This is a genomic window from Bradyrhizobium sp. 154, assembly GCF_023073875.1.
Lineage (GTDB): Bacteria > Pseudomonadota > Alphaproteobacteria > Rhizobiales > Xanthobacteraceae > Bradyrhizobium.
Genome location: NZ_JADPKG010000024.1, coordinates 55,743 through 113,413 on the forward strand (window position 1 = coordinate 55,743; position 57,671 = coordinate 113,413).

General features: G+C 63.9%; 50 protein-coding genes (2 of these 50 cut by a window edge). 26 read left to right on the forward strand and 24 right to left on the reverse strand.

Annotated features, from left to right (window positions below):
• The 3 genes from IVA92_RS03915 to IVA92_RS03925 form a co-directional block, all read right to left on the reverse strand.
• Nucleotides 1-211, reverse strand: the beginning of a protein-coding gene (locus tag IVA92_RS03915) for a TadE/TadG family type IV pilus assembly protein (RefSeq protein ID WP_247277832.1). The gene continues 368 nt to the left of window position 1, outside the view; 211 of the gene's 579 nt are visible here — the first part of the coding sequence; it begins with the start codon at nt 209-211; its stop codon lies beyond the left edge, outside the window.
• Nucleotides 212-464: 253 nt separating this feature from the next.
• The gene (locus tag IVA92_RS03920; RefSeq protein ID WP_247277833.1) at nt 465-962 is read right to left on the reverse strand and encodes a pilus assembly protein N-terminal domain-containing protein; all 498 of its coding nucleotides are present in this window, start codon (nt 960-962) and stop codon (nt 465-467) included.
• Nucleotides 963-1,110: 148 nt separating this feature from the next.
• Nucleotides 1,111-1,938, reverse strand: a complete 828-nt coding sequence (locus tag IVA92_RS03925; RefSeq protein ID WP_247277834.1) for a sterol desaturase family protein — start codon at nt 1,936-1,938, stop codon at nt 1,111-1,113.
• A 265-nt stretch (nt 1,939-2,203) separates the two neighbouring features.
• On the opposite strand from IVA92_RS03925, the gene IVA92_RS03930 reads away from it, so the two are divergent.
• The 10 genes from IVA92_RS03930 (at nt 2,204) to IVA92_RS03975 (ending at nt 11,125) form a co-directional block, all read left to right on the forward strand.
• Nucleotides 2,204-2,368 carry a Flp family type IVb pilin gene (locus tag IVA92_RS03930; protein ID WP_129274995.1) on the forward strand — a complete coding sequence of 55 codons (165 nt, stop codon included), beginning with the start codon at nt 2,204-2,206 and terminating at the stop codon, nt 2,366-2,368.
• Between the two features lie 77 nt (nt 2,369-2,445).
• Complete coding sequence (locus IVA92_RS03935; RefSeq protein WP_247277941.1) at nt 2,446-2,583, forward strand: hypothetical protein; 138 nt, start codon at nt 2,446-2,448, stop codon at nt 2,581-2,583.
• Between the two features lie 119 nt (nt 2,584-2,702).
• Nucleotides 2,703-3,227 (forward strand): prepilin peptidase, encoded by a 525-nt coding sequence (locus tag IVA92_RS03940; protein WP_247277835.1) that lies wholly within the window; start codon nt 2,703-2,705, stop codon nt 3,225-3,227.
• A gap of 128 nt (nt 3,228-3,355) precedes the next feature.
• Nucleotides 3,356-4,153 (forward strand): Flp pilus assembly protein CpaB, encoded by a 798-nt coding sequence (gene cpaB, locus IVA92_RS03945; protein ID WP_247277836.1) that lies wholly within the window; start codon nt 3,356-3,358, stop codon nt 4,151-4,153.
• Nucleotides 4,154-4,164: 11 nt separating this feature from the next.
• Nucleotides 4,165-5,640 (forward strand): type II and III secretion system protein family protein, encoded by a 1,476-nt coding sequence (locus IVA92_RS03950; RefSeq protein ID WP_247277937.1) that lies wholly within the window; start codon nt 4,165-4,167, stop codon nt 5,638-5,640.
• Between the two features lie 20 nt (nt 5,641-5,660).
• Nucleotides 5,661-6,395 carry a CpaD family pilus assembly protein gene (locus tag IVA92_RS03955; RefSeq protein ID WP_247277837.1) on the forward strand — a complete coding sequence of 245 codons (735 nt, stop codon included), beginning with the start codon at nt 5,661-5,663 and terminating at the stop codon, nt 6,393-6,395.
• Entirely contained in the window at nt 6,392-7,660 is a 1,269-nt protein-coding gene (locus tag IVA92_RS03960) for an AAA family ATPase (RefSeq protein ID WP_247277838.1), read from the forward strand. Before IVA92_RS03955 ends, IVA92_RS03960 begins: the two co-directional genes overlap by 4 nt.
• Nucleotides 7,661-7,680: 20 nt before the next feature.
• Complete coding sequence (locus tag IVA92_RS03965; RefSeq protein WP_247277839.1) at nt 7,681-9,150, forward strand: CpaF family protein; 1,470 nt, start codon at nt 7,681-7,683, stop codon at nt 9,148-9,150.
• Nucleotides 9,151-9,163: 13 nt separating this feature from the next.
• On the forward strand, nt 9,164-10,141 hold the full coding sequence (locus tag IVA92_RS03970; RefSeq protein WP_247277840.1) for a type II secretion system F family protein: 978 nt from the start codon (nt 9,164-9,166) through the stop codon (nt 10,139-10,141).
• A gap of 9 nt (nt 10,142-10,150) precedes the next feature.
• Nucleotides 10,151-11,125, forward strand: a complete 975-nt coding sequence (locus IVA92_RS03975; RefSeq protein ID WP_247277841.1) for a type II secretion system F family protein — start codon at nt 10,151-10,153, stop codon at nt 11,123-11,125.
• A 38-nt stretch (nt 11,126-11,163) separates the two neighbouring features.
• Here the strand turns inward: IVA92_RS03975 and IVA92_RS03980 are convergent, their stop codons facing one another.
• Nucleotides 11,164-11,976: a tetratricopeptide repeat protein gene (locus IVA92_RS03980; RefSeq protein WP_247277842.1), complete on the reverse strand. Its 813-nt coding sequence runs from the start codon at nt 11,974-11,976 to the stop codon at nt 11,164-11,166.
• A 128-nt stretch (nt 11,977-12,104) separates the two neighbouring features.
• On the reverse strand, nt 12,105-12,308 hold the full coding sequence (locus IVA92_RS35910; RefSeq protein ID WP_183247077.1) for a hypothetical protein: 204 nt from the start codon (nt 12,306-12,308) through the stop codon (nt 12,105-12,107).
• A 198-nt stretch (nt 12,309-12,506) separates the two neighbouring features.
• Between IVA92_RS35910 and IVA92_RS03990 the strand changes: the two genes are divergently transcribed.
• Together IVA92_RS03990 and IVA92_RS03995 are read left to right on the forward strand one after the other, a co-directional pair.
• A complete protein-coding gene (locus IVA92_RS03990) occupies nt 12,507-13,880 on the forward strand; it encodes a leucyl aminopeptidase family protein (protein ID WP_247277844.1) in 1,374 nt (457 codons plus the stop codon).
• Nucleotides 13,873-14,718 (forward strand): C40 family peptidase, encoded by an 846-nt coding sequence (locus IVA92_RS03995; RefSeq protein ID WP_247277845.1) that lies wholly within the window; start codon nt 13,873-13,875, stop codon nt 14,716-14,718. The genes IVA92_RS03990 and IVA92_RS03995 overlap by 8 nt, the downstream gene beginning before the upstream one ends.
• 45 nt (nt 14,719-14,763) lie before the next feature.
• On the opposite strand, the gene IVA92_RS04000 is transcribed toward IVA92_RS03995, so the two are convergent.
• The 6 genes from IVA92_RS04000 to IVA92_RS04025 all read right to left on the reverse strand — a co-directional run bounded on the left by IVA92_RS04000 (nt 14,764) and on the right by IVA92_RS04025 (nt 23,251).
• Nucleotides 14,764-16,401 (reverse strand): ABC transporter ATP-binding protein, encoded by a 1,638-nt coding sequence (locus IVA92_RS04000; RefSeq protein ID WP_247277846.1) that lies wholly within the window; start codon nt 16,399-16,401, stop codon nt 14,764-14,766.
• Nucleotides 16,402-16,405: 4 nt separating this feature from the next.
• A complete protein-coding gene (locus tag IVA92_RS04005; RefSeq protein ID WP_247277847.1) occupies nt 16,406-17,584 on the reverse strand; it encodes an ABC transporter permease in 1,179 nt (392 codons plus the stop codon).
• Nucleotides 17,584-18,693 carry a microcin C ABC transporter permease YejB gene (locus IVA92_RS04010; protein ID WP_247277848.1) on the reverse strand — a complete coding sequence of 370 codons (1,110 nt, stop codon included), beginning with the start codon at nt 18,691-18,693 and terminating at the stop codon, nt 17,584-17,586. Before IVA92_RS04010 ends, IVA92_RS04005 begins: the two co-directional genes overlap by 1 nt.
• Nucleotides 18,694-18,695: 2 nt before the next feature.
• Complete coding sequence (locus IVA92_RS04015) at nt 18,696-20,570, reverse strand: extracellular solute-binding protein (protein ID WP_247277849.1); 1,875 nt, start codon at nt 20,568-20,570, stop codon at nt 18,696-18,698.
• Nucleotides 20,571-20,584: 14 nt separating this feature from the next.
• The gene (locus IVA92_RS04020; protein WP_247277850.1) at nt 20,585-22,486 is read right to left on the reverse strand and encodes an extracellular solute-binding protein; all 1,902 of its coding nucleotides are present in this window, start codon (nt 22,484-22,486) and stop codon (nt 20,585-20,587) included.
• A 210-nt stretch (nt 22,487-22,696) separates the two neighbouring features.
• Entirely contained in the window at nt 22,697-23,251 is a 555-nt protein-coding gene (locus IVA92_RS04025) for a cytochrome c family protein (RefSeq protein ID WP_247277851.1), read from the reverse strand.
• Nucleotides 23,252-23,466: 215 nt separating this feature from the next.
• On the opposite strand from IVA92_RS04025, the gene IVA92_RS04030 reads away from it, so the two are divergent.
• Nucleotides 23,467-24,207, forward strand: a complete 741-nt coding sequence (locus tag IVA92_RS04030; RefSeq protein ID WP_247277852.1) for a 3-deoxy-manno-octulosonate cytidylyltransferase — start codon at nt 23,467-23,469, stop codon at nt 24,205-24,207.
• A gap of 21 nt (nt 24,208-24,228) precedes the next feature.
• Nucleotides 24,229-25,086 (forward strand): prephenate dehydratase, encoded by an 858-nt coding sequence (locus tag IVA92_RS04035; RefSeq protein WP_247277853.1) that lies wholly within the window; start codon nt 24,229-24,231, stop codon nt 25,084-25,086.
• Between the two features lie 92 nt (nt 25,087-25,178).
• Here IVA92_RS04035 and IVA92_RS04040 read toward each other — a convergent pair whose 3' ends face one another.
• Nucleotides 25,179-26,195 (reverse strand): LLM class flavin-dependent oxidoreductase, encoded by a 1,017-nt coding sequence (locus IVA92_RS04040; protein ID WP_247277854.1) that lies wholly within the window; start codon nt 26,193-26,195, stop codon nt 25,179-25,181.
• A gap of 375 nt (nt 26,196-26,570) precedes the next feature.
• Here IVA92_RS04040 and metF point away from each other — a divergent pair, with 375 nt between their 5' ends.
• Nucleotides 26,571-27,491, forward strand: a complete 921-nt coding sequence (gene metF / locus IVA92_RS04045; RefSeq protein WP_247277855.1) for a methylenetetrahydrofolate reductase [NAD(P)H] — start codon at nt 26,571-26,573, stop codon at nt 27,489-27,491.
• A 6-nt stretch (nt 27,492-27,497) separates the two neighbouring features.
• Nucleotides 27,498-31,355 carry a methionine synthase gene (gene metH, locus IVA92_RS04050; protein WP_247277856.1) on the forward strand — a complete coding sequence of 1,286 codons (3,858 nt, stop codon included), beginning with the start codon at nt 27,498-27,500 and terminating at the stop codon, nt 31,353-31,355.
• Between the two features lie 519 nt (nt 31,356-31,874).
• Here the strand turns inward: metH and IVA92_RS04055 are convergent.
• Together IVA92_RS04055 and IVA92_RS04060 are read right to left on the reverse strand one after the other, a co-directional pair.
• Nucleotides 31,875-32,504, reverse strand: a complete 630-nt coding sequence (locus IVA92_RS04055) for a glutathione S-transferase family protein (protein ID WP_247277857.1) — start codon at nt 32,502-32,504, stop codon at nt 31,875-31,877.
• 142 nt (nt 32,505-32,646) lie between these two features.
• Nucleotides 32,647-32,949, reverse strand: coding sequence for a winged helix-turn-helix domain-containing protein (locus IVA92_RS04060; protein ID WP_247277858.1), 303 nt, complete (start codon nt 32,947-32,949; stop codon nt 32,647-32,649).
• A 63-nt stretch (nt 32,950-33,012) separates the two neighbouring features.
• On the opposite strand from IVA92_RS04060, the gene IVA92_RS04065 reads away from it, so the two are divergent.
• Nucleotides 33,013-33,960, forward strand: coding sequence for a threonine/serine dehydratase (locus tag IVA92_RS04065; RefSeq protein ID WP_247277859.1), 948 nt, complete (start codon nt 33,013-33,015; stop codon nt 33,958-33,960).
• 183 nt (nt 33,961-34,143) lie between these two features.
• On the opposite strand, the gene IVA92_RS04070 is transcribed toward IVA92_RS04065, so the two are convergent.
• The 10 genes from IVA92_RS04070 to IVA92_RS04115 form a co-directional block, all read right to left on the reverse strand.
• Nucleotides 34,144-34,737, reverse strand: coding sequence for a GNAT family N-acetyltransferase (locus IVA92_RS04070; RefSeq protein WP_247277860.1), 594 nt, complete (start codon nt 34,735-34,737; stop codon nt 34,144-34,146).
• The gene (locus IVA92_RS04075; protein ID WP_247277861.1) at nt 34,734-37,181 is read right to left on the reverse strand and encodes a penicillin acylase family protein; all 2,448 of its coding nucleotides are present in this window, start codon (nt 37,179-37,181) and stop codon (nt 34,734-34,736) included. The genes IVA92_RS04070 and IVA92_RS04075 overlap by 4 nt, the downstream gene beginning before the upstream one ends.
• A 53-nt stretch (nt 37,182-37,234) precedes the next feature.
• On the reverse strand, nt 37,235-38,740 hold the full coding sequence (gene glpK / locus IVA92_RS04080; RefSeq protein ID WP_247277862.1) for a glycerol kinase GlpK: 1,506 nt from the start codon (nt 38,738-38,740) through the stop codon (nt 37,235-37,237).
• A gap of 313 nt (nt 38,741-39,053) precedes the next feature.
• Nucleotides 39,054-39,446 (reverse strand): endonuclease domain-containing protein, encoded by a 393-nt coding sequence (locus IVA92_RS04085; RefSeq protein WP_247277863.1) that lies wholly within the window; start codon nt 39,444-39,446, stop codon nt 39,054-39,056.
• A 110-nt stretch (nt 39,447-39,556) separates the two neighbouring features.
• Entirely contained in the window at nt 39,557-40,330 is a 774-nt protein-coding gene (locus IVA92_RS04090) for an SDR family oxidoreductase (protein WP_247277864.1), read from the reverse strand.
• A gap of 146 nt (nt 40,331-40,476) precedes the next feature.
• The gene (pimD, locus tag IVA92_RS04095; RefSeq protein WP_247277865.1) at nt 40,477-41,619 is read right to left on the reverse strand and encodes a pimeloyl-CoA dehydrogenase small subunit; all 1,143 of its coding nucleotides are present in this window, start codon (nt 41,617-41,619) and stop codon (nt 40,477-40,479) included.
• A 132-nt stretch (nt 41,620-41,751) separates the two neighbouring features.
• A complete protein-coding gene (pimC, locus tag IVA92_RS04100) occupies nt 41,752-42,942 on the reverse strand; it encodes a pimeloyl-CoA dehydrogenase large subunit (protein ID WP_247277866.1) in 1,191 nt (396 codons plus the stop codon).
• 52 nt (nt 42,943-42,994) lie between these two features.
• Nucleotides 42,995-44,182, reverse strand: a complete 1,188-nt coding sequence (locus IVA92_RS04105) for an acetyl-CoA C-acyltransferase (RefSeq protein WP_247277867.1) — start codon at nt 44,180-44,182, stop codon at nt 42,995-42,997.
• Nucleotides 44,179-45,861, reverse strand: a complete 1,683-nt coding sequence (gene pimA / locus IVA92_RS04110) for a dicarboxylate--CoA ligase PimA (protein WP_247277868.1) — start codon at nt 45,859-45,861, stop codon at nt 44,179-44,181. The genes IVA92_RS04105 and pimA overlap by 4 nt, the downstream gene beginning before the upstream one ends.
• 125 nt (nt 45,862-45,986) lie before the next feature.
• Nucleotides 45,987-48,083: a 3-hydroxyacyl-CoA dehydrogenase NAD-binding domain-containing protein gene (locus IVA92_RS04115; RefSeq protein ID WP_247277869.1), complete on the reverse strand. Its 2,097-nt coding sequence runs from the start codon at nt 48,081-48,083 to the stop codon at nt 45,987-45,989.
• Nucleotides 48,084-48,211: 128 nt separating this feature from the next.
• Between IVA92_RS04115 and IVA92_RS04120 the strand changes: the two genes are divergently transcribed.
• The 9 genes from IVA92_RS04120 to IVA92_RS04160 all read left to right on the forward strand — a co-directional run.
• Entirely contained in the window at nt 48,212-49,078 is an 867-nt protein-coding gene (locus IVA92_RS04120; protein ID WP_247277870.1) for an IclR family transcriptional regulator, read from the forward strand.
• Nucleotides 49,079-49,144: 66 nt separating this feature from the next.
• On the forward strand, nt 49,145-49,942 hold the full coding sequence (locus IVA92_RS04125; RefSeq protein ID WP_247277871.1) for an ABC transporter ATP-binding protein: 798 nt from the start codon (nt 49,145-49,147) through the stop codon (nt 49,940-49,942).
• Nucleotides 49,939-50,652, forward strand: a complete 714-nt coding sequence (locus IVA92_RS04130) for an ABC transporter ATP-binding protein (protein ID WP_247277872.1) — start codon at nt 49,939-49,941, stop codon at nt 50,650-50,652. The genes IVA92_RS04125 and IVA92_RS04130 overlap by 4 nt, the downstream gene beginning before the upstream one ends.
• A 218-nt stretch (nt 50,653-50,870) precedes the next feature.
• Nucleotides 50,871-51,749, forward strand: a complete 879-nt coding sequence (locus tag IVA92_RS04135) for a branched-chain amino acid ABC transporter permease (RefSeq protein ID WP_247277873.1) — start codon at nt 50,871-50,873, stop codon at nt 51,747-51,749.
• 2 nt (nt 51,750-51,751) lie between these two features.
• Nucleotides 51,752-52,768 carry a branched-chain amino acid ABC transporter permease gene (locus tag IVA92_RS04140; protein ID WP_247277874.1) on the forward strand — a complete coding sequence of 339 codons (1,017 nt, stop codon included), beginning with the start codon at nt 51,752-51,754 and terminating at the stop codon, nt 52,766-52,768.
• 42 nt (nt 52,769-52,810) lie between these two features.
• Nucleotides 52,811-54,046, forward strand: a complete 1,236-nt coding sequence (locus IVA92_RS04145; protein WP_247277875.1) for an ABC transporter substrate-binding protein — start codon at nt 52,811-52,813, stop codon at nt 54,044-54,046.
• Between the two features lie 122 nt (nt 54,047-54,168).
• A complete protein-coding gene (locus IVA92_RS04150) occupies nt 54,169-55,395 on the forward strand; it encodes an ABC transporter substrate-binding protein (protein ID WP_247277876.1) in 1,227 nt (408 codons plus the stop codon).
• Between the two features lie 256 nt (nt 55,396-55,651).
• Nucleotides 55,652-56,881 carry an ABC transporter substrate-binding protein gene (locus IVA92_RS04155; RefSeq protein ID WP_247277877.1) on the forward strand — a complete coding sequence of 410 codons (1,230 nt, stop codon included), beginning with the start codon at nt 55,652-55,654 and terminating at the stop codon, nt 56,879-56,881.
• Nucleotides 56,882-57,057: 176 nt separating this feature from the next.
• Nucleotides 57,058-57,671, forward strand: the start of a protein-coding gene (locus IVA92_RS04160; protein ID WP_247277878.1) for an ABC transporter substrate-binding protein. The gene runs 616 nt beyond the window's last position; 614 of the gene's 1,230 nt are visible here — the first part of the coding sequence; the start codon lies at nt 57,058-57,060; its stop codon lies off the right edge, out of view.

Below are 57,671 nucleotides of genomic sequence, written 5' to 3' on the forward strand. Positions count from 1 at the left end.
CGGTCAGAACCACGCGCGCGGAATTCTGCGTGATGGTCTCGAGCACCTGGCCCGCGAAGAACATCAGCGCCGTCTCGATGATGGCGAACAGCAACGCGAAAAACACCGGAGCGACCAGCGCAAACTCGACGACCGCGGAGCCGCGGCGGTTACCGCGAAACCGGCGCAGCGCGGCGAGCAGCGTGAACCTCGTTGGTGCAGGCGATGGCATCGCGTCAAATTCCCCGGCAACGGCAATCATCTGCCCGTTTCAATAGCGAAAACTGATTGTTTAAGTGTTTCAGGCGATCCGCTCCGGTCAGACCGCCTCATTAAGCATGCGTTAACCGCGAACGCCCAAGCACAGGCAGGCAGACAGGACGGCCACGCGGAAACAAGGGCGCGCGGAGAGAAGAACTCCTCGTGGGAGGCGCCAGCGTCCGGGCCGGTCAGGCGATCCTGCCCGAGCAACTTCGCCGGTTCTGCTAGTTGGTCTTGGCGCCGGCTCCGGCCGTGCCGCTGGCATTGCCGCTCAGTGTGCCCGCCTGGTTCATCGTGTTGTTGAAGTAGGCATCGCTGTCGCCGAGCGTGACGCGGCGCTGGCAAAGCGGCAGGCAGCTATAGGACTCGCGCTCGATCCCGCGATAGACGGTGACGAGCCGGTCGCTCGGACCTTCGACCTGGATCTGGCGGTCGACCAGGATCTCGCCGCCCCGGTCGAGCGCGATGAAATTGGTGGCACCATAGCCTTTCCCGGTCACGACGATCATGCCGCCAGGCTGGAGCGTGACGTCCGCGATCAGGGGATTGCCGACCACGATGGTCGCGACCTTGCCGGGGAGCCGTACCAGCTTGGCCTGGTCGACATTGACGGCGATGGTATCGGCGGTGGGCTCGGCAAGGCCGGCACCAGGCAACGCCAGCATCGCGGCCGCAACCAGAAGGCAGACGCGCGCCTGACGGCGCAGCAATTCTTTACGCATACTCTTACCCCCGGGACGTCACAAACCGGCAGAAACGATCAGACAGCGGAGCCGGTGCCCGACCCGACTAACCTGCCCTTAATTCGTGAACGTTCCGCAAACTCGCCGACTATTGTTTGAAGGGAGCTTCCGAATCGTCGGCGCCGCGCTAACGGCGGAACGGATAGGCGAGTTGCCCGCCGATTTCCTTCGGCATGGTCGCTTCGTCCTTGCCATAATCCTGCGGCAGCCTGCCCTCCGGCATCCGGAAGGTGCCGAACAGCACGTCCCAGATCGGGAACGTCCCGGCAAAGTTGGTGTCGCCGCCCTCTTCGAGCGAGGTGTGGTGCCAGCGGTGGAATACCGGCGTCGCCAGCACGTATCTGAACGGTCCGAAGGTCCAGTTCAAATTGGCGTGCACGAAGGCCGAATGAAAGGTGGTGAACGGACCGACCCAGATCATCACGTTGGGGGAGATACCGGCCATCAGCAGCACGACGTCGACGCTGATCGTCCCGAGCATGAGGTTGACGGGATGGAAGCGCGCCGCGGAAATCCAGCCGATCTCCTCCGACGAATGATGAATTGCGTGGTACTTCCAGAAGCCGCCGTCGTGGAAAAGCCGGTGCAGCCAGTACAGCATGAAATCGGACAGCACCAGGAACAGCACGGCCTGTAGCCATAGCGGCAGCTGTGACAGCGGGCCATGGCCGTTGTCGTAGAAAGCGATGAGGTCGTCGGCATCGCGGATGCTGAAGACGACGCCGGCGCCCACGATCAGCAGTCCGATCCGCATGGTGCGGGCGAACACCGGCACGAAGAACCAGTAGCAGATGTCGGTGAGGATCTCCCGCTTGCGCCACCACGGCGCGCCGGGATTGCAGGCCCAGAAATGCTCGAGCACGGTGAAGATTGCTGCGAGCACCAGGGTGACGGGGACCATCTTCTGGATCGTCTCGCCGAGCATCAGGGCGACTTGCATGGGCAGGCTCGACATCGTCGCCTCACTTCCGAATTGCTGGTCCCGCCTAGGCCTACTCCGCTAGATTTAAGGGAGGGTGAAGCCGGCGGTGCATGCGCTGCATTCGGAACAGACCGAATTCAACTGCCGCGTTAAGACGAAATTCACTCTGGCCAAAAGCACCGCGCCACAAGCGGGTTTGCTCGAATGAATTAACGCTACCGAAAGAGCTCGACTCTCATGTTCGTCGCGTCAAAGACAGCGCCGAACGAGGCGATCCCATCCAGACGGAGTTTTGTTCATGAAGAACCTGATTGCGCGTTTCGCGAAGGACGAATCCGGTGCCACCGCCATCGAATACGGTCTGATCGCCGCCGGCATCGCGCTGGCCATCATCACCGTCGTCAACAATCTCGGCAGCACGCTGAACACCAAGTTCGGCTCGATCAGCACGTCGCTGAAGTAAGCGGCTTGACGAGCGACCGCAAAAGCCCCGGACCTCCGGGGCCTTTGTTTTTCTGAAGACGGCGAGTTCCAGTGGCGTTGCGCGAGTACAGAACCGATGCCGCCGTCGCGGCGAACGAGGCGGTGTCGCAGACCAGCTCGCCGGCCTATTGGGTCTGCCTTGCGCTGCTGCTGGCGACGCTCGTCCTCGCCGTGCGCATTGCCAGCCTCTGGTGAGCACGCTTGCGGCGGTGCCACCCCCGCCGCCCGGCTGCCGTTGTCAGTTTGTTTAGCACTGCCGGCTAGCATCCGCGCCGCCAGCTTCCGCGACACAACCAGGCCTCAAGACGCAGCCCATGATCCTCGACCTTGCGCGCCTTCTGCTCTTCCCGGCCCTCATGGCGTTCGCCGCCGCGAGCGATCTCTTCACGATGACGATCTCGAACCGCGTTTCGCTGGCGTTGGTCGCAGGCTTCTTCGCCCTCGCCCTCGCCGGTGGCATGGCACCTTACGAGGTGCTGAGCCATGTCGGTGCCGGCGCACTTCTCCTGATCGTGGCCTTCTCCTGCTTTGCGATGGGCTGGGTCGGCGGCGGCGATGCCAAGGTCGCGGCCTCGGTCGCACTCTGGTTCGGCTTTGCACATCTGATGAACTTCCTGCTCTACGCGTCGCTGTTCGGCGGGGCGCTGACGCTGCTCCTGCTCCAATTCCGGCAATGGCCGCTGCCCTACGGACTGGCGGGCCAGGCCTGGCTCGCACGGCTGCACGCCAAGGAGAGCGGCATTCCCTATGGAATCGCGCTCGCACTGAGCGCGCTGATGGTCTACCCGGAGACCGAATGGGTGAAGGCGATCGACCTCGCTCACCTCGTACTGCGCTGAACGCACCGGGTAAACCAGGCGTTAAGGCGATTTAGATACGCCTCATTAACCATGCTTTGACGAATAGCTGGTCAACTGCCGATTACGGCGGCGGCAGCGTCGCGGCGTTTTGTTGGAAAGTGAAGCGTATGAATAGGGCACGCATTGTCGTCCTGACGGTCGCCATCGGCGCCGGCGGCGTCGCCGCGTACCTGGCGAGCGGCACGGACAATTCTGCGCCGCCTCCGGCTCCGGTCGCGCAGCTTCCGACCGTCGACGTTCTGGTCGCCAAGAACGATATCGGTCTCGGCCAGACAGTGAAGCCGGACGACGTGCAATGGCAGACTTGGCCGGCCGCGACCGCCAGCGCCACCTTCATCCGCCGCAACGAGCGTCCCGAGGGCGCGAGCCAGGTGACCGGCTCGATCGCGCGCGCTCCCTTCATCCAGGGTGAGCCGATCCGAGACCAGAAGCTGGTCAAGGCCGACGGCTCCGGCTTCATGGCGGCAATCCTGCCTTCCGGTATGCGGGCGATCTCGACCGAGATCTCGCCGGAGACCGGCGCAGGCGGCTTCATCCTGCCCAACGACCGCGTCGATGTGATCCTCACGCGCCGCCTCAAGAACCCGGACCAGAGCAGTGGCGCCCCGGACATTGTCACCTCCGAGATCATCCTCGCCAACATCCGCGTCCTGGCCATCGACCAAGCGCCGAAGGAGAAGGACGGCCAGAACACGGTGGTCGGCAAAACCGTGACCTTGGAGCTCAATGCGGCCCAGACCCAGGCGCTTTCGTCGGCCCGCCAGGCCGGAACGCTGTCGCTGGCATTGCGCAGCATATCCGACGTCAAGCTCAGCGAGATCACGCTCGACGAATCCGCGCAGAAGCGCGACGGCGTTTCGATCATTCGCTACGGCATTCCAAGTCAGACGGCAAAAGCACGATGAACACAGTCGATATGAAATGCAGGGCAAATCTGGCGACGATGCGAACCTCAGTGGTTCGCGCCCTGTCGTTTTCGGCCGTCCTCGCGCTGACGCTGAACCCGGCCCTCAGCCCGGTGGTCGCCGCCGACTACCGTCCCGTGGTGCCGGTCGCGGCCGACGGCCAGATGAACGCGCGTTTCCTCTCGCTCGGCATCGGCAAATCTGTCGTCATCGATCTGCCGCGGGACATCAAGGATGTGCTGGTCGCCGACCCCAAGATCGCCAATGCGGTGGTCCGCTCGGCGCAGCGCGCCTACATCATCGGCGCCTCGGTCGGCCAGACCAATATCGTGTTCTTTGATTCCGCCGGCCAGCAGATTGCGGCCTATGACATCGCGGTCAAGCGCGACCTCAACGGCGCGCGGGCCGCACTGAAGCAGATCCTGCCCAACTCCGACATCCAGATCGACGGCCTCGGCGACGGCATCGTCCTGACCGGCACGGCTGCGAACCCGCTCGAAGCGCAGCAGGCCAATGATCTCGCCGCGCGACTCGCCGGCGGCGCCGACAAGGTGGTGAACTCGATCGTGGTCCGCGGCCGCGATCAGGTCATGCTGAAGGTAACGGTGGCCGAAGTCCAGCGCAACATCGTCAAGCAGCTCGGCATCGACCTCTCCGCGAACCTGAACTACGGCACCTCCGTGGTGAGCTTCTCCAACTCCAACCCGTTCACGGCCCTTGGCCGCAATCTCGTGGACGGCAACAACCTGACCACGAAATTCGGCGCGACGCCGTCCGTGCAGGCCACCCTCCGCGCGATGGAGACCGCGGGCGTGATCCGTACGCTGGCCGAGCCGAATCTCACCGCGATCTCCGGCGAGTCGGCGACCTTCATTGCCGGCGGTGAATTCCCGGTGCCGGCAGGCTATGCGTGCGATCCGACCACGCATGTCTGTACCACCCAGATCAGCTTCAAGAAGTTCGGCATCTCGCTCAACTTCACTCCGGTGGTTCTGAGCGAGGGCAAGATCAGCCTGCGCGTGATGACCGAAGTCTCGGAACTGTCGAACGAGAATGCGATCACGCTCTCCCAGGCGGTGACCTCGACGTCGGTGAACTCGCTGACGGTGCCCTCGATCAGGACCCGTCGCGCCGAGACTTCGCTGGAAATTCCCTCGGGCGGCGCGATGGCGATGGCCGGCCTGATCCAGCAGCAGACCAAGCAGGCGGTCAGCGGACTGCCGGGGCTGATGCAGCTCCCGATCCTCGGCACGCTGTTCCGCAGCCGCGACTTCGTCAACAACGCGACCGAACTGGTCGTGATCGTGACGCCTTATGTCGTTCGCGCGGTTGCGCAAAAGGATCTTTCGCGGCCGGATGACGGCTTCGCCGCGCCTTCCGATCCGCAGGCCGAGCTGATCGGCAACATCAACCGCATCTACGGCGTGCCCGGTCGGACCGAACCGGCCAGAAATTACCGCGGCACCTACGGCTTCATCACCGACTGAAGCGGAACGGGGACTTCAAGATGATCACAAGACCACCCCAGCTTCGCAAACGCGCCATCCGCCTCGGTGGCGCGCTCGTCGGCATGGCGCTCGCCCTCGGCGGCTGCCAGCACGACGAAGCGGTCACCGCCTCCATTCCCGACGATTACAAGCAGCGCCATCCGATCGCGATCGAAGAGCAGAACCGCTCGATCGTCGTCTTCGTCGGCCACGCCCGCGGCGGCTTGACCGCCGCCCAGCGCGCCGACGTGATGGGCGTCGCCTCGGCCTGGCTGCACGAGGGCACCGGCGCGATCCGGATCGACGTGCCATCCGGCACGCCCAACGCACGTCCGGTCGCGGATACCATGCGTGAGATCCAGGCGATGCTGGCGGCGGCCGGCGTTCCGCCGCGCGGCGTCAACGTTCGCCCCTATCAGCCGGAAGACAAGCGCTTCCTGCCGCCGATCCGGCTCACTTACTCCAAGATCGCCGCGGTCGCGGGTCCCTGCGGCCTGTGGCCGGAGGACATCGGCCCCTCGATGAAGAACAAGAGCTGGTTCGAGAACAAGGACTATTACAATTACGGCTGCGCCTATCAGCGCAACCTCGCTGCGATGGTCAACAATCCGTCGGACCTCGAGCAGCCGAGGGCCGAAACGCCGTCCTACATGGCGCGTCGCACCACGCTCCTCGAGAAGTATCGCAAAGGAACGTCGACGGCGGTCTCCTATCCTGAAGCCGACAAGGCCAAACTCAGCGACACCGGCAAATGATCAGCTACGCTCGCCAGCCTCAAGAAGAGCAGCCGGAGGCCCCACCCCCGCCGGTCGATGAGCATATTGCGCCCTCGCCGCGTGTCTCGGTCCAGGCCTTCTGCGAGACCGTAGAGACCGCTGCCGCGGTGCAGTCGGCCGGCGAGGATCGCCGTCTCGGCAAAGCCCATCTGAAGATCCAGATGGGCGGCATGGCGGCGGCGATCGAAGCCTATCGCTCCGCCCCGACACCAAACGTGATCGTGCTCGAAAGCGACGGCCGCAACGATCTCCTGGGCGGGCTCGACCAGCTTGCCACCGTCTGCGACGCCGGCACCCGCGTGGTCGTGATCGGCCGCATCAACGACGTGATGCTCTACCGCGAGCTGGTGCGCCGCGGTGTCAGCGACTACGTGCTCGCGCCGGTCGGCGCGATCGACGTCGTGCGCTCGATCTGCAACCTGTTCTCGGCGCCCGAAGCCAAGGCAGTCGGCCGCATCATCGCCGTGGTCGGCGCCAAGGGCGGCGTCGGCGCTTCCACCATCTCCCACAACGTTGCCTGGGCGATCGCGCGCGATCTCGCGATGGATGCGGTCGTCGCCGATCTCGACCTCGCCTTCGGCACGGCCGGGCTGGACTACAACCAGGACCCGCCACAGGGCATCGCCGACGCCGTGTTCTCACCCGATCGCGTCGATACAGCCTTCATCGACCGTCTGCTGTCGAAATGCACCGACCATCTCAGCCTGCTGGCGGCGCCCGCGACGCTCGACCGCGTCTATGACTTCGGCTCCGACGCTTTCGATGCCGTATTCGACACGCTGCGCTCCACCATGCCCTGCATCGTGCTCGACGTGCCGCACCAATGGTCGGGCTGGACCAAGCGCGCCTTGATCGGAGCGGACGATATCCTGATCGTGGCCGCGCCAGATCTGGCGAATTTGCGCAACACGAAGAACCTGTTCGACCTTTTGAAGGCCTCGCGCCCCAACGACCGGCCGCCGCTCTACTGCCTGAACCAGGTCGGTGTTCCGAAACGTCCCGAAATCGCCGCCACGGAATTCGCCAAGGCGATCGAGAGCCAGCCGATCGCCTCGATTCCGTTCGAGCCGCAGATCTTCGGCTCGGCGGCCAATAACGGGCAGATGATTGCGGAGATCTCGGCCAATCACAAGTCGATCGAGATGTTCCTTCAGATCGCCCAGCGCCTGACCGGCCGGAGCGAGACCAAGAAACAAAAGTCGTCCTTGTTTTCACCCCTGATTGAGAAGTTGCGGGGAAAATAGCCGCCGCATGGAGTTGTTAAGTGTTCGGTAAGCGTAGCGGAACAGACACCGACCTTCGGGCTCCCAAGCCCGGCGCCGTGTTGCCCGAGCCTTCCCAGGCTCCGGCGGCAACGGTGTCGCGCGGCCCGCTCCCGCCGGCCGTCGCCTCGCCACCGCTTGCCCCTGCCAAGGCCCCGCCGCCTCCCGCCATGGAGAGCCGGCGCTCGGACAATTATTACGAGGTCAAGGCGACCATCTTCGGCGCGCTGATCGAGGCCATCGACCTCGCCCAGCTCGCCAAGCTCGATTCCGAGTCCGCCCGCGAGGAAATCCGCGACATCGTCAACGAGATCATCGCGATCAAGAACATCGTGATGTCGATCGCCGAGCAGGAGGAACTGCTCGACGATATCTGCAACGACGTGCTCGGCTATGGCCCCCTCGAGCCCCTGCTCGCGCGCGACGACATCGCCGATATCATGGTGAACGGCGCCGGCACCGTCTTCATCGAAGTCGGCGGCAAGATCCAGCGCACCGGAATCCGGTTTCGCGACAACCAGCAGCTCCTCAATATCTGTCAGCGCATCGTCAGCCAGGTCGGCCGGCGCGTCGACGAATCCTCACCGATCTGCGACGCGCGCCTCGCCGACGGCTCCCGCGTCAACGCTATCGTGCCGCCGCTCGCGATCGACGGCCCCGCCCTCACCATCCGCAAATTCAAGAAGGACAAGCTGACGCTCGATCAGCTCGTCAAGTTCGGCGCGATCTCGCCGGAAGGCGCAGAGATCCTCCAGATCATCGGACGGGTCCGCTGCAACGTGCTGATCTCCGGCGGTACCGGCTCGGGCAAGACGACGCTGCTCAATTGTCTGACCAACTACATCGAGCACGACGAGCGGGTCATCACCTGCGAGGACGCGGCCGAGCTCCAGCTCCAGCAACCTCACGTGGTCCGGCTCGAAACCCGCCCGCCCAACATCGAAGGCGAAGGCCAGGTCACCATGCGCGAGCTGGTGCGCAACTGCCTTCGTATGCGCCCCGAACGCATCATCGTCGGCGAAGTCCGCGGCCCCGAGGCGTTCGACCTGCTTCAGGCCATGAACACCGGCCATGACGGCTCGATGGGAACGCTGCACGCCAACAATCCGCGCGAGGCGCTGTCGCGCTGCGAATCCATGATCACTATGGGCGGCTTCTCTCTGCCCTCGCGCACCATTCGCGAGATGATCTGCGCATCCATCGATGTCATCATTCAGGCCGCACGCCTGCGTGACGGCTCGCGCCGGATCACCCACATCACCGAAGTGATGGGCATGGAAGGTGACACCATCATCACCCAAGATATCTTCCTCTACGACCTGATCGGCGAAGACGCCAACGGCAAGATCATCGGCCGGCACCGCTCGACCGGCATCGGCCGCCCGAAATTCTGGGAACGCGCCCGCTATTACGGCGAAGAGAAGCGCCTTGCCGCCGCGCTCGACGCCGCGGAAGTGGCGCCGACAACGTGAGGAGGTCAGCGTCGTGAACATGCAGGTCCTCGCGCTCGCGTTTCTCGCCACGGCCGCCGTCGGCGGCATCGCCTGGGTCTTCCTCTATCCACTCCTGTCAGGGGAGCGGAAAGCCGAAAACCGCCGCGCGGCGATCGCGCGTGCCGACGCGCCCGCGGCCAAGCAGACCGAGAAGAGCCAACGAACGCGCCGTGAGCAGGTCGAGACTTCGCTCAAGGATCTCGAGGCGCGGCGCCAGCAGGAGAAGCGGGTTCCGCTCAGTGTCCGCCTCTCGCAGGCAGGGCTCGACTGGACGGCGCAGAAATTCTGGGTGGTGTCCGCCGTCGTGGCGGGCGTGCTGTTCGCGGCCGCTCTGTTCGTCGGGGGCGGCCTGCTCGGTGCCGCCGGCCTGGCTTTTGCTGGCGGCTTCGGCCTGCCGCGCTGGGCACTGGGTTTCCTCAAGAAGCGCCGCGAGTCCAAGTTCCTGGCGGCGCTGCCTGATGCGGTCGACGTGATCGTGCGCGGCATCAAGGCGGGTCTGCCGCTGTTCGAATCGATCAAGGTCGTCGCTGCCGATTCACCGGAGCCGCTGCGCACCGAGTTCCTCCAGATCATCGAGACGCAGGCGATCGGCATGCCGCTCGGTGAGGCCTGCTTGCGTCTCTATGAGCGCATGCCGCTCCCAGAGGCGAACTTCTTCGGCATCGTTATCTCGATCCAGCAGAAATCGGGCGGCAACCTCTCCGAAGCGCTCGGCAACCTCTCCAAGGTGCTGCGCGACCGCAAGAAGATGAAGGAAAAGATTCAGGCGATGTCGATGGAGGCGAAGGCCTCGGCAGGCATCATCGGCTCGCTGCCGCCGATCGTGATGTTCCTCGTCTATCTCACGACGCCGCACTACATCTCGCTGCTTTGGACCCACCCGACCGGCCAGCTGATGCTGGTCGGCTGCGTCGTCTGGATGTCGATCGGCATCATGGTGATGAAGAAGATGATCAACTTCGATTTCTGACGGTGCCGTATGGTCGAGTTTCTCGTTTCGAAGCTACATGACGTCCGCTTCATGACCATGCTGCTGGCAGCCATTGCCGCCAGCGCCACCGTCTATACGCTGGTGATGCCGCTGTTTGCCGGCGAGGGACTCTCCAAGCGCATGAAGGCGGTGGCGAGCGAGCGTGAGCGCCTCCGGCAGCGCGAGCGCGAGCGCCTCAACAAGAACGAGAAGGTCTCGCTGCGCCAGTCGCCGAAGCAGCTCGTCTCCAAGGTGGTCGAGGACTTCAACCTCACCAAATGGCTGGCGCAGGAGGCCGCCCGCGACAAGCTCATCATGGCGGGCTACCGCGGCCAGGCGCCCTACATCACCTTCCTGTTTGCCCGCATGGTCGCTCCGATCGCGCTCTTCATCGGTACCGCCATCTACGTCTTCTTGATCGCGCACCTTGAGCAGGCGCTGCCGGTCAAGATCGGCATCTGCGTCGGCGCGGCCTATCTCGGCCTCCAGGCGCCGATGCTGTTCCTCAAGAACGCGATCTCCAAGCGCCAGCTCTCGATCAAGCGCGCCTTTCCCGACGCGCTCGACCTGCTGCTGATCTGCATCGAATCCGGCATGTCGGTCGAAATGGCGTTCCGCAAAGTCGCCACGGAGATCGTCGGCCAGTCGATCGCACTGTCGGAGGAGTTCGCACTGACCACGGCCGAGCTGTCCTACTTGCAGGACCGGAAGATGGCCTATGAGAACCTGGCGCGGCGCACCGGGCTCGAAGGCGTCAAGTCGGTCTGTCTGGCGCTTCAGCAGGCGGAGCGCTACGGTACGCCGCTCGGGCATTCCCTGCGTGTCATGGCGCAGGAAAACCGCGACATGCGCATGAATGAGGCCGAGAAGAAGGCCGCTGCGCTACCGCCGAAACTGACGGTGCCGATGATCCTGTTCTTCCTTCCGGTCCTGTTCGTCGTCATTCTCGGACCGACGGGCATCAAGATCACCGAGCTGCACTGACGCGAGAGACCCCCGCGCGCGGTCCAAGATCAGGCCGATTAATCGGGCTGGCCGAGCGAGGCGACCGGCGTCCGCTTCGGCGCCCCGCGCGGAGCGTCGTTGCGGTTCAGCATTTCCTTGAGATAGGCGACATTGGCCGCGGCCTGGTCCGGCGGCAGGTCCGCCTTCACGATGGTCTCGGCTTCGGCGAAGCGCCCTTGCAGGCCGACGACCAGACCGAGATTCTGCCGCACCCGGGCGCTCGCGCGCGGCGAAGCGTAAGCCTGTCGCAGCGCCTCTTCGGCCTTGGGCAGGTTCCTCGTCAACATGTAGGACAGGCCGAGATTGGAGAGGACGCCGGGATCACCTGGTGCGATCTTCAGGGCGCTCGCATAATAGGAGCGCGCCTCGTCGTGCCGGCCCATCTGGTCGAGCGCAGTACCTTGCACCGAGAGCAGGCGCCAGTCCGGATTGTCGGGCGAATGCGCCTTCGACAGCACGTCGAAGGCCTGCTGGAAATTGCCGTTGTCGGCGAGCGCGCGGCCGTACTGGGCGAGCAGCGCCTTGTTGCCGGGATTGGCGATGGTCGCCTGCTCGAGCACGGCGGCGGCCTGGGCACGCTGGCCATTGGCGCGCAAGGCCTGACCATAGGCGAGCGCGGCGTCAGCATCCTTGGGATTGGCGCGATAGCGCTCGCCATAGACTTCGGCAGCGCGCGCGGGATCGGCCGGAGCGGCTTCCGCCCGCGGCCCGACCGAGCCCGTGACCTCGGAGAGCTTCGACATGCCCGTGCAGCCGCCGAGGCCCATGGCCAACGCCGCGACCAGCGAGGTGGACGCAAGAAGCCGGGCAAGACTGAACCGTTGACGCATGACACTTTGACTCTCGAGCCGATTGATCGAGCCGAACGCGCCAGCAATAGACTGTTAACCCTAACGGCCAGTTAACACCGACGAGTGGGAGATACGAGAGCTTCCCGACGGCGGTTTCGTCCCGCCGGTCAATATTCGATGGCAAGTCGCTTGCGGATTTCATCGACGCGTTTGTCCAGCGCATCGAACCGCGCATGGACGGAGCGGTCGTGCAGATAGAAGACGTAGCCGCCGGCAAGGAACGCGAAGATCCAATGATGATGCTCGACATAGCCGAAAATCGCCTCAACGGCCTGGCCGATGAATGTGACTACGCTCCACACAAATTCCATTGCATCCTCCCGGCAGGCGTCCTCGGCCGCCGGCGATTTCCATATCTGGCGGCCGTGCTCGGAACCTAGCATGGCCCCCTCGCTGCGAGTAGCGGCTCGCTGAACGGTGACAGCAAAGCCGATTGCGGCGGCGCCGAAACTCTGCGAAGTCTCGTCCGTTCGTACGACCCGCTTGATCTGACGATCCGGACCCGCCAAATGCCTTCTGTCTTCGAGACGTCGCCCACTGCCATCCCGATCACCTTCGTCACCAAATCGAGCTGGGATCAGGTCGCCGAGGCGCTGCCGGCGGCGCAGCGCCAGTTCGCGGCCGCGAGTGCCTTTGCCGCCAAGCCTGGCGGCTATCTCGCGCTGCCCGCGCCGGACGGCGCAATTGCACAGGTGCTGTTCGGCCTCGAGGACGAAGGCGCCAGATCGCGCGACCTGTTCCGGCCGGGCGCCCTGCCTGGGCTGCTGCCGCCGGGCACCTACCGTTTTGCCAATTCACCGCACGATGCACGGCTGGCGGCGCTGGCCTTCGCGCTCGGCAGCTACCGCTACGCCCGCTACCGCAAGGCTGACAGGCCCGGCGTCCGGCTGGTGCCGCCTGATGGCGTCGACGCGACCGAGATCGATCGCGTCGCCGACGCGGCGATGCTGGCACGCGATCTCATCAACACGCCGGCCAACGACATGGGACCAGAGCAGCTCGCCGCCGCCGCGCAGGCGCTCGCCGCCGAATTCGGCGCAAGCTTCGCCTGCACCATCGGTGACGATCTGAAGACGAATTTTCCGCTGATCCATGCCGTCGGCATGGCCTCTAGCCGTGCGCCGCGACTGATCGACATCGGCTGGGGCGATCCGGCTCATCCCAAGGTGACGCTGGTCGGCAAGGGCGTCTGCTTCGACACCGGCGGACTCGACCTGAAGCCGTCGAGCGGCATGCTGATCATGAAGAAGGACATGGGTGGCGCCGCCAATGTGCTGGCGCTCGCAGGCATGGTGATGGATGCGAAGCTGAAGGTCCGATTGCGCGTGCTGATTCCGGCCGTGGAGAACGCGGTCGCCGGCAACGCCTTCCGCCCCCTCGACATCTTCACCTCGCGCAAGGGCATCACGGTCGAGATCGGCAATACCGACGCGGAAGGCCGCCTCGTCCTCGCCGACGCGCTGGCGCTGGCCGATGAGGAAAAGCCGGAGCTGCTAATCGATTTGGGCACGCTGACCGGCGCGGCACGCGTTGCGCTGGGGCCGGATCTACCGCCTTTTTACACCAATGATGAGACGCTGGCGGCCGATGTCGCGCGTTGCGCGGTAAGGGAGAACGATCCGTTGTGGCGCATGCCGCTGTGGCCGCCTTACGATGCCTGGCTGGACTCCAAGACGGCGACCATCACCAATGCCCCGTCGGGCGGCTTTGCCGGCTCGATCACCTGCGCGCTATTCCTGCAACGCTTCGTCGAGCATGCCAGGAGCTGGCTGCATGTCGACATCTACGGCTGGACGCCGTCGGCGAAGCCGGCGCGGCCGGAGGGCGGCGAGTGCCAGGCTGCGCGCGCTCTCTATTCATTGCTGAGTGAGCGCTATGCATGATCCACGGCTGACGCCGGTGCGGGGCGACATCGCCGCGAAATATCTCCAAGGCAAGGTGGAGGCGAAACGCTTCGTCACTGGCGAGGAATTCGAGGTGGTCGAGGCCATCGCGGCCGTGCGTGAGCAGCCATCCTCGAATGCGAAGTTGATGACCGAGGCGCTGCGCGGTGAGCGCGTCACCATTTACGACCGCAACGGCGAAGGCTGGGCCTGGGGCCAGCTCAATGCCGACGGCTATGTCGGCTGGCTGCCGGATGCGGGCCTGGCTCGCCCCGCGGCAACGCCGACCCACGTCGTCAGTGTACTCCGGACGTTTGCGTTTCCCGGCCCTTCAATCAAGCTGCCGCCGGCCGACACGCTGGTGCTTGGATCAAAGCTCACGATCGTGCGCGAGCATGGGGCCTTCGCGGTGACGGGCGACGGAACGTTCTTGCCGAAGATCCATCTCGTCCCGCTCGATCATCGCGAGCCGGACTTCGTCGCCGTCGCCGAGCGCTTCGTCGGCACGCCCTATCTCTGGGGCGGCAAAAGCAGCTTTGGCATCGATTGCTCGGGCCTGGTGCAAGTCTCGCTGACTGCTGCCGGCATCGGCTGCCCGCGCGACAGCGACATGCAGCAGGCAGGCCTCGGCCGCGCGCTCGAGGCGCATGAGTGGGACAAGCTGCAACGCGGAGATCTGATCTTCTGGAAGGGCCACGTTGCCATCGTGCGCGACGGGGCCACCATGGTTCACGCCAACGCCTATCACATGGCCACCGTGATCGAACCAACCGGGCCGGCGCTTGCGCGCATCAGGCAGGCCGGCAGCGAGGTCGTCGCGATCAATCGGCTCGCTTAATCTCGTGGCGGCGGGCGACAGCTCTCCGTACAGAGAGGTGAAGCACTACGTCGCCACCGAGCCGTTGCCCGCAGTCTCCAGCCGGAACGCGGCGGCGAACAGCGCTCGGGTGTAATCCGTCTTCGGGTTCTTGAACAGCTCGGCGGCCTGCCCCTCCTCAACCACTTTGCCGCCGCGCATCACGATGAGATGGCTGGCGAGCGAGGCGACGACGCGCAGATCGTGCGAGATGAACATGTAGGTGAGCTCGCGCTTGCGCTGGAGCTCCCGCAACAGATCGACCATCTGCGCCTGGAACAGCATGTCGAGCGCGCTGGTCGGCTCGTCTAACACGACGAAATCCGGCTCCAGCACCACCGCCCGGGCGATGCTGATACGTTGGCGCTGGCCGCCGGAGAATTCATGGGGATAGCGGAAGCGCGTCTCTGGATTGAGTCCGACATCCTCGAGCGCCTTGACGACGCGGCCCTCGCGCTCCTCACGCGAGAGATTCGGCTGGTGCACGGAGAGCCCTTCGGCGATGATGTCGGCGACCGACATGCGCGGGCTGAGCGAGCCGAACGGGTCCTGGAACACGATCTGCATGTCGCGCCGGAAGGGCCGCATTTCCTTGAAGCGCAAGCCCTGGATGTCCTTGCCCAGGAACACGATCCGGCCGTTCGACGAGATCAGCCTTAGCAATGCGAGCCCCAGCGTGGTCTTGCCCGAGCCGGATTCGCCGACGACGCCGAGCGTCTCGCCCTTGCGCACGGCGAGGCTGACGCCGTCGACCGCCTTGATGTGGCCGACCGTCTTGCGCATCAAGCCGCGCTTGATCGGGAACCAGACCCTCAGATCGTTGGCCGACATCACTAACGGCGCACCCGGCTGCGGCGGCGCCGGATCGGGCTTCGGCTCCGCCGCGAGCAGGTCGCGCGTATAGGGATGCTTCGGGCTCTTGAAGACCTGCTCGACCGGCCCGTGCTCGACGATCACGCCGCCCTTCATGACGCAGACCGTATCGGCGATGCGGCGGACGATACCGAGATCGTGGGTGATGAAGAGCAGGCTCATGCCGAGCCGCGCGCGAATCTCAGCGAGCAGCGCCAGGATCTGCGCCTGCACGGTGACGTCGAGCGCCGTGGTCGGCTCGTCCGCAATCAAGAGGTCCGGCTCATTGGCGAGCGCCATCGCGATCATCACGCGCTGGCGCTGGCCACCGGAGAGCTGGTGCGGATAGCTCTTCAGCCGCGTCTCCGGCTCGGGAATACCGACCTGGGTCAATAGCTCGAGCGTCCGCTTGCGCGCCTCGGCATTGCTGGTCGGATTATGCAGCTGGATCATCTCGCCGATCTGCGCCTCGATCGTGTGCAGCGGATTGAGCGAGGTCATCGGCTCCTGGAAGATGATGGAGATGTCGCTGCCGCGAATCCCCCGCATCTGCTGCTCGGACTGGTCGATCAGCTCCTGCCCTTTGAAGCGGATGCTGCCGGAGGGATGCGAGGCGTTCGGATAGGGCAGCAGCTTCAGGATCGAGAGCGCGCTGACCGATTTGCCGGAGCCGGATTCGCCCACCAGCGCCACGCATTCGCCGCGCTTGATCTGGAACGAGACCTTGTCGACCGCGAGCGTGGTAGCGCCGCCCTGGTGGAAGGCGACAGAGAGATCGCGCACGCTGAGCAGAGGCTGGTTGATCGCGTCCATTGGCTCACCTGAACGTCTTGCGCGGATCGAAGGCGTCGCGCACGGCTTCGCCGATGAAGATCAAGAGCGACAGCATGATCGCGACCGAGAAGAAGCCGGAGAAGCCGAGCCAAGGTGCTTGCACATTGGCTTTCGCCTGGGACAGCAATTCGCCCAGCGAAGGCGATCCCGGCGGCAGGCCGAAGCCCAGGAAATCGAGCGCCGTCAGCGTCATCACCGAGCTCGACACGATGAAGGGCAGGAACGTCATGGTCGCGACCATGGCGTTCGGCAGCAGGTGGCGGAACATGATGACCTGATTAGACACGCCAAGCGCCCGCGCCGCCTGAATGTATTCGAAGTTGCGCCCGCGCAGGAACTCGGCCCGCACGAGACCCACCAGTGAGACCCAGGAGAACAGCAACAGGATGCCGAGCAGCACGAAGAAGCCGGGCACGAGGACCGAGGACAGGATCAGGAGAAGGTAGAGCGAGGGAATCGCCGTCCAGATCTCGATGAAGCGCTGGAAGATGAGATCGACCCGACCGCCGAAATAGCCCTGCACCGCCCCCGCCGCGATGCCGATCACCGACGAGATGATGGTGAGACACAGGCCGAACAGCACCGAGATGCGGAAGCCGTAGATCAGTCGTGCGACCACGTCGCGTCCCTGATCGTCGGTGCCGAGCCAGTTGTATTCGAGGTCGCGGCAGCTCTTCAGCCCCTTCTTCTCCACCACCGGCTTGCATTGCTTCTCGGTCAGCATCCAGGTCGGCGGCGACGGCGCCGGCGTCGGCAGGTCAAGATTGTGGGTATCGTAAGAATAGCGGATCAGCGGCCAGACGATGCTGCCGCCCTTGTCCTTGATCAGCTTCTGCAAAAAGGGATCGCGGTAGTCGGCCGCAGTCTCGAAGTCGCCGCCGAAGGTGGTTTCCGAATAGGTCACGAAGGCCGGCCAATAGAGCCGGCCGTCGAACTTGATCAGGAAAGGCCGGTCGTTGGCGATCAACTCGGCGAACAGCGAGACCACGAACAGAATAATGAACATCCAGAACGACCAATAGCCGCGGCGGTTCGCCTTGAAGTTCTGCCATCGCCGCCGGTTGAGCGGCGAAGGCGCGAACGACTTGCGCGTGATTGGAACGACCTCACCCAGCGGAGACTGCGTCGTGGTCTCGATCGGCGTCGGCGCGATAATTGTCATCAGACCTCCCGCGCCTCGAAATCGATCCGGGGGTCGATCCACATATAGGTCAGGTCGGAGATCAGGTTGATCACGAGGCCGACCAACGAAAAGATGTAGAGCGTGCCGAACACCACGGGATAGTCACGGTTGAGCACGCTCTCGAAACTGAGCAGCCCGAGCCCGTCCAGCGAGAAGATGGTCTCGATCAGCAGCGAGCCCGAGAAGAAGGCGTGGATGAACGTCCCTGGAAAACCGGCGATCACGATCAGCATCGCATTGCGGAACACATGGCCGTAAAGCACCCGGCCCTCGCTGCACCCCTTGGCGCGCGCGGTCATGACATACTGCTTGCGAATCTCGTCCAGGAACGAATTCTTGGTCAGGAACGTCATGGTGGTGAACGCGCCGAGCCCCATGGCGATCAGCGGCAGCGTCAGATGCCAGAAATAATCGAGGATCTTCCAATACCAGGGAAACTGCGACCAGCCGTCCGAGGTCAGTCCACGCAGCGGGAACCAGTTGAAGAACGAGCCGCCGGCAAACAGGATGATGAGGAGGATGGCGAACAGAAATCCGGGAATGGCATAGCCGAGCACGAGCACGGTCGACGTCCAGGTGTCGAAGCGCGTGCCGTCCTTGACCGCCTTGCGGATGCCAAGTGGGATCGAGATCAGATAAGTAATCAGAGTCAGCCAGATCCCGAGCGAAATCGAGACCGGCAGCTTCTCCTTGATCAGCTGGATCACGCTGACATCGCGGAAATAGCTCTTGCCGAAATCGAAGCGCGCGAAATTCCAGACCATCAGGAGAAAGCGTTCCGGTGCCGGCTTGTCGAAACCGAACTGTACCTCGAGCTTCTTGATGAAGTCAGGATCAAGACCTTGCGCGCCGCGATATTTCGAGTTGATAGCGTCGCCACCGGCCCCGACTTGCCCCGGTGCACGCTGAGCGAAGTCGCCGCCGCCCGATATGCGCGAGCTGCCGCCGGTGTCGGCGCCGGAGAGCTGCGCGATCACGCGCTCGACCGGGCCACCCGGCGCGAACTGCACGACGATAAAGGACACGAAGAGAATCCCGAGCAGCGTCGGGATCATCAAGAGGATGCGGCGGGCGATATAGGCGCTCATGATTATTTCGCCTGCTCGAGCTTGGCGGCCTTGGCGGGTTCACGCCACCAGATGTCGGGTGCGCCGACGCCGTTGGCATAACGCGGCAGCTTCTGAGGGTGGCCGAACTGATCCCAATAAGCCAGCCGGTGCGTCTTGTTGTACCATTGCGGCACCCAATATCGGCCGGCGCGGAACAGACGGTCGAAGGCGCGGCACGCGATGGTCAAATCTTCTCGGCTGTCCGCCGCCATGATCTTTTCGATCATGGCGTCGATGGCCGGGCTGGCGACGCCTGCGAGATTGTATGAGCCTTTGGTCGCAGCGACCTGCGAAGAAAAGAATGCGCGCATGGCGTCGCCGGGCGTCGCCGACATGCTGAAGCGCTGGATCGTCATATCGAAGTCGAACTCTTCCTGGCGCGCCCTGTATTGCACGGCATCGACGAGGCGCACGCTCGCTTCGATGCCGAGCGTCCCCAGGTTCTTGATGTAGGGCGCGTGGTGCGGCTGGAAGGAGGGCTCGTCCAGCAGGAATTCGATCCTGAACACCTCTCCGTTCGGCAGCACCCGCTTGCCATCCTTGATCGGGACACCGGCTTCGTTTAGCAATTGCTGCGCCTTGCGCAGCAGGCTCCGGTCTTGCCCGGAGCCGTCCGAGACCGGCGGCGTGAATGGGGCCGCGAACACGTCGTCCGGCACATGGCCGCGAAACGGCTCCAGCAGTTTCAGCTCGTCCGGCGAAGGAGGCGCGTCGCCCGCCATGAGATCCGAGTTCTGGAACGGTGACACCGTACGGGCATAAGCGCCGTACATGATAGTCTTGTTGGTCCACTCGAAGTCAAAGGCATTGATGAGGGCTTCGCGCACGCGGGGGTCTTTGAACTTGTCACGCCGCGTGTTGATGAACCAGCCCTGCGCGCCTGACGGCGTTTCGTCGGGCACGACCTCGAGCTTGACGCGACCATCCTTGACGGCCGGGAAGTCATAGCGCGTCGCCCAGATGCGTGAGGTGAATTCCTCACGGTAGAGATAGTTCTTGCCGGTGAAGCCTTCGAAGGCGACATCACGGTCGCGATAGAATTCATAACGCACGACGTCGAAATTGTAGCTGCCGCGGCAAACCGGCAGATCGGCAGCCCACCAGTCCTTGACCCGCTCGAATTCGATGTAGCGATTGACCTCGAATCTCCCGACCCTGTACGGCCCCGAGCCGAGCGGAATATCCAGCGTCGATTCGTCGAACGGCCGGGACGCGTAATACGCTTTCGAAAAGATCGGCAGGCCCGCGGCATAGAGCGGCACGTCGCGCGCCCGCCCCTTGGCAAAGGTGACAACGAGCGTGGCATCGTCGATCGCTTCCGCGCTCACCATGTCGCGGAGCTGCACGATGAGCAGCGGATGCCCCTTGGTCTTCAGCGCGGTCAGTGAGAACGCGGCATCATGCGCGGTGAGCTTGGTGCCGTCGTGGAATTTCGCCTCCGGCCGCATCGTGAAGCGATAGACCAGCCGGTCCGGCGATATCTGCACGGATTTGGCGGCCAGCCCGTACATCGCGTCCGGCTCGTCACTCGCCCGCACCATCAGCGGCGAAAACGTCATGTCCATGCCTTGCGCGCCGTCGCCCTTGAGGATGAAGGCATTGAGCGAGTTGAAGGTCTGGTAGGACTGGTTATACGATTTCGCCGACGGGATGAGCGAGAACGTGCCGCCCTTCGGCGCGCCCGGATTGATATAATCGAAATGATGGAAATCGGCGGGATATTTGAGATCGCCGAACGCCGAGATGCCGTGGGCCTCGGGCGGCATTTCCGATGCCGTTGCGCCGCGCTGCCAGGCGGCGCCGAGCGCACCGGCGGCACCCAGGGCAAGCACATGCCGGCGTGAAAGCTGCGCCATGCGCAAAGGCTCCCTCAAGAGCGTTTTCCGATCCGCGCCGCTTTTTCGGCGTCATACCACCACAGCGTCGGCAGGCCGGACCGTCCATATTTCGGCATTGGCTCGGCGTGGCTGAAGCGATCCCAGCGGGCATAGCGCGCGAACGGATAGGTGAACTGCGGAACCACGTAGAAATTCCAGAGCAGCACGCGATCGAGCGCATGGGTGGCGGCGACGAGGCCAGCGCGATCCTTGGCGAAGATCACCTTCTCGATCAAGGCATCCACGGCAGGGTTCTTGATGCCGATGGTGTTGCGCGCACCAGGCACGTCGGCCGCCTGCGAGCCCCAGAACTCGCGTTGCTCGTTGCCCGGCGAGAGCGACTCGCCCCACTGATCGATGATCATGTCGAAGTCGAAGCTGCGCAGCCGGTTCTGGTACTGCGCATCGTCGACGGTACGAACCGACGCATTGACGCCGATTCGCTCCAGCGACGGCTTGTAGAACAGTGCGATTCGCTCTGATGAGGGATCCTGCACCAGGATTTCGATCGTCAGAACCTTGCCCGAGGCGTCTACCAGCTTGTGGTCGCGGACTTCGAAACCGGCCTCTTTCAGCAGCTTTGCCGCTTCGCGCAGATTGGCGCGCACGGCCTCTGGAGTGCCGCCGACCGGATTCTGGTAAGGCGTGGTGAAAACTTCCGGCGGCACCTTGTCCTTTACCGTTTCAAGGATCTGCAGCTCCTCCCCCTGGGGCAGCCCGGTCGCGGCGAGTTCCGTGCCTTCGAAATAGCTGTTGATGCGCTTGTACTGACCGAAGAAGAGCTGCTTGTTCATCTCCTCGAAATCGAAGGCATAGTTGAAGGCGCGCCGCACCCGCGCGTCCTTGAATTGGGGACGCCTGATGTTGACGACGAAGGCCTGCATGCGGCCGGAATCGTTGATCGGAAATTCTTCCTTGATGACCCGCTTCTCCGCGACCGCCGGGAAGTCGTAGGCCGTCGCCCATTGCTTGGCGGAGTTTTCCGCGATCCAGTCGGCCTGGTCGGCCTTAAAGGCTTCCAGCGCCACGAGGTTGTCACGGAAGAACTCGAAGCGCAGCTCGTCGAAATTGTTGGTGCCGATCTGGCTGGGGAGATTGGCACCCCAATGATCTTTCACCCGCTCCAGCTTGATCGAGCGTCCCGCCACGAATTCCTTGATCCGGTACGGCCCGGAGCCCAGCGGGATCTCCAGCGTGGTCGCGCTGACGTCGCGTTTGCGCCCCTGGGCGTCGGTGCCTTCCCACCAATGTTTCGGCAGCACGGTCAATTCGCCGACGATGGTCGGCAGTTCGCGGTTGCCCGGCCCGTCGAAGCTGAACTTGACGTCGCGCTCGCCAACTTTCTCCGCCTTGCTCACGTGGCGATAGTAGGACGCGTACATGGGGCTCTGCTGCTTGAACGTCTCCAGCGAGAAAATGACGTCCTCCGGCGTCACCGGCTTGCCGTCATGCCAGCGGGCTTCCTTGCGCAGGCGATAGATCACCCAGGAAAAATCGTCCGGATGTTGTGCCGCCTCGGCAAGCTCGCCGTACTCGGTCGCCACCTCGTCCTGCGCCCGGGTCATGAGCGTTTCGTAGATCATCGCCGCGGCTGGAGCGAGGGAGCCCTTGATGCCGGCGACCGCGAGGTTGAAATTGTCGAAGGTGCCGATCGAGATCAGGCGGGCAACGCCGCCTTTGGGCGCATCCGGATTGACGTAATCGAAGCGCTTGAAGTCGGCGGGGTACTTGATATCGCCGAACAGCGACAGAGCATGGCGCCAAGGAAGCCCGTTTTCATTGGCTGATTGCGCCGCTGCCGTGCCGATGACGGAAACGCGGCCCATGGAACCGAGGGCGGGGAGAGCTGCGGCCGCAGTGCCGGAGAGCAGGAGATCGCGTCGGGTAATGGCCAAATCAACATTCCCTGTCTTGAAGGAGGCTACTCCTTTAAGTTCCCAATATAGGCGAGGTTTCGACCGAGTAGGTTGCTTTTTGCTCATCTTGAAAGCCCAGCCGGCCTATCGGATGCGGCCAAACGCCCCGATGACGTCGCCGCGAGGCCGGATAAGCAAACGGCCAGGCTTTTCAGCCTGGCCGCAGATTCCAAGAGAGAATTTTGAGGCTTACTTAGACGCCGTCGGCAGCGGCTGCGGATGCTCCGACAACGAATTCAGATAGGCAATGACGTCGGCCCGCTCGGAATCCTTCGGGATACCAGCGAAGCCCATTGCAGTGCCCGGGATGAAGCCCTTCGGATTGGCGATGAACTTGTTGAGATCGTCGAACGTCCAGGTGCCGCCCTTGGCTTTCATGGCGGCCGAGAAGTTGAACCCGCGGCCTTCGCCCTTCGGCTCGCCGACAACGCCATAAAGGTTCGGACCGACGCGATTCGGGCCGCCCTTTTCGAAGGTATGACAGGCGCCACACTTCTTGGCCGCCGCCGCGCCCTTTTCGACGGAGGCGGTCTGGAGCAGCTTTTCGATCGGCTCCGAGGAGGCTGCAGCGGCGGCGCCGCCCTCCTTGCCGTGGCCAGCATCTTCCTTCACCGCGATCTCGAAGCCCGGCTTTTCCGGCATCTTCGGCGAGAAAAGCGCCTGGGCGGTGAAGCTCGTCACGAGCAGCACGAGACAGGTGCCAAGAACAGCACCGAGAATCTTGTTGAGTTCGAAAGAATCCATTTCCGGCCAGGCCCCACCGCAAGAAGGAAACGGCGGCCCAAGCGGCCGCCAGGACGAGCCTCGGGAGAAAACGTTCCTTATTGTTTCCCCGAGTTTTGTCATTGAGATATCGGTTTGCCCCGGGTCTGGCAACCCGTATAAGCGACCGGGCTTTCAGCCCGTCCCCATGCCATTTCTCGGCGCGGAAAGCGCTCCGTTTCCAGGCCCTTGACCCAATGATCGATCCCCGCATCCTGGTGCTGATCCCGGCCCGCATGGCCGCCACCCGCCTGCCCGGCAAGCCGCTCGCCGATATCGCGGGCCAGCCGATGATCGTGCACGTGCTGCGCCGCGCCGAGGCCGCTGCAATCGGCCGGGTCGCGGTCGCAACCGACACGGCGGAGATCGCCTCGGTCGTCACAGCCCATGGCGGTGAGGCGGTGATGACCCGCCCGGACCATCCCTCGGGCTCGGACCGCATCCACGAGGCCATGCAGAAGCTCGATCCGGACGGCAAGGCCGAGATCGTGATCAATCTCCAGGGCGATTTCCCGACCATCACGCCGCAGACCATCCGCGAGGTGCTGCCACCCTTTACCGAGCCTGCCGTCGATATCGTGACGCTGGCCTCGCAGATCCACACCGAGGAGGAGGATCTCGCCCCGAGCGTCGTGAAGGCGGTAGGCTCGCCGATCGGGCCGCGGCGGCTGCGGGCGCTCTATTTTACCCGTGCCACGGCTCCCTACGGCGACGGACCGCGTTACCACCATATCGGACTCTACGCGTACCGCCGCGCGGCGCTGGATCGATTCGTGTCGCTGCCACGGTCTCCCCTGGAAGTTCAGGAAAATCTTGAGCAACTCCGGGCGGTGGAAGCCGGCATGCGCATCGACATCATGGTCGTCGACAGCGTGCCCCGTGGCGTGGACACGCCGCCCGACCTCGAAACCGCGCGCAGCATCCTTTCCAAATCCTGAGCCGCTGTTACAAGACCGACCATGAGCAAGCTGAAAGTCGCATTCCAGGGCGAGCCTGGGGCCAATTCCCACATCGCCATCGTCGAGGCCTATCCTGAGGCAGAGCCGATGCCCTGCGCCACCTTCGAGGACGCGCTGTCAGCGATCTCGTCCGGCGAGGCCGATCTCGGCATGATCCCGATCGAGAATTCGGTCGCGGGCCGCGTCGCTGACATCCATCACCTGCTGCCGGCCTCCGGCCTCTTCATCATCGGCGAATGGTTTCTGCCCGTTCGACATCAGCTGATGGCGGTGAAGGGTACCAAGCTCGATGACGTCAAGAGCGTGGAGAGCCATGTCCACGCACTCGGCCAGTGCCGGCGCATCATCCGCAAGCTCGGCATCAAGCCAATCGTGCACGCGGACACTGCCGGCAGCGCCCGCGACATTTCCGAGCGCAAGGACAAGACCGTCGCCGCGATCGCCTCGCGCCTGGCCGCGAAAATTTACGGCCTCGACATCCTCGCCGAGGACATCGAGGACGAGGCCCACAACACCACGCGCTTCGTGGTGCTGGCGCGCGAGCCGAAATGGGCAGCCCAAGGCTCGGGCCCGCTGGTCACGACGTTCGTCTTCCGGGTGCGCAATTTGCCGGCCGCGCTCTACAAGGCGCTCGGCGGCTTTGCCACCAACGGCGTCAACATGACCAAGCTCGAAAGCTACATGGTCGACGGCAATTTCTTCGCCACGCAGTTCTATGCCGACGTCGACGGACATCCCGACGACAAGGGCCTCGCCTTTGCCATCGAGGAGCTGAAATTCTTCTCGCGCGAATTCCGCATTGTCGGCGTGTATCCGGGGCATCCGTTCCGCGCGACGTTCAACGAGGCGCAGGATTGATAACTGTCGTTCCGGGACACGCGAAGCGTGAACCCGGAACCTCGAGATTCCGGGTTCGATGCTTCGCATCGCCCCGGAATGACGGTGAGTGACTAGGACGCCTGCTTCGCCAGCCCGAACGCCTCCGCCAGCAGCGAATATGATTTCTTCCGCGCCTCGTGGTCATACACGGCGGTGATCACCATCAGCTCGTCCGGCTTGCTCGCATAGATCAGCGGCTGAAGCTTCTTCTGCACGGTTGCCGGGCTGCCGACGAACAGGCGCGAGCGGTTGCGGAGGATCGAGATGCGCTCGGCGTCCGTGTAGGGATAGGCCAGCGCCTCCTCGATACTCGGCAGCGGAAGATATTGACCGCGGTCGCGGCGAAGGCGGTTGAGGTCGAAGGAGCTGGCGAGCCTTTCGGCCTCCTCATCTGTGTCGGCCACGATGGCCGCGACCGCGAGGATCGCATGCGGGCTGGCGCGCCAGGCGGAGGGCTGGAAGCGGTTGCGGTAATGCACCATCGCATCGATCGCGTCGTGGGAAGCGAAATGATGGGCGAAGGCGAAGCCCATGCCGACCTGCGCGGCGAGCTCCGAGGAATAATCGCTCGAGCCGAGCAGCCAGATCGGCGGCAGGGCGGTGTCGTCAGGCATGGCGACGACGCTGTTGTAAGGGTGGCCCGAGGGGAATTCGCGGGTCTCCCACAAGATCAGTTCGTGCAGCCGCTCAAGAAAATCGTCGCCCTCGCGGCGGTCGAGCCGGCTGCGCAGCGCGTAGGCGGTAGCGCCGTCGGTGCCCGGGGCGCGGCCGAGACCGAGGTCGATACGTCCGGGAAACAGCGCCTCCAGCATCTTGAAGCGCTCGGCCACGACCAGCGGCGCGTGGTTGGGCAGCATCACACCGCCGGAGCCGACGCGCAGGTGCTTCGTCACCGCCGCGATCTGCCCGATCATCACGTCGGGCGCGGGGCTCGCGACGGAGGCGAGGTTGTGATGCTCGGCGAGCCAATAGCGGAGATAGCCGAGCCCGTCGACGTGGCGTGCCAGATCGATGCTGTTGCGCAGCGCCGCGGCGGGCTTGGTACCGGTGGTGACGACCGACAGGTCGAGGAGTGAGAGCGGGATCATGGCGCGTTAACGTAACGAAGGGCTGTGCGGCGGCAATGGCAGGCTGCGCAGGCCTGACGTGTAAGGGCTTCGCGGGTACGCTGAGACACCCGATTGGGACAATTGTTACCTCCATGTGCCAAAATTCGGTCTGCCCACCTGCCAAATCGGAACGAAGAAAAGGGCAATATCGACAATAGCACTTTTGTATCAATACATTACGTCTCTGGATGGTTTTTCCCAATGAGATCGCAAACTGCGCCAGAATTCCTTCTAGTCACATCCTTGGTGGGCAATTTCCCATCCCTGATGGGCTGTCGACTAGACCGCCTTTGCCCTATTTTAGGTCTCCGCGAGGTAGACGACCGCCGGCTGAAATTTGGAGTGAATGGTGCCATGACTGACGTGACGACGCCTGGCCAAGCCAACGGGCAAGACGGGCACCTGAAGCGGCCTGCGATCTCCTTCGAGTTTTTTCCGCCCAAGACCGAGGAGATGGAGCGGAATCTCTGGGACACCATCAACCGCCTCGCGCCGCTCGACCCGCAATTCGTCTCGGTGACCTACGGCGCCGGCGGCTCGACCCGCGAGCGCACCCACTCCACCATTTCCCGCATCCTGAAGGAAACCGCGCTGCTGCCGGCGGCGCATCTGACCTGCGTCGGCGCCTCGCGCGGCGAGATCGACGAGATCGTCGACCGCTATCACGAGGTCGGCGTCCGCCACATCGTGGCCTTGCGCGGTGATCCCGTTGGCGGCATCGGCACGCCCTACTTCAGCCATCCCGACGGCTACCAGACGTCCGCCGCACTCGTTGCCGCCATCAAGAAACGGCATTCCGACATCGAAGTGTCCGTATCCGCCTATCCCGAGAAGCACCCCGAGGCGCGCGACTTCGATGCCGACATCGACACGCTGAAGGCCAAGGTCGATGCGGGTGCGTCGCGCGCGATCACCCAGGTGTTCTTCGATAACGACCTCTACTTCCGCTATCTCGACCGCGTCCGCGGCCGCGGCATCAACATCCCGATCGTGCCGGGCATCATGCCCATGCACAATTTCAAGCAGGCTCGTAATTTCGTCACCCGCGCTGGCACCACCGTTCCGGACTGGTTCGCCGCGAAATTCGAGGGCCTCGATGACGACGCCGAGACCCGCAAGCTGGTGGCCGCAACCGTTGCGGCCGGCCAGGTGCAGAAGCTCGCCAAGCACGGCGTAGACACCTTCCATTTCTACACCATGAACCGCGCCGATCTCGTGTTCGCGATCAGCCATTTGCTCGGCATTCGCGCCAAGAGCGCGCAGAAGGCGGCGTAAGACAACATGACCGGAACCATCTCTCCCAAGCGAACTGCCCTGCTCAACGCCGCGCGCGAACGCATCCTCGTGCTCGACGGCGCCATGGGCACGATGATCCAGAACCTCCAGCTCGACGAGGCCGCCTTCCGCGGCGAGCGCTTCAAGAACTTTCACCGCGACCTGCGCGGTAACAACGATCTCTTGATCCTGACCCAGCCGCAGGCGATCGAGGACATCCACGCCGCGTACTTGCGCGCCGGTGCCGACATCGTCGCGACCAACACGTTCTCGACGACCTCGATCGCGCAGGCCGATTACGACCTCGCCGACATCGTCTACGAGATGGCGCGTGAAGGCGCCCGCCTCGCCGGCAATGCGGCAAGGCGCGTCGCGGCCGAGGACGGCAAGCCGCGCTTCGTCGCCGGCGCCATCGGGCCGACCAACCGCACCGCCTCGATTTCGCCCGACGTTTCCAATCCCGGTTACCGCGCCGTCACCTTCGACGATTTGCGAAAATCCTATGGCGAGCAGATCCGCGGCCTGATCGACGGCGGCGTCGATCTGCTGCTGGTCGAAACCATCTTCGATACGCTCAACGCGAAGGCGGCGCTCTACGCGATCGCCGAGATCACGGAAGAACTCGGAATCGACATGCCGGTGATGGTATCGGGCACCATTACCGACAAATCCGGCCGCCTGCTCTCCGGACAGATGCCGGAAGGGTTCTGGAATTCGGTGCGCCACGCGAGGCCGATCACCATCGGCTTCAATTGCGCGCTTGGCGCCGAGGACCTGCGCGCGCATATCGCCGATATCGGCCGCGTCGCCGATACGCTCGTGTGTGCCTATCCCAATGCCGGCCTGCCGAACGAGTTCGGCCAGTATGACGAGAGCCCGGAGTACATGGCGCGCCTGATCGGCGAATTTGCCCGTGACGGCCTCGTCAACATCGTCGGCGGCTGCTGCGGTACCACACCGGACCACATTGCAGCGATCGCCGCCGCCGTGGCCACGCACAAGCCGCGCATCGTGCCGGAGATCGCGCCGCGCTTGCGGCTCTCCGGCCTCGAGCCGTTCGTGCTGACGGATGCGATCCCCTTCGTCAATGTCGGTGAGCGCACCAACGTCACAGGATCGGCCCGCTTCCGCAAGCTGATCACCGCCGGCGACTACACTGCCGCGCTGCAGGTCGCGCGCGACCAAGTCGAGAACGGCGCGCAAATTATCGACGTCAACATGGACGAGGGCCTGCTCGATTCCGAGGCGGCGATGGTGACCTTCCTCAACCTCGTCGCCGCCGAGCCCGACATCGCCCGCGTCCCCGTGATGGTCGATTCCTCGAAATTCTCGGTGATCGAGGCCGGCCTGAAATGCGTGCAGGGCAAGCCGGTCGTCAACTCGATCTCGATGAAGGAAGGCGAGGACAAGTTCATTCACGAGGCCAAGATCGCCCGCCGCCACGGCGCGGCCGTGGTCGTCATGGCGTTCGACGAGGTCGGCCAGGCCGACACGTTCGCGCGCAAGACCGAGATCTGCAAGCGCGCCTACGACATCCTCGTCAACCGCGTCGGCTTCCCGCCCGAGGATATCATATTCGATCCCAACATTTTTGCGATCGCGACCGGCATCGAGGAGCACAACAATTACGGCGTCGACTTCATCGAGGCGACGCGCTGGATCCGCCGGAACCTGCCCGGCGCGCACATCTCCGGCGGCGTGTCCAATCTGTCGTTCTCGTTCCGCGGCAACGAGCCGGTGCGCGAAGCCATGCACTCGGTGTTCCTATATCACGCCATCAAGGCCGGCATGGACATGGGCATCGTCAATGCCGGGCAGATGATCGTCTATGACGACATCGATCCGGAGCTGCGCCAGACCTGCGAGGACGTCGTCCTCAATCGCGATCCGGGTGCGTCCGAACGTCTGCTGGCGCTCGCGGAAAAATTCCGCGGCAAGAAGACGGAAAGCAAGGAAGCCGATCTCGCCTGGCGCGAATGGCCGGTGGAGAAGCGGCTGAGCCACGCGCTGGTGCACGGCATCACCGAGTTCATCGAGCAGGATACGGAAGAGGCCCGCAAATTGTCCTCGCGCCCGCTCGACGTGATCGAAGGACCGCTGATGGCCGGCATGAACGTGGTCGGCGACCTCTTTGGCGACGGCAAGATGTTCTTGCCGCAGGTGGTGAAGTCTGCGCGTGTCATGAAACAGGCGGTTGCTTATCTCATGCCGTTCATGGAGGAGGAGAAGGCGCGCAATCTTGCGAACGGCATCGGCACGGAGGGCTCCTCGTCCGCCGGCAAGATCGTGCTCGCGACCGTGAAGGGCGACGTTCACGATATCGGCAAGAACATCGTGGGCATCGTGCTCCAGTGCAACAATTTCGAGGTCATCGATCTTGGCGTGATGGTGCCGGCGGCCAAGATCGTCGAGACCGTGAAGGCGGAGAAGGCGGACATCGTCGGTCTGTCCGGCCTGATCACGCCCTCGCTCGACGAGATGGCATTCTTCGCCGGCGAGTTGCAGCGCGAAGGCCTCAAGCTGCCGCTGCTGATCGGCGGCGCCACCACGAGCCGCGTGCATACCGCGGTGAAGATCGACCCGAGCTATCGCGCCGGCCCGGTCGTGCACGTCAACGACGCCAGCCGCGCCGTCGGCGTGGCCTCCGCGCTGCTCTCGCCGGAGAAGCGCGAGGCCTATGCCGCCGAGGTGCGCGCCGAATACGCCAAGATCTCGGAGGCGCATTTGCGTGCGCAGGCGGACAAGAAGCGGCTGAAGCTGGCGGCTGCCCGCGTCAACCGCGTGCCGGTGGACTTTGCAGCAAACAAGCCGGTGAAGCCGACCTTCCTCGGCATCAAGAGCTTCGACGACTATGACCTCGCCGAGCTCGTCGACTGCATCGACTGGACGCCGTTCTTCCAGACCTGGGAGCTCGCCGGGCGCTTCCCCGCCATTCTCCACGACCCCAAGGTCGGCGAGGTCGCGCGCTCGCTCTACGACGATGCGCGCAAGATGCTCGACACCATCGTGAAGGAGAAATGGTTCCGGGCACGCGCGACGATCGGCTTCTGGCCGGCGAATGCGCAAGGCGACGACATCGTGCTCTATGCCGATGAAAGCCGGACCAAGAGCATGGCGACGCTGCACACGCTGCGCCAGCAGCTCGAAAAGCGCGAGGGCCGCTTCAACGCGGCGCTCGCCGACTTTGTCGCGCCCGTCGGCACCGGCGTGCCCGACTATGTCGGCGGCTTCGTCGTCACCGCTGGCATCGGCGAGGACGCGGTCGCCGATCGTTTCAAGCTGGCGAACGACGACTATTCCTCGATCCTGTGCAAGGCGCTGGCCGACCGCCTGGCCGAAGCCTTCGCCGAGCGCATGCATGCCCGCGTCCGCCGCGAGTTCTGGGCCTATGCGCCGGACGAGGCGCTCTCCAGCGAGGATCTGATCCTCGAAAAATATCAGGGCATTCGCCCCGCGCCCGGCTATCCCGCGCAGCCCGATCACACAGAGAAGGCGACATTGTTCGAACTGCTCGATGCGGAAAACACGGCCGGCGTGAAGTTGACCGAGAGCTTTGCGATGTGGCCGGGCTCGTCCGTCTCAGGGCTCTATTTCGCAAACCCTGCGAGCTATTATTTCGGCGTCGGCAAGATCGAGCGCGACCAGGTTGAGGACTACGCCGCACGCAAGGGCATGAGCGTAGCGGAAGCCGAGCGCTGGCTCGCGCCGGTGCTGAACTACATCCCGTCCCAGCCGGAGGCGGAAAATGCGTTTGCCGCGACGCCCGCGAATGACGAGACGCCGAAGGACCTCGGCTCGCATCCGCCGGGCTGCACCTGCGCGGTGCACCTCGTCTGGCAGAAGAAGCGCGCGGGGGCGGGGTAGGCACCCCTCTAAAACAAAAATGAGAAAACAACCCCATGCACAGTAGCGATGGGGTTGAAAAGGCTGAGCAATTTCGGTGTAGCCGAAGCCGCGTTTGCGACGTCGGGCAAAACAGGCGTAGTATTGCATCATCGGCTGCTGCGGCCGGCTGACACTCACGCCGAGTCAACGCTGTGATTCCGGGGCGCACGCAGCGCGAGCCCGGAAATCCATCGTGCGGCATCTCATGTGGGCAAATGGATTCCGGGCTCGCGCTAAGAGGCGCGCCCCGGAATGACGGAGCTGGGCAGCCCAAACATATAGCCGCCGATCCTCCCCTGGAGGGGTCCGGGACGAGCGTAGCTCGCCCGTGGATCGGTTCGCATGCAGCGCAGCGGAATGCGGACCGAGGTGGGGTGACAGTCTATCCGCGCACGCACTGCCCGTGCGGAGAGATCACCCCACCCCGCTCGCGCTTCGCGCGATCGACCCACGAGCGAGCTTCGCTCGTCTCGGACCCTCCAGGGGAGGGTGACGGCCTCACCCCTTCGGCGGAGCCAAGGGCTGCACGATCTCCTGGAACGGGGAGAGTGCCTCGCAGCGCTCGGCATGCGCCGCGAGGGCCGGATAGCGCGAGGCGTCGAACAGCTGCGGATGCGCTTCGCGGGTGAAGCGGACGACGCAGGCCGCTGCAACATCGGCATGACCGATGCGGTCGCCCAGCCAGTACGGCGTCGTCACCTTGGCGCGCTCGGCCTCGAGCACCTTCAGCACGTCCGCGATTTGTGCTTGGCAGCGCTCGACCCATAGCGCAAGCTGCTCCTTCCGCAGCACGCGCTCGTAGAGCAGGCTCACCGCCTTGTCGCCGAGGCCGGAGGCGAGCGCGCAGATGCGCAAATGGCGCCGCCGCTCGGCGCCACTGCGCGGCAGCATCGCCTTCTCGGGACCAACGAGCTCGTCGAGATAATCCAGGATGATCGTGCTCTCGATCAGCGCCTCGCCGTCGTCGAGCACCAGGGTCGGCACGCGGCGCAGCGGATTGTACGGCGCGATTTTGTCGGCATCGCCGAAGGTCGACCACGGCTTGTGCTCGAAGGCGAGGCCATAAAGCTTCAGCGCCATGGCGACGCGGCGGACGAAGGGGGAATCGTATTGGCCGATCAGGAACATGGTTGTCGCTTTTCTCGATCATTGAACAAGGCAGGGCCGATCAGTCTCCACGACCAGTTCGGTGCGGCGCAACAAAAATCTCGGAAATGGAGCATTGCGCCGGCTGCAACGAAGCGTCAGTCGCACGGTACGGACCGCCCGCTCAAAGGCCGTCCTGAATCGAGCGCTTGATGGCGGCGATCGCCGTCTCGTTGCGCTTGTACATCGTCCACTGCTTGATTCGTTTGGCGCGCACCAGCTTCGCGGCAGTCAGCACCCGCATGTGCTCGCTCAATGTCGGTGCGCTGACGCCGAGCTTTTCGGCGATCAGCAATCCGCAGACGCCGTCCTCGACCAGGTCGCCGTCGGCCTGCTCGCGAAAATGCTTCCGCGGATCCCGCAGCCATTCCAGGATCTGCAGGCGGCGTTCGTTGGCGAGCGCGCGCAAGGCAACGGCAAACTTCATTTAGCCATTTTGCTAATTACCTAATGGATGTCAACGCTCCCTTGCGCTATTCTGGACGGTATCATGACAAAGACCATGGACATCACGCGGGAGCGGATTGCGGCGACCGAGGCGGTCATCCGCCCGCATATCAGGCGCACGCCGCTTCTAAAGGCCGATCTCGCCGATTTCGACCTGCCGGCCGCGCCCGTCACGTTCAAGCTCGAAATGCTGCAGCATTCCGGATCGTTCAAGGCGCGCGGCGCCTTCGCCAATCTGTTGCTGCGCCAGGTGCCGCAGGCGGGTGTCGTCGCCGCATCCGGCGGCAATCACGGCGCGGCGGTCGCCTATGCGGCGCAGCAGCTCGGCATTCCCGCCACGATCTTCGTGCCTGACATCACCTCGCCGGCCAAGGCCGAGCGGATCAGGGGGTACGGCGCCAAGCTGATGATCGCGGGCAGCCGCTACGCCGATGCGCTCGTCGCGAGCGAGGCGCATGTCGCGCAGACCGGCGCGCTGGCCGTCCACGCCTACGACCAGGCGGAAACCCTGCTCGGACAGGGCAGCGTCGGACTGGAGTTGGAGCAGGACGCACCCGACATCGACACGCTGCTGGTGGCGGTCGGCGGCGGCGGGCTGATCGGCGGCATTGCGGCCTGGTACGCCGACAGGACGCGCATCGTCGCGGTCGAACCGGAGCAATCGCCAACCCTGCACGCTGCGTTTGAAGCGGGCGCTCCGGTCGATGCGCCGGCCGGCGGCATCGCCGCCGACAGCCTTGCGCCGCGGCGCGTCGGCGAATTGATGTTTCCGGTGGCGCGGGCTCATGTGGAGCGCGTCATCCTCGTCAGCGACGATGCGATCCGCAAAGCCCAGGCCGCGCTGTGGTCGCACTTGCGCCTCGTGGCCGAGCCCGGCGGCGCGGCCGCCTTTGCCGCGTTGCTCTCCGGCCGCTACCGTCCCTCAGCAGGCGAGCGCATCGCGGTTCTGGTCTGCGGCGCCAACACCACGGCGGTAAAGTTCGACGGCTGAGTGGGAATGATGAGGGGACCACGTGGACTGCCGCGCGTTGCCCTGGGAATTGGAAGAGCGATGACGGCGGCCACACGCCGTCATTGCGAGCGCAGCGAAGCAATCCAGAATCTCTCTGCGGAGACAGTCTGGATTGCTTCGTCGCAAGAGCTCCTCGCAATGACGGCGGGGAGACAGCCGCGATTAATCAATGATCGGCACATGCCTCGCCGCCGTGCGCGACACCGTACCATCGAGACGCGGATCGTCCGCCACCTCGATCTGGCGGCGGAAGGCGCGAAAGCCGGACCGCTGGTAGAAGGCAACGGCCGATGGATGGTCGAACGTGCAGGTGTGCACCCAGACGCGGCGGACGTCGCGTGACCACGCAAGCTCCAGCGCGCGGTTCATCAGGAAGCGGGCGGCGCCGGTGCCGATTAGCCTAGCGGTGACGCCGAAATAGGTCAGCTCGCACTGGCCGGGCTCGCGGAAGCCGAGCTCGAGCAGGCCTTCGTCGCTTCCGTCCGCGACCAGGGCGTAGACCTCGATGCCAGGCGCGTGGATGATCGCAGCGAGCTCTGCATCGGTCATGCGGGCTCGTGAGAACCACAACCACTCCTCGCCGACACGGCGGAAGAGGTCGCGGTACCAGGCAAGCGCGGGGGTATCGACCTTGCGCAGGGTCCACGCGCCAGGGGGATCGTCGCGGCGCTCCGGAGGTGCGGTCATCTCCAAATGCGTGACAACCGCCGCGATCTTGCCGGCGGGCACGTCGGAATAGCCGTCCGATATCATCATCGCGGCGTCAGGGTGATGGCTTCTGCGGTAGCGGCTTCGACCGCGGGTTGGCTGTAGAGCAGCGGCACATATTGTCCGGTCGCCCAGAGCGGGGCGAGGTCGCGGTAGTGGCCGCTGAACGGATCGCCGGATTGCCCCGGCGTGTTGATGGTGCGGCTCGCGTCCCAATTGCCGACGTCGAGCACCATCCGAAACGAGGCGCCTGAGATGAGCTGGTAGTCCGAGCGGCGATAGGTGGCGGCGCGCGGAACGTTGGCTGCGCCGCCGAAGGCGAGCGGGCCCACCGACATTTGCGCTGCGGTCGCCTTGTCGGCAAGCGGGATCAGCGCGTGGTCGAACTTGGCAACATGCAGGCGGCCCCAGCGCCAGGTCGATGCATCGTCCCCGAGCTTGCCGGCGACGTCGGCAACCGCAGCGCCCAAGCTCTCGCGCAGGATCTGGTCGCGTGCGGCAGCGGGATCGGCGCCGAGCGCGGCATCAGGGGACTCGAGATAGGCGACGATCGCCGAAATGCTGGATGCCTCGGGCGCAATCAAGCCCACCGCCTTGGGCGCCGTGGTCTTCAGCAGCGTGGGGCCGAGATGATTGGCGATCCAGACCTCGAACAATGCGGCGGCGGCACTGTCGGCGGCATCGCGCGCGTCCCATGGCCTCAACAGCTCGAGACCCTTCTTCACATTGGCATCGTCCGAAGTCAGAGGCTGCAGCAGCTTGACGAGGCGCCGCCCCAGCATCGCGGTATCGTCGTTCTGCAAATCCATGGCGTCGGCGAGTGTCACTTTGCTGTTGGCCTGGAGCACCTCGACGATGCGCTGCCAGCGGGCGCTGTCGGCCCATTCGAAGCCGACCTTGCGTTCGCTGATGGGGTAATCAGGCGGAAGGTTCATCTGGTTGGCCGTGGCCAGAAAGCCCTGCTTGGGCTGATAGGCTTTTGGCAGATCGTCGAGCGACAGAAAGCCCTGCCAGTCATAGCGGCCATCGCCCGGCACCGGCATCAGACCGTCATAGTTGACGCGGCGCGGAGTCTTGCCTGCGGCAACCCAGCCGATATTGCCGCGCGTATCGGCATAGACCTGGTTCTCCGAGGGCGCGCCCCAGCGCCGCATCGCCGCGAGAAAGCCGTTCCAGTCCTTCGCGGTCATGTAGTCGGACGAGCCGAAATAGGCGGAAGTGCCGGGCTCGAACCAGATCGAGCGCACCGCGAAGGCGCGCTTGTTGCCCTCGTCGACATGAATCACCGGACCGTGCCGGGTGAACTTCAGCTCGATTTCGCGATCGCCCTCGCCTTTCACCTGCTCGGTCTCGTGGACGATGCGCATGTCCTCCCAACCATTGCCGTAACGGTACTGATTGGGATTTTGCGGATTGAGCTCATAGACGTAGAGGTCTTCCTGGTCGACATTGAAGATGGTGAGGCCAAAGGCGATGGTGCCGTTATGGCCGATCGAAATGCCGGGCAGCGCCGGCTCACCGGCGCCGATCACGGAAAGGCCGGGCGCGTTCAGCCCGACGATATAGCGCAGCGACGGCACGCTGTGCTCGCGATGCGGATCGTTGGCGAGAATCGGGCGTCCGGTCGCGGTGCGCGAAGGCGCGATCACCCAATTGTTAGAGCCGATGGTGTCGCGCTGTTGATCGGCCGCGTCCAGATAGGTGTCGGGATCATGCGCGAGCGCGGCCTGTCGCTCTTTCGGCTGCGGAAAGGCGACCGGGCGCGTCGCAAGGTCATAGGCCGCGAGCACCGCCTTCGGGACGCTACAGGGATCGAGGCCATCGGGGACTTTCGTCGTCCAGGCCGGCTCGAGCTTGACGCGAAACCGATCGGCCTCGAGGCCCGCCGCGCAGGCAACCAGGGAGCGCTTGACCTCCGAAGCGATATTGCGGGTGAGCCCATGGCTGCGAATACGGACGACGTCGTCCGCGGTCCAGGGATCCGGCCTGGTGCCGGCGATCCTGAACTCGATCGGCAGCGGCCGCTTGCCATCGCGAACATCCGCGACATAGGCATTGATGCCGGCAACGAACGCTTCCGCGTAGGTCTTCGCCTTGGGGCCATAGGACGCCCACTCCGCGTTCATGTCGCCGCGATAGAGGAACAGCCGCAGCGCCTTATCCTGCTCCGCATAGGCCGGGCCGAAATCCCTGGCGAGCAGCCCGAGCCCGCGCTTGCGCCAGAGATCGATCTGCCAGAGCCGGTCGCGCGCGGCGTTGAAACCCTGCAGAAAGAACAGGTCGTGCTCGTTACCGGCATAGATGTGCGGAATGCCCCAGACGTCGACCAGGATCCTGGCGGGCGCATTGAGGCCGGCGACATCGGTCTTGACTTGGCGCGCGTTCGAGAGCGGGTTCTCCTTTTCGCGTGCGGTTGCGCCGGAAGCGAGCAGCACGCTGCAGACCGCCGCGGTGCACAGCGCCCGCATGACCCGGTTGATATCCGTGTTCATTGTCGTTTCTCCCGTTGTTGTTATTTGAGCGAGCGACGTGAATCCGCTTACGCTTACCCCTCCCCCTCGTCGCTCGCCAGCACGCCCTTCACCGCTCTTGCCCATCCGGCCAGCTTTCGCTCGCGCGTCGTCTGGCTCATGTTCGGCTTGAAGCGGTGCTCGAGGCGCCAGTTGTCGGCGAATTTTGTCGGCTCGGGATAGACGCCCGCCTGGAGGCCGGCGAGGTAGGCAGCCCCGAGGGCCGTGGTCTCCTGGATCACGGGGCGGTCAACCGGGGCGTCGAGGAGATCGGCGAGGCGCTGCATGGTCCAGTCGGAGGCGGTCATGCCGCCATCGACGCGGAGCACGACGCTCGCCGTTTCCGAGCTCGGCCAGTCCGCGCGCATCGCGGCCCAGAGATCGAAGGTCTGATAGCAGACGCTTTCCAGCGCGGCGTGGGCGAGCTCGGCAGGGCCGGTGTTGCGGGTGAGGCCGAACAAGGCGCCACGGACGCGCGGATTCCAATAGGGGGCGCCCATGCCGACGAAGGCAGGGACGAGATAGACGCTCTGCATGGAATCCGACTGATCGGCGAGCGGGCCGGTTTCGGCGGCATGCTTGATGAGCCCTATACCATCGCGCAGCCATTGCACCGCCGAGCCTGCCACGAAGATCGAGCCTTCCAGCGCGTAGGTGCGCTTGCCGTCGAGCTGATAGGCGACGGTGGTGAGCAGCTTGTTCTTCGACACCACAGGCGTGGTGCCGGTGTTGAGCAGCGCAAAGCAGCCGGTGCCGTAGGTCGACTTCATCATGCCCGGGCGGAAGCAGGCCTGACCGATGGTCGCGGCCTGCTGGTCGCCGGCGATGCCTGATATCGCAATGGGCCCGCCGAACAGGTCGGGCGTGCTCTCGCCGAAGCGGGCGGAAGAGTCCTTGACCTCGGGCAGCATCGAGCGCGGCACGCCGATGATCTCCAAGAGCTCGTCGTCCCACTGGCCGGTGTGGATGTTGAACAGCAGCGTGCGCGAGGCATTGGTGGCGTCGGTGGCATGCACCTTGCCGCCGGTGAGGCGCCAGAGCAGATAGCAATCGATGGTGCCGAACATCAGCTCGCCGCGCGCGGCGCGCGCCCGCGCGCCGGGAACGTGGTCGAGGATCCAGGCCACCTTGGTGCCGGAGAAATAGGGATCGATGATCAGGCCGGTCTTCTGCGAGATCACGGGCTCGCGGCCGTCGGCTTTCAGCTTGGCGCAGATGTCTGCGGTGCGGCGGTCCTGCCAGACGATGGCGCGGTGCACGGCCTGCCCGGTGGCGCGGTCCCACACCACGGTGGTCTCGCGCTGGTTGGTGATGCCGATCGCGGCGATGTCCTTTGCATTGATGCCGGCCTGCGCGATCGCCTCGCGGCACACCATCACCGTCGAAGTCCAGATGTCCTCCGGCTCATGCTCGACCCATCCCGAGGCCGGGAAATGCTGCGGAAACTCGGCCTGCGCCTTCGCCGCGATCGAAATGTCGCTGCGAAACACGATGGCGCGCGAAGAGGTGGTGCCCTGGTCGATGGCGAGGACGAAAGACATGGCGGCTACCTCAGCGTTTTCTTGGCGTTTCCCTGGAAGGGATCATTGTGTCGCGGCAAGAAAACGGGATTGCCGGCAAGAGGTCAAGATTGGTCTCCGCTTACCCTCCCCTGGAGGGGCCCTGGAGGGGGAGGGTCGATCGCGCGAAGCGCGAGCGGGGTGGGGTGAAGCCGCAACGGCGGTCTCACATTCCTTTCAGAAAGGATCTTTTACACGCGTTCCGAAGCACCGCGTTCGCGGATGGTCTGCCACCCCACCCCGCCGCGCATTGCATGCGCAGCGACCCTCCAGGGGAGGGTCAGAGAAGGCGCGACTATGAGCGGCGATGTTTCAGTGGTTGTGTCTCCGTCTCGCGCGATCCGTACAGCTCGATGTAGATGCGTTCGCGCACGGCCATCAGATCGCTGGCGATCTCCGAATTCCAGAAGCGGACGACGCGGTAGCCCTCGCGCTCGAGCCAGCGTTGGCGATCGAGGTCGCATGCGGCCACCTCCTCTTGGCTATGGTGTCCGCCGTCCAGTTCGATGATGAGGCGCTTGGCTGGGCAGAAGAAATCGACGACGTAGGGGCCGATCGGCGCTTGGCGGCGGAAGTGCGAGCCGTGCATCGGGAGGTCTTTGAGGACGCGCCACAGCATCCGCTCGTGCAGCGTGGTGTTGGCTCTCAGTTTCTTCGCGGCGGCGCGTCGGATCGATGTTGAGACCATTTGTGTGGCTTCATCCCACCCCGCTGCGCATTGCATGCGCAGCGACCCTCCCCCTCCAGGGGAGGGTAAGAGAAGCCGCGCCTCGATGCAACTGAACGTAGTTTCGCCGGCTACACCGCTGCCGTGGTGACGCCGCCGTCGATGACGATGGTCTGGCCGGTCATGAAGCTCGATGCGTCGGAGGCGAGGTAGGCGACGGCACCGGCGATTTCGTCGGGTTCGCCGATGCGGCGGAGCGGCGTGGTGGCGGTGCGGCGCTTCAGATTGGCTTCGTCTTCCCAGAGCGCGCGGGCGAAATCGGTCTTGACGAGTCCGGGCGCGATGCAGTTGACGCGAACGCCTTTGGGGCCCCATTCGCCGGCGAGCGAGCGGCACAGCGCGAAGTCGGCGGCTTTCGAGATGCCGTAGGCGCCGATCACGGTGGAGCCGCGCAAGCCGCCGATCGAGGAGATGATGATGACGGAGCCATTGCCGCGCTCGGCCATCTCAGGGATCGCGAGCGCGGAGAGCCAGATGTTGCTCTTGACGTTCGAGCCCATGATCTTGTCGAAGGCTTCGTCGGTGATGTCGAGCAGCGGGCCGTAATAGGGGTTCACTGCGGCGTTGCAGACGAGGATGTCGACCTTGCCGTAGTGCTTCGTTGCGCCCGAGATCAGCGCCTCGACCTCGTTCTTGCGCGCGATGTTGCAGGGAATGACGATGGCATCGCCGCCGGCGGCAATGATGCCATCGGCGACCTCCTTGCAGGCATCCGCCTTGCGCGAGGAGACCACGACCTTGGCTCCTAATTTTGCCAGCAGCTCGGCGGAGGAGCGGCCGATGCCGCGGCTGGAGCCGGTGACGACGGCGACCTTGCCGGTGAGATCGAACGGGGTGTTTTTCATTTGTTGGGCTCCGCTATGGCCGCATACTCAGTGTCATCGCCCGCGAAGGCGGGCGATCCAGTATTCCAGAGACGGCGCGGCTGGAATCGAGAAGCCGCGGTGGACTGGGCCCCTCGCCTTCGCGGGGGACGACAGGCGTCGTATGACTAGATCAATCCGCCCGTCTCCGCGACACGGCGCTGGTGGTAGTCGGTGTCGCCAAAGGTATTCTCGATCATGGTGAGGCGCTTGAAATAGTGGCCGATCTTCGCCTCCATGGTCATGCCGATGCCGCCGTGGAGCTGGATCGACTGCTGGCCGACGAATTTGGCCGACTTGCCGATCTGCACCTTGGCCGCGGCGATCGCATTGCTGCGCTCCCTGGCGTCCTCGAAATCACCGGCCATGGTCGCGAACATCGACATCGAGCGCGCCTGCTCGGCCGCGACGAACATGTCGGAGGCGCGGTGCTGGAGCGACTGGAACGAGCCGATCGGAACGCCAAACTGCTTTCGCGTCTTGATGTACTCGACCGTGGTCTTGAGCGACTCGTCCATCAAGCCGACCGCCTCGGCGCAGAGTGCGATGCGCGCCTCGTCGACGACGCGCTCGATCAGCGCGAGCGAATCCTCGGGGTTGCCGAGCACGGCGTCCGCGCCGATTTCGACGCCGGTAAAGGTGACGTCGGCAGCATGCAGGCCGTCCTGGGTCGGATAGCCCTTCTTAGCTACGCCTTTTGCATTGGCGGGGACCAGGAACACGCCGATGCCCTTATGATCGCGGCGCTCGCCCTTGGTGCGCGCGGTGACGATCAGGGTATCGGCGTTCTCGCCGTTGAGCACGACGAACTTCTCGCCGTCGATCACCCAACCTTCGCTCTTCTTCTTCGCCGTCGTGGTGACGTCGAACAGATCGTAGCGCGAGTTCTTCTCGAGCTGGGCGAACGCCAGCGTCTTGCTGCCGTCGATGATCCCTGGCACGTGCGCGGCCTTCTGCGCGTCGCTGCCGGCATGGCGCAGGAAGCCGCCGCCGATCACCACCGTGGCGAGATAAGGCTCGAGCACCAGCGCCTTGCCGAGCGCTTCCATCACGATCATGGTCTCGACGCCGCCGCCACCGAAGCCGCCATCGGTCTCTGCGAAGGGCAGGCCGAGCAGGCCCTGCTCGGCGAGCTTGAGCCAGACGGTTTTGCTCCAGCCGCCCTTCTCCTTCATATACTTCTTGCGGCTCTCGAAATCGTAGGAATCGGTCAAGAGGCCGTCGATGCTTTCCTTGAGAAGCCGCTGCTCCTCGGACAGGTCAAAATCCATGTTGCTTGGTTCCTCGTACCCGGAATTAATGCTTCGTCATTCCGGGACACGCGCGGAAGCGCGTGGACCCGGAAATCCAGAGTTTGTGGCGCGAGATTCCGGGTTCGCGCTGACGCGCGCCCCGGAATGACGCTAAAGCCCCAGCACCGCCTTGGCGATGATGTTGCGCTGGATCTCGTTGGAGCCGCCGTAGATCGAGACCTTGCGGTTGTTGAAATAGCTCGGTGCGATCTGGGCGGTCCAGTCCATGGCTTCGTTGGAGCCGTCGTCGCCGTGCACGTCGTAAGGCGCGGCGAACGGACCGATCACTTCCATCAACAGCTCGGTGGTGGTCTGCTGGATCTCGGAGCCCTTGATCTTTAGCACGGACGAAGCCGGATTGGGCTTGCCCTTGCCGTGCTTGCCTTCGTCGGCGACGACGCGAAGCTGGGTCAGCTCCAGCGCCTTCAGCTCGATCTCGCAGGCCGCGAGCTTCTCGCGGAAGGCGGGATCCTGGATGATCGGCTTGCCGCCGGACTCGACCTTCGACGCCAGATCCTTGATGCGGCGGATGCGCTCCTTGGAGACGCCGACGCGGGCAATGCCGGTGCGCTCATTGCCGAGCAGGAATTTGGCGTAGTCCCAGCCCTTGTTCTCCTCGCCGATCAGGTTCTCGTAGGGAACCTCGACGTCGTCGAAGAAGACCTCGTTGACCTCGGCGCCGCCGTCGATGGTCTGGATCGGACGCACGGTGACGCCTTTCGACTTCATCGAGAACACGATGAAGGAGATGCCCATCTGCTTCTTGGCGGCGGGATCGGTGCGGCAGAGGCAGAAGATCATGTCGGCGTGCTGGGCCAGCGTGGTCCAGGTCTTCTGGCCGTTGATGATCCATTTGTCGCCCTTGCGCTCGGCTTTCGTCTTCAGCGAGGCGAGGTCGGAGCCGGAGCCGGGCTCCGAAAATCCCTGGCACCACCAATCGTCGACATTGGCGATGCGCGGCAGGTACTTCTTCTTCTGCTCCTCGTTGCCGAAGGTGTAGATGACCGGGCCGACCATGCTGACGCCGAAGGCGAGCGGCTGCGGCGCTGGATAGGACTGCAGCTCCTCGTTGAAGATGTAGTGCTGCACGCTTGTCCACCCCGTGCCGCCATATTCCTTCGGCCAGTGGCTGACGCCCCAGCCCTTCTTGTTGAGGATGCGCCACCATGTCACCATCTCGTCCTTCGAGAGGTGGCGGCCCTCGACCAGCTTGCGCCGCGTATCCGGCGGCACGTTGTCGCGCAAGAACTGCCGCACTTCCTCGCGAAACGCCTGCTCTTCTTTCGTGAATGCGAGATCCATCGGATCCTCCTGTGAGCTTCGTCATCCTGGCGAAAGCCAGGACGACGGTGAACTATTGCAACACCTCAAAAAGTCCCGCCGCGCCCATGCCGCCGCCGACGCACATGGTGACGACCGCGTACTTCGCCTTGCGGCGGCGGCCTTCGATCAGAGCGTGGCCGGTGAGGCGCGCGCCCGACATGCCGTAGGGATGGCCGACCGAGATCGCGCCGCCATTGACGTTGATCTTGTCGGGGTCGATGCCGAGCTTGTCGCGGCAATACAGCACCTGCACCGCGAAGGCCTCGTTGAGCTCCCACAGGCCGATGTCGTCAACCGTGAGATTGTGACGCTTGAGCAGGCGCGGCACGGCGAAAACCGGGCCGATACCCATCTCGTCCGGCTCGCAGCCGGCGGAGACGAAGCCGCGGAAGATGCCGAGCGGCTTGAGGCCGCGCTTGGCCGCTTCCTTGTCGCTCATGATGACGGAGGCGCTGGCGCCGTCGGAAAGCTGGCTGGCATTGCCGGCGGTGATGGTGAAACCGTCACCGCGCACCGGCTTGAGGCCGGCGAGGCCTTCAGCGGTGGTCTCCGGACGCGGACCTTCGTCCTGCGACAGCGTGACTTCTTTCATCGAGACCGTACCGGTCGCCTTGTCGGTAACCGCCATCTGCGTGGTGATCGGCGCGAGTTCGTCCTTGAACTTGCCGCCCTGCTGCGCGGCCGCGGTGCGGCGCTGGCTCTCCAGCGAATATTCGTCCTGGCGTTCGCGCGAGATGCCGTAGCGCGTGGCGACGACCTCGGCCGTGTCGATCATGGGCATGTAGACCTCGCCCTTGATCTTGAGCAGCGCCGGATCCTGGGCGTGGAAGCCGTTCATCTTGTCGTTCTGCACGAGGCTGATCGACTCGCCGCCGCCGCCGACCGCGATCTCGACGCCGTCGAAGATCACCGAGCGCGCGGCGAGCGCGATCGCCTGCAGGCCCGAAGCGCATTGCCGGTCGATGGTGGTGCCGGCGACGGTGACGGGAAGGCCGGCGCGCAGCAGCGCCTTGCGCGCGATGTTGCCGCCGGTCGCGCCCTGCTGGAGGGCTGCACCCATCACGACGTCCTCGACCTCCTTGGGATCGACCTTGGCGCGGGCGACGGCCTCGCCGATGGCGTGGCCGAGCAGGGTCGCGCCCTCGGTGGCGTTGAGCGCGCCGCGATAGGCCTTGCCGATCGGCGTGCGGGCGGTGGAAACGATAACGGCGTCGGTCAAGAACGACCTCCTGATGCGGTTTTGATGGATTGTGACGATTTCTGCTGCTGGCGCAATTCGTGGCGCGACAATTTTCCGACCGGCGTGCGCGGCAGATCGTCGACGAACTCGACTGCGGCCGGCAATTCATGCTTGCCGAGCTTGCCAGCGAGCTGGGTGCGCAGCTCGTCGAGCGAGAACGGTTTTGCCTCCGGCTTCAGCTTGATAAAGGCCTTGGCGGCCTCGCCACGATAGGGATCGGGAATGCCGAGCACGATCACCTCGTGCACACCGGGGACGGTGTAGATCGCCTGCTCGATCATCTGCGGATAGACGTTGAAGCCGCCGGAGATGATCATGTCCTTCTTGCGATCGACCAGGAAGAAATAGCCGTCCTGATCCATGTAGCCGATGTCGCCGGTGAGGAAACGGCCGTCGACGAAGGCCTCCGCGGACCCCTCCGGCTTGTTCCAATAACCCTTCGTGACGTTCGGGCCCTTGATGCGGATCTCGCCGACCTCGCCCGGCGGCAGCACGCGTCTCGGATCGTCCAGCGCGACCACGTCGAGCTCGATGCCGGGCAGCATCAGACCGATCGAACCGGGCTTGTCGGGGCCAACAGGCGGATGACCGGTGCCGGGCGAGCAGGTCTCGGTCATGCCCCAGCCGCTGCGCAGCTTCTTGCCGACCTTGCGCTCGAAGAAGCTCGCGATCTCCACCGGCAGCGGTGCACCGCCAGAGCCGATGGTGGCAAGCGAGGAGAAGTCGCGCTTGTCGAGGTCGGGCAGCGCCGCAATCGCGATCCACATCGTCGGCACGCCCGGAAAGTACGTCGCGCGCTTGATCTCAATGTCGCGCATCACCGCTTCGACATCGAAGCGCTGATGCAGCGAAATCAGATTGCCGCGGCGAAGCGAGGACAAGAGCACGACGGTGAGGGCATAGATGTGAAACAGCGGCAGCACGCAGATCACGCGCTCGACGACATCGCCGCGCGCGGCGCGCGCCGGCTTGCCCCAGACGTCGTAGATCGACACCGCCGCGGTGAGGTTGCCGTGCGTCAGCATCGCACCCTTGGGCAGGCCGGTCGTGCCGCCGGTATATTGCAGCAGCGCGACGTCATCGGCCGTCACGTTCGGCCACTCGGCCGGCGCGGCCGCGCCTTCGACGAAGGCTTCGAACGTGACGATACGGGGATCATCGGGGATCGCCGCCTGCGGCGTGCCGACCTTGCCCCAATCGTCGTCCTCGCAGACGACGAGGCGATCGATCAGCCCCTTCTCCAGAAATTTCAGCGCGGTCGGCAGCAGCGCGGCAAGGTTGGAGGTGACGAGCAGGCGCGAGCCGGAATCGGCGACCTTGTGGGTCAGCGCGATCTCGCCGTCGAGCGGCGACAGATGCGCGACGCGGGCGCCGGCCTTGAGCGCACCGAAGAAATTGACGGGATGATCGGGCGTGTTGCCGAGGAACAGTGCGACCGAGCTGTTCCTGCCACAGCCGGCGCGCAGGAAGGCCGCGGCGGCACGCTCGGCCATCGCGGCAAGCGCGCTATAAGTGATGGGTCGGTCGCGAAACTCGATCGCGGTGCGCGCGCCGTAATCGGCGGCGGCCTGCGACAGCAGGTCGGGCAGCGTACCCTGGACGATGGTGTCGTCCCAATGCACGCCCTCGGGATAAAACTGTTCGCCGGGATGGGTCATTAAGGTCTCAAGTCCAACAAAGCGTCATTCCGGGCCGATGCGAAGCATCGAACCCGGAATCTTGAGGTTCCGGGTTCGCCCTGCGGGCGCCCCGGAATGACTGAGAATTGGAGCGCGAAGCTCCATCAAGCCGCCTTCGACGCAGCCGCCAGCGACGCGAACGTCTTGCCCTCATCCGCGAGCTTCTTCAGGAGCGGCGCGGGCTCAAGGCTCGGGTCGTTGGTCTCTTTGGCGTAGAACGACAAGCGGTCGGCGATGTGCTTGAGGCCGACGCTGTCGGCCCAGAACATCGGGCCGCCGCGGTAGATCGGCCAGCCATAGCCGTAGAGCCAGACCACGTCGATGTCGGAGGGGCGTACCGCAATGCCCTCTTCGAGGATCTTCGCGCCCTCGTTGATCATCGGATACATCATGCGCTCGAGGATCTCCTCGTCGCTGACGACACGCTTCTTGCGGCCGAGACGGGCCAGTGTCTCGTCGATCAGCTTCTCGACCTCGGGATCGGGCAGCGGCGCGCGGCTGCCGCCTTCATACTTGTAGTAGCCCTTGCCGGTCTTCTGGCCGAAGCGGCCGGCTTCGCAGAGCGCATCCGCGATCTCCGACTTGATGCCGCGATCTTTCCGCGAGCGCCAGCCGATGTCGAGGCCGGCGAGATCGCCCATCGCGAACGGTCCCATCGGCATGCCGAACTTGGTCACGACGGCATCGACCTGCTGCGGCAAAGCGCCTTCGAACAGCAGCTTCTCGGACTGCTTGCCGCGCTGCGCCAGCATGCGGTTGCCGACGAAGCCGTCGCACACGCCGACCACGGCCGGCACCTTTGCGATCTTGCGTGCGATATTGACAGCGGTGACCAGCGCATCGGGCGCGGTCTTCTCGGCGCGCACGATCTCGCACAGCTTCATGACGTTGGCCGGCGAGAAGAAGTGCATCCCGAGAACGTCCTGCGGACGCTTGGTCGACTTCGCGATCTCGTCGATGTTGAGATACGAGGTGTTGGAGGCGAGCACCGCGCCGGGCTTGGCGAACTGGTCGAGCTTGCCGAACACTTCCTTCTTCACCGCCATGGTCTCGAACACGGCCTCGATGACGAGGTCGGCATCGCCGACGTTCTCGATCCCGACCTTGCCGTTGATCAGCGCCATGCGCTTGGCAGGCGCATCGGCCGGGATGCCGCCGCGTGCCGCGGTCGCTTCCCAGTTCTTTTGCATGACGCCCATGCCGCGCTTGAGCTGCTCTTCCCCGGTCTCAATCAGGGTGACGGGAATGCCCGCATTGGCAAACGACATCGCAATGCCGCCGCCCATGGTACCGGCGCCGAGGATGGCGACACGGTTGACCGGGCGCGGCTTGGTGCCTTCAGGGATCCCCGCGATCTTGGCGGCTTCGCGCTCGGCGAAAAAGGCATAGCGCTGCGCCTTGGACTGGTCGCTGGCGACGAGCTTGAGGAAGCCTTCGCGCTCCTTCTTTAGGCCCTCGTCGAACGGCAGGTCGATGGCGTAGCCGACGGCGTCGGCCGCTGCGAACGGCGCTTCCAGGCCGCGCGACTTCTTGGTCATGGCCGCGACCGCATTGGTGAAGATGGAACGATCGGCCTTGGCGGCCGCGAGCTTGGAATCGTCATCGCGCAGGCGCCGCAGCGGACGCTTCTCGGCCAGCAGCTTGCGGACGAAGGCTTCGCCGCCCGACGCCGGGCCCTCGATGATCTCCTCGATCAACCCGTTCTTCAGCGCCTCCGCTGCGCCAATGGGATCGCCGCCGACGATCATCTTGACCGCGAGCTCGGGACCGACCGCGCGCGGCAGGCGCTGGGTGCCGCCCGCGCCCGGCAACAGGCCGAGCTTCACCTCGGGCAGGCCGAGCTTGGCCTCTTTCACCGCGACGCGGTAATGACAGGCGAGCGCGACCTCGAGGCCACCGCCGAGCGCGGTGCCATGGATCGCGGCGACGATCGGCTTCGGCGAGTTCTCGATCTCGGACAGCACGTCGTTGAGGGCGGGCGGCTTCGGCGGCTTGCCGAATTCGGTGATGTCGGCACCCGCAATGAAGGTGCGGCCGGCACAGGTCAGCACGATGCCCTTGATGCCGGGATCGGCGATTGCAGCCTTGACGCACTCCAAAATGCCGCTGCGGACCGCGGCACTCAGCGCATTGACTGGAGGGCTGTCGACCGTGACGATGCCGACTTCGTCATGACGCTCAAGCTTGACCACTTCGCTCACGGTGTCCCTCCTTGGTGGGATTAACTTTGTTCGATTTCGCGCTGCGGAATTTAATTCCGCATCTTGACGGCAGGGTTATTTTGAAGCACGGACGTTGTCAACGACTCCGCGCAAGAAGCAGATCAGGGATGAAGCGTACAGGAAAGAAGACTGCGACCGACCGGAATTTCGTCGTCGCGCTTTCCCGCGGACTGGACGTATTGCGCGCATTCGAACCCAATGACGGCCTTCTCGGCAATCAGGAGATCGCGGCGCGGACAAATCTGCCGAAGCCGACCGTGTCACGCCTGACCTACACCTTGACGAAGCTCGGTTATCTTGCGCCGGTTCCCCGCTTCGAGAAGTACCAGCTCACACCGGCCGCGATGTCGCTTGGCTATGCGGCGCTCGCCAATCTCGGTGTTCGGCATTTGTCCGAACCGTTCCGCGAGGAAGTGATGCGCGCGACCGGCGGCGCGGTCGCCGTCGGCGGCCGCGACCGCCACAGCATGATCTATTTCGGGCAGAGCCGGGGCAGCGAGACCGTCGGCGTTCAACTTGACGTCGGCTCCCGCGTGCCGATTGCAACCAGCGCGATGGGTCGCGCCTATTTCTGGGCGCTCGATGCCGACGATCGCGCAGAACTGTCGCGTCTGCTGCGCGAGCATTACGGCAGCCGCTGGCCGAAGATGCGCGACGGGTTGGAACGCTCCGGCGAGACCGTGGCGAAATATGGCTTTGCGATTTCCGTCGGCGACTGGCACGACGACATCGGTGCCGCCGGCGTCGCGCTCAAGCTCAACGACGGAACCGGACCCTACGCATTCAATTGCGGCGCGCCCGCATTCCGTTTCACGGAAGAGCGTTTGATCAACGACATTGGACCGCGTCTGCTTGCGATGGTAAGGAACATCGAAGCGGCACTCGGGGGTCTGATGCCGCATTCAAAAAAAGACGTCAGCAAAAAGCTGAAATCAGGAGGAAAAGTTGCGCGTGTGGCCGAGGGATTCAGATAGCCTTTGTCATCACCGGGAGCGGTTCGCATCGCCCCTTCGCCCACTGATCGGTGTGGGCGAGACGAGATGACGCAGGCACAGCTCGCGCAGGGGACATCGCCCCTGCTCGCGGTTCGCGACGTCAGCGTCGTGTTCGGCGGCATCATCGCGCTCAACGGCGTGTCCTTCGACATGCACAAGGGGCAGATCCTGGGATTGATCGGCCCGAACGGCGCCGGCAAGACCACGCTCTTCAACTGCCTGTCGCGGCTCTACCAGCCGTCGTCCGGCGACATCCTGATGGAGGGCGTCAGCATCCTGTCGCGGCCGCCGCACCGGATCGCCGAGATCGGCATTGGCCGCACCTTCCAGAACGTGGCGCTGTTTCCGAACCTTTCGGTGATGGACAATGTCCGTGTCGGCGCCCATTCAAAGACCTCCAGCGACATCATCAGCGACTCCCTGAGATTGGCCTGGGTCCGGCGCAGCGAGACCAGCGTCAACAACAAGGTGCACGAAATCCTCGCTTATCTCGATCTTGAGGACGTTGCCCACACCGTGGTTTCCGGCCTGCCCTTCGGCACGCAGAAGCGCGTCGAGCTGGCGCGCGCGCTGGCGGCGGACCCGAAGATCCTGCTGCTCGACGAGCCCGCCGGCGGCCTCAATCACGAGGAAGTCCATGTGCTCGGCGACCTCATCCGTCGCATCCGCGACGATCGCCACATGACCGTGCTCCTGGTCGAGCACCACATGGGTCTCGTGATGTCGATCGCCGACCACGTCGTCGCGCTCAATTTCGGCAAGAAGCTCGCGGAAGGCACGCCCGCCCAGGTGCAGGCGGACCCCGACGTCATCAAGGCCTATCTCGGGAGCAAGGACCAATGACGACGCTGCTCAACGTCAAGGACCTGCGTGCCTATTACGGCCAGGTCCAGGCGCTCCATGGCCTGTCCTTCTCGCTGAACGAAGGCTCGCTCGTGACGCTGTTAGGGGCCAACGGCGCCGGCAAGACCACGACGCTGCGCGCGATCTGCAACATGGTGCGCTCGACCGGCGGCATCGAGTTCGACGGCAAGCCGCTGAACAACCGCTCCACCGAGAGCATCGTGCGGTTCGGCATTGCCCATGTGCCGCAGGGCCGCGGCACCTTCACCAACATGACGGTGGAGGAGAACCTCCAGCTCGGCGCCATCACCCGCAAGGACAGCGCCGGCATCGTCTCCGACATCGAGCGCATGTACGCGCATTTCCCGGTGCTGAAGCAGCGGCACACCCAGCAGGCCGGCACGCTCTCCGGCGGCGAACAGCAGATGCTCGCGGTCGCCCGCGCGCTGATGCTGCGGCCGCGGCTGATGCTGCTGGACGAGCCCTCCTTCGGTCTCGCGCCGCTCGTGGTGCGCGATTTGTTCGGCATCCTCGGCAAGATCAACCGCGAGGACAAAGTGTCGATCCTGGTGGTCGAGCAGAACGCCCAGCTCGCGCTCGAACTCGCCGACCAGGCCTATGTGATCGAGACCGGCCGCATCGTGATGTCGGGCAAAGCGAAAGACATCGCGAACAACGAAGAAATCCGCAAATCCTATCTGGGTTACTGAGGGAGCGGATGATGGCAACAATGTATCGCTCTGGGTACACCTCTCCCCAACGGAGAGAGGTCGGATTGCGAAGCAATCCGGATGAGGGGGCGCAGCTTCCCCGAAAGACCTTAACCCTTCACCCGCGCCAACCGCGCGACCTCTCCCAACGGGAGAGGTGGAGCTTTGATGCCGCAGCATCTCAATCCAAATTGAGCAAGCTTTAAGGAGCCGGGACGATGGAGCTTTTTACCAACCAGGTCCTGGCCGGCATCGCCACCGGTGCCATCTATGCCTGCATGGCGCTGGCCGTTGTCATGATCTACCAGGCCATCGACCATCTCAACTTCGCGCAAGGCGAGATGGCGATGTTCTCGACGTTCATCTCCTGGCAACTGATGCAATGGGGCGTGCCCTATTGGGGTGCCTTTCTGATCACGCTGATCTTCTCGTTCATCGGCGGCATCGCGATCGAACGCATCCTGTTCAAGCCTCTGGCGAAGGCGCCGGTGCTGACCAACGTCGCCGGCTTCATCGCGCTGTTCGCGATCATCAACTCCTCGGCCGGCCTGATTTGGGACTTCACGATCAAGCAGTACCCGACCCCGTTCGGCTCCGCCCCGTTCCTCGGCAGCCAGCTGATCTCGACCCACCAGGCCGGCATGATCGGCGTCACCGTGCTGCTGCTGCTGGGGCTCTATTTCTTCTTCCAGTACACGCGGATCGGCCTTGCCATGCGCGCTGCCGCCTCGGTGCCTGAATCGGCGCGCCTCGTCGGCATCAACACCTCCTGGATGATCGCACTGGGCTGGGGCATGGCCTCGGCGATCGGCTCGATCGCCGGCATGCTGATCGCCCCGGTCGTGTTCCTGGAGCCCAACATGATGGGCGGCGTGCTGATCTACGGCTTCGCCGCGGCGGTGCTCGGCGGGCTGACCAGCCCGTTCGGCGCCGTGGTCGGCGGCTTCCTGGTCGGTGTCTTCGAGAATCTCGCCGGCACCTACATTCCCGGCGTCGGCAACGAGCTAAAGCTTCCGATCGCGCTCGCGCTGATCATCTCCGTCCTGGTCGTCAAACCCGCTGGCCTGTTCGGCCGGCACATCGTCAAGCGAGTTTGATCATGAGCGCAGTTGAAGATGTCGTAACGGAAGCCCCTGCCGTCGAGGCCGTTCCGAAACGGGCCATGACGCTGGGCACCGGCACCTCGCTGGTGGTGCTCGCGGCGTTGCTCATCGCGCCCGTCTTCGTCAAGAACTTCATCATCTTCCAGATGACGATGCTCCTGATCTACGGACTTGCGGTGCTGGCACTGAACATCCTGACCGGCGGCTCGGGCCAGTTCTCGCTCGGCCAGAGCGCGTTCTACGCCGTCGGCGCCTACACGACCGCAGTGCTGATGGAGCACTTCAACGTCAATTATGCGCAGACCTTGCCGATTGCCGGCGTGGTCTGCTTCGCCTTCGGCTTCCTGTTCGGGCAGCCGGCGCTGCGGCTTTCCGGGGTCTATCTCGCGCTCGCAACCTTCGCGCTCGCGACCGCGATGCCGCAGCTTCTGAAGCTGAACTTCCTCGAGCACTGGACCGGCGGCGTGCAGGGCCTCGTCGTCACCAAGCCGGACGCGCCGTTCGGCCTGCCGATGTCGCAGGACATGTGGCTGTACTACTTCACGCTCGTGGTCACGATCGCGATCTACATCTTCGCGGTGAACCTGTTGCGCTCCCGCTCGGGCCGCGCCTTCATGGCGATCCGCGACAACGAGATCGCGGCCTCCGCCATGGGCGTGGACGTCGCGCTCTACAAAACGCTGGCCTTCGGCGTCTCCGCGGCCATCACCGGTATCGCCGGCTCACTCGGCGCCATCGCCGTGCAGTTCGTGGCGCCCGACAGCTACACCATCACGCTCGCGATCTCGCTGTTCCTCGGCATGGTCGTCGGCGGCGTCGGCTGGCTGCCCGGCTCGATCGTCGGCGCGGCCTTCATCATCTTCGTGCCGAACATCGCGGAGGGCATCTCCAAGGGCCTCTCAGGCGCGGTATTCGGCGTGCTCCTGTTCCTCGTCATCTACCTCGTGCCGCATGGCGCAAGGCAGGTCGCGATTCTGGGCCAGCAACTCGCCGGCAAGCTCAGAAAGAACTGAATCCCTCTCGTCAAGCCTGTCGTTTTAACCAAGGAGAACGAATTGCATTTTGGAAGAACACTGCGAGCCGCCGCGCTGGTCACGGCAACGGCGGCCATTGCCCTCACCTCCGGCGCTGCACTCGCCCAAAAGAAATACGACACCGGCGCGTCCGATACCGAGATCAAGATCGGCAATATTATGCCGTACAGCGGTCCGGCGTCGGCCTATGGCATCATCGGCAAGACCGAAGAAGCCTATTTCAGGATGATCAACGACAAGGGCGGCATCAACGGCCGCAAGATCAACTTCGTCACCTATGACGACGGCTATTCGCCGCCGAAGGCTGTCGAGCAGGTGCGCAAGCTGGTCGAGAGCGACGAGGTGCTGGTGGTTTTCAATCCGCTCGGCACGCCCTCGAACACGGCGATCCAGAAATATCTCAACGCCAAGAAGATCCCGCAACTGTTCGTCGCAACCGGCGCCACCAAGTGGAACGATCCGAAGAACTTCCCCTGGACCATGGGCTGGCAGCCCTCCTACCAGAGCGAAGCGCAGATCTACGCGAAATGGCTGATGAAGGAGAAGCCGGACGCCAAGGTCGCGATCCTGTACCAGAACGACGATTTCGGCAAAGACTACCTCAAGGGCACCAAGGACGGACTCGGCGCCAAGGCCTCGTCCATGATCATCATGGAAGAGAGCTACGAGGTCTCCGAGCCGTCGATCGACGGCCATATCGTCAAGATCAAGGCCGCCAATCCCGACGTGCTGCTGATCTACACCACGCCGAAGTTCGCAGCCCAGACCATCAAGAAGACCGCCGAGCTCAGCTGGAAGCCGCTCCAGATCCTCACCAACGTGTCGATCTCGGTCGGCAGCGTGATGAAGCCGGCCGGCTTCGAGAATGCCCAGGGCGTGCTGTCTGCCGCCTATGCCAAGGATTCGACCGATCCGCAGTGGGCCAACGATCCCGGCATGAAGAAGTGGAACGAGTTCGTCGACAAGTACATGCCGGGCGCCGACAAGTCGGACACCAGCATGGTCTATGGCTATGGCGCAGCGTCGACACTGGCCAAGGTGCTGGAAATGTGCGGCGACGATCTGACCCGCGCCAACATCATGAAGCAGGCGGCATCGTTGAAGGACTTTGCTCCGGACACGCTGCTGCCCGGTGTCAAGATCAATACCAGCGCTACCGACTTCGCCCCGATTTCGCAGCTTCAGATGCAGCGGTTCAAGGGTGAGAAGTGGGAACTGTTCGGCGAGATCATCAGCGGCGACGTCGCCTCCGAGTGACACGCTGACGCGATAGCCGAGCCCTAAAGAGAGCCCCCGCGAACGATCGCGGGGGCTTTTTGTTGACGGAAGACGCCAATCTTGTTCAATGCGGCGCCGATCCAGCTCGGGGTGGGAGAACCATGACCGCCGTTCGTTTTCAGGTTGCGGCCCTGTCGGCCGCGCTCGCATTGTGCACTGCAATGAGCAGCGAGGCGCTGGCGCAAAAGAAATACGACACGGGCGCGTCCGACACCGAGATCAAGATCGGCAACATCATGCCCTATGGCGGCCCCGCCTCCGCCTATGCCGCAATCGGCAAGACCGAGGAGGCCTATTTCAACAAGATCAATGCGGAGGGTGGCATCAACGGCCGCAAGATCAAGTTCATCTCCTATGACGACGCCTATTCGCCGCCGAAGACGGTGGAGCAGGCGCGCAAGCTGGTCGAGAACGACGGCGTGCTGCTGATCTTCGGCTCGCTCGGTACCTCCACCAACAGTGCAATCCGCAAATACATGAACGAGAAAAAGGTGCCGCAATTGTTCGTGGCGAGCGGCGCCTCGAAGTGGAACGATCCCAAGCAATATCCATGGACCATGGGCTGGCAGCCGAGCTACACGAGCGAAGCGCGGATCTACGCCAAGTACATCATGAAAGAGAAGCCGGACGGAAAGATAGGCGTGCTCTATCAGAACGACGATTTCGGCAAGGACTATCTGAAGGGCCTGAAGGAAGGGCTCGGCAGCAAGGCCTCGATGATCGTGCTGGAAGAGGCCTATGACACGTCGGACCCGACGGTCGACGAGCACGTCGTGAAACTGAAGGCTGCCGGCGCCGACATCTTCATCAGCATCACCAGCCCGAAATTCGCCGCGCAGGGGATCAAGAAGGCGGCGGAGATCAATTGGCATCCAATGCAGATCATCTCCAACGTTTCGGCCTCGGTCGGCGGCGTGCTGGAGCCGGCAGGCCTCGAGATCTCGCAAGGCGTCCTGTCGGCGAGCTACACCAAGGACGGCTCCGACCCGCAATGGAACGCCGATGACGGCATGAAGAAGTTCTACAACTTCCTCGCCCAGTACAACCCGAAGGCCAACAAGCTGGATGCCGGCGTGGTGTTCGGCTATGCCGCCGCGCAGACCATGGTGAAGGTGCTGCAAATGTGCGGCGACGATCTCACCCGCGAGAACGTCATGAAGCAGGCCGCAAGCCTGAAGGATTTCGAACCCGATACGCTGCTGCCCGGCATCAAGATCAACACCGCGCCGGACGATTTCGCCCCGATCGAGCAGCTCCAGATGATGCGCTTCAAGGGCAAGAAGTGGGAGCTGTTCGGCGATATCCTCTCCAGCGAGATCGGACACTGAGCGCTGTAGCGCGGCAATTCAAAATAGCCTGTGCTTTCCAAAACAACCTGTGCGCAGCTGATTGACGGCGCATCCCATCTCGCGCGCCGGAATATTTCGCATCCCCTCAAAAAAAGAGCGCCCCGCTGCGACAGCTCCGGCGGGGCGTTCTCTTGCTGGCCGCCCGGGAAGGGTATTCAATGTGTGCCGAAGCGACGCGCAACGATCGCTTCCAATCAAGAACACGGCACATTCAAACCTACCTAGGGAGATCAAGATGCCTGCAATGCATGTGCGATTGGGGGCCTTCTCGGCTGCCCTCGTGCTGGCTGCAACCCTGTCCACGACAGCGTCCGCGCAGAAGAAATACGACACCGGTGCATCCGACACCGAAATCAAGATCGGCAACATTATGCCCTACAGCGGACCAGCCTCCGCCTACGGTGTGATTGGCAAGACCGAGGAAGCTTTTTTTCGCAAGATCAACGCCGAAGGCGGCATCAACGGCCGCAAGATCAACTTCATCACCTATGACGACGGCTACTCGCCGCCGAAGACGGTGGAGCAGGCGCGCAAGCTGGTCGAGAGCGACGAGGTGCTGCTCATCTTCAACTCGCTCGGCACGCCGCCGAACTCGGCGATCCAGAAATACATGAACCAGAAGAAGGTGCCTCAACTCTTCGTCGCTACCGGCGCCACCAAGTGGAACGATCCGCAGAACTTTCCCTGGACGATGGGCTGGCAGCCGAACTACCAGAGCGAGACCATCATCTACGCCAAATACATCCTGAAGAACAAACCGGACGCCAAGATCGCGGTGCTCTATCAGAACGACGATTACGGCAAGGACTATCTGAAGGGCTTCAAGGACGGGCTGGGCGCCAAGGCGGCTTCGATGATCGTCATCGAGGACAGCTATGAGGTTTCCGAGCCGACCATCGACTCGCACATCGTGAGACTGAAAGCCTCGGGCGCCGACGTCTTCATGAACATCACCACGCCGAAATTCGCGGCGCAGGCGATCAAGAAGAACGCCGAGCTCGGCTGGAAGCCGCTGCATTTCCTCAACAACGTCTCGGGCTCGATCGGCAGCGTGATCAAGCCGGCCGGCTTCGAGAACGCGCAGGACATCATCTCGTCGCAATATTTCAAGGACCCGACCGACGCGCAATGGAAGAGCGACCCGGCGATGATCGCCTGGAACGAGTTCCTGGACAAGTACTATCCGGAAGCGAACCGCGCCGACGCCTCAGTCATGTATGCCTACATCGTGAGCCAGGGCCTCGTTCACGTGCTCAAGGCCTGCGGTGACAATCTGACCCGCGAAAACGTCATGAAGCAGGCCGCCAGCATCAAGGACTATGAGCCGGGTGGCCTGTTGCCGGGCATCAAGGTTAACACCTCGCCCACCGATTTCGCACCCCTCTCGCAGCTGCAACTGATCCGCTTCAAGGGCGAGCATTGGGAGCGATTTGGCGAGATCCTGAGCGGCGACGTCGGCGGCTAACCTTAACCAGTCGCCAAAGATGTAACTCCAATCGACTAAAGACGAAGCCTCTGCGGCCTTGCCGCAGGGGCTTTTCCTTGAAGCTCTCGGACAAATCGTATTGAATTGCGGCAGCGTCGCCAAAACAATCAAGCCAAGAAGAAGGACGCGCACACCAAGAAAATAGGGAGATAGGAATGCCCGCTGTCACCGGCAAATTTGCGGCCGCGTCACTGGCGCTCGCGCTCATTGCGACCTCGGCCTCCACTGCATCGGCCCAGAAAAAATACGATACCGGCGCGACCGACACCGAGATCAAGATCGGCAACATCATGCCCTACAGCGGACCGGCCTCCGCCTATGGCATCATCGGGCGGACCGAAGCCGCCTATTTCAAGAAGATCAATGACGAGGGCGGCATCAACGGCCGCAAGATCAATTTCATCAGCTATGACGACGCCTATTCACCGCCAAAGACGGTGGAGCAGGCGCGCAAGCTGGTCGAGAGCGACGAGGTGTTGCTCATCTTCAACTCGCTCGGCACGCCGCCGAACTCGGCGATCCAGAAATACATGAACTCGAAGAAGGTGCCACAGCTGTTCGTCGCCACCGGCGCCACCAAGTGGAACGATCCGCAGAACTTCCCCTGGACGATGGGCTGGCAGCCAAATTACCAGAGCGAGACGCAGATCTACGCGAAGTACATCCTGAAGGAGATGCCGAACGCGAAGATTGCCGTTCTGTTTCAGAACGACGATTACGGCAAGGACTATCTCAAGGGCCTGAAGGACGGGCTTGGTTCGAAGGCCAC

Excerpts from the sequence above, each read along its gene's own strand:
- IVA92_RS03920 (WP_247277833.1), bottom strand. The coding sequence starts at position 962 with ATGCGTAAAGAATTGCTGCGCCGTCAGGCGCGCGTCTGCCTTCTGGTT.
- IVA92_RS03925 (WP_247277834.1), bottom strand. The coding sequence starts at position 1,938 with ATGTCGAGCCTGCCCATGCAAGTCGCCCTGATGCTCGGCGAGACGATC.
- IVA92_RS03930 (WP_129274995.1), top strand. The coding sequence starts at position 2,204 with ATGAAGAACCTGATTGCGCGTTTCGCGAAGGACGAATCCGGTGCCACC.
- IVA92_RS03940 (WP_247277835.1), top strand. The coding sequence starts at position 2,703 with ATGATCCTCGACCTTGCGCGCCTTCTGCTCTTCCCGGCCCTCATGGCG.
- cpaB (WP_247277836.1), top strand. The coding sequence starts at position 3,356 with ATGAATAGGGCACGCATTGTCGTCCTGACGGTCGCCATCGGCGCCGGC.
- IVA92_RS03950 (WP_247277937.1), top strand. The coding sequence starts at position 4,165 with ATGAAATGCAGGGCAAATCTGGCGACGATGCGAACCTCAGTGGTTCGC.
- IVA92_RS03955 (WP_247277837.1), top strand. The coding sequence starts at position 5,661 with ATGATCACAAGACCACCCCAGCTTCGCAAACGCGCCATCCGCCTCGGT.
- IVA92_RS03960 (WP_247277838.1), top strand. The coding sequence starts at position 6,392 with ATGATCAGCTACGCTCGCCAGCCTCAAGAAGAGCAGCCGGAGGCCCCA.
- IVA92_RS03975 (WP_247277841.1), top strand. The coding sequence starts at position 10,151 with ATGGTCGAGTTTCTCGTTTCGAAGCTACATGACGTCCGCTTCATGACC.
- IVA92_RS03980 (WP_247277842.1), bottom strand. The coding sequence starts at position 11,976 with ATGCGTCAACGGTTCAGTCTTGCCCGGCTTCTTGCGTCCACCTCGCTG.
- IVA92_RS35910 (WP_183247077.1), bottom strand. The coding sequence starts at position 12,308 with ATGGAATTTGTGTGGAGCGTAGTCACATTCATCGGCCAGGCCGTTGAG.
- IVA92_RS03990 (WP_247277844.1), top strand. The coding sequence starts at position 12,507 with ATGCCTTCTGTCTTCGAGACGTCGCCCACTGCCATCCCGATCACCTTC.
- IVA92_RS03995 (WP_247277845.1), top strand. The coding sequence starts at position 13,873 with ATGCATGATCCACGGCTGACGCCGGTGCGGGGCGACATCGCCGCGAAA.
- IVA92_RS04000 (WP_247277846.1), bottom strand. The coding sequence starts at position 16,401 with ATGGACGCGATCAACCAGCCTCTGCTCAGCGTGCGCGATCTCTCTGTC.
- IVA92_RS04005 (WP_247277847.1), bottom strand. The coding sequence starts at position 17,584 with ATGACAATTATCGCGCCGACGCCGATCGAGACCACGACGCAGTCTCCG.
- IVA92_RS04010 (WP_247277848.1), bottom strand. The coding sequence starts at position 18,693 with ATGAGCGCCTATATCGCCCGCCGCATCCTCTTGATGATCCCGACGCTG.
- IVA92_RS04015 (WP_247277849.1), bottom strand. The coding sequence starts at position 20,570 with ATGGCGCAGCTTTCACGCCGGCATGTGCTTGCCCTGGGTGCCGCCGGT.
- IVA92_RS04025 (WP_247277851.1), bottom strand. The coding sequence starts at position 23,251 with ATGGATTCTTTCGAACTCAACAAGATTCTCGGTGCTGTTCTTGGCACC.
- IVA92_RS04030 (WP_247277852.1), top strand. The coding sequence starts at position 23,467 with ATGATCGATCCCCGCATCCTGGTGCTGATCCCGGCCCGCATGGCCGCC.
- IVA92_RS04035 (WP_247277853.1), top strand. The coding sequence starts at position 24,229 with ATGAGCAAGCTGAAAGTCGCATTCCAGGGCGAGCCTGGGGCCAATTCC.
- IVA92_RS04040 (WP_247277854.1), bottom strand. The coding sequence starts at position 26,195 with ATGATCCCGCTCTCACTCCTCGACCTGTCGGTCGTCACCACCGGTACC.
- metF (WP_247277855.1), top strand. The coding sequence starts at position 26,571 with ATGACTGACGTGACGACGCCTGGCCAAGCCAACGGGCAAGACGGGCAC.
- metH (WP_247277856.1), top strand. The coding sequence starts at position 27,498 with ATGACCGGAACCATCTCTCCCAAGCGAACTGCCCTGCTCAACGCCGCG.
- IVA92_RS04055 (WP_247277857.1), bottom strand. The coding sequence starts at position 32,504 with ATGTTCCTGATCGGCCAATACGATTCCCCCTTCGTCCGCCGCGTCGCC.
- IVA92_RS04060 (WP_247277858.1), bottom strand. The coding sequence starts at position 32,949 with ATGAAGTTTGCCGTTGCCTTGCGCGCGCTCGCCAACGAACGCCGCCTG.
- IVA92_RS04065 (WP_247277859.1), top strand. The coding sequence starts at position 33,013 with ATGACAAAGACCATGGACATCACGCGGGAGCGGATTGCGGCGACCGAG.
- IVA92_RS04070 (WP_247277860.1), bottom strand. The coding sequence starts at position 34,737 with ATGATGATATCGGACGGCTATTCCGACGTGCCCGCCGGCAAGATCGCG.
- IVA92_RS04075 (WP_247277861.1), bottom strand. The coding sequence starts at position 37,181 with ATGAACACGGATATCAACCGGGTCATGCGGGCGCTGTGCACCGCGGCG.
- glpK (WP_247277862.1), bottom strand. The coding sequence starts at position 38,740 with ATGTCTTTCGTCCTCGCCATCGACCAGGGCACCACCTCTTCGCGCGCC.
- IVA92_RS04085 (WP_247277863.1), bottom strand. The coding sequence starts at position 39,446 with ATGGTCTCAACATCGATCCGACGCGCCGCCGCGAAGAAACTGAGAGCC.
- IVA92_RS04090 (WP_247277864.1), bottom strand. The coding sequence starts at position 40,330 with ATGAAAAACACCCCGTTCGATCTCACCGGCAAGGTCGCCGTCGTCACC.
- pimD (WP_247277865.1), bottom strand. The coding sequence starts at position 41,619 with ATGGATTTTGACCTGTCCGAGGAGCAGCGGCTTCTCAAGGAAAGCATC.
- pimC (WP_247277866.1), bottom strand. The coding sequence starts at position 42,942 with ATGGATCTCGCATTCACGAAAGAAGAGCAGGCGTTTCGCGAGGAAGTG.
- pimA (WP_247277868.1), bottom strand. The coding sequence starts at position 45,861 with ATGACCCATCCCGGCGAACAGTTTTATCCCGAGGGCGTGCATTGGGAC.
- IVA92_RS04120 (WP_247277870.1), top strand. The coding sequence starts at position 48,212 with ATGAAGCGTACAGGAAAGAAGACTGCGACCGACCGGAATTTCGTCGTC.
- IVA92_RS04125 (WP_247277871.1), top strand. The coding sequence starts at position 49,145 with ATGACGCAGGCACAGCTCGCGCAGGGGACATCGCCCCTGCTCGCGGTT.
- IVA92_RS04130 (WP_247277872.1), top strand. The coding sequence starts at position 49,939 with ATGACGACGCTGCTCAACGTCAAGGACCTGCGTGCCTATTACGGCCAG.
- IVA92_RS04135 (WP_247277873.1), top strand. The coding sequence starts at position 50,871 with ATGGAGCTTTTTACCAACCAGGTCCTGGCCGGCATCGCCACCGGTGCC.
- IVA92_RS04140 (WP_247277874.1), top strand. The coding sequence starts at position 51,752 with ATGAGCGCAGTTGAAGATGTCGTAACGGAAGCCCCTGCCGTCGAGGCC.
- IVA92_RS04150 (WP_247277876.1), top strand. The coding sequence starts at position 54,169 with ATGACCGCCGTTCGTTTTCAGGTTGCGGCCCTGTCGGCCGCGCTCGCA.
- IVA92_RS04155 (WP_247277877.1), top strand. The coding sequence starts at position 55,652 with ATGCCTGCAATGCATGTGCGATTGGGGGCCTTCTCGGCTGCCCTCGTG.